A 56405-nucleotide genomic window follows, 5' to 3' on the forward strand; every position below is an offset into this window, starting at 1 on the left:
CCCGAACCGTTGAAGATCACGTCCTGCATGGACGCGCCCCGCAATTCCGAGGCCTTGGTTTCCCCAAGGACCCAGCGCACCGCATCGATGATGTTGGATTTCCCGCAGCCGTTGGGCCCCACCACGCCCACCAGTTCGCTGGGCGTGGGAATCACGGTCGGATCCACAAAGGACTTGAATCCGGCAAGTTTGATCTGCGTGAGGCGCACGGGTGTCTGGCTGGCAAAAATCGGTCAGGTCGCAACAGCGTATGATAACGCACCAAGGTGAGCGCCCGACCCGATAGGACGCACCGGACAGGGCGATGCGCATCCGCCAACCCGTTATACTGCAACTCCATTTTACAGTCGCGCACAAGCGTGCCGACCCGTCATCAACCACTTCGGGGTCCGCGATTGAACAAGGGCTTTTTCATGGTCATGGCCGCCCAGGCGCTGTCGTCCATTGCGGACAACGCCCTGCTCATCGCCGCCATCGGGCTGATCGCCGACCTCAGCGGGCCGGACTGGATGGCCCCCATGATGAAGTGGTGGTTCGCGCTGGCCTATGTCGTGCTGGCGGCCTTCGTCGGCGCCTTTGCCGATTCCTTCCCAAAGGGCCGCGTCATGTTCGCCACCAACGCGCTCAAGACCTGCGGCTGCGTGCTGATGTTCAGCTATGGCGCCTTCGGACTCAGCTACAACCACCAGCTGGTCCTGATTTTCGTGGCCTATTCCATCGTCGGTGTCGGGGCCGCGGCCTACTCACCGGCCAAATACGGCATCGTCACCGAAATGCTGCCACCTGAACTGCTGGTCAAAGGCAACAGCTGGATCGAGGGCCTGACCGTGCTGTCGGTCATCGTCGGCACGGTCCTGGGCGGACTGCTGATCAGCCCGGCGGTCTCCACCTGGCTGATGTCGTTCGCCTGGATGGACGCGCTGGTCAACAACACCGCCCAGAGCGCCATCCTGGTGATCGGCACGGTCTACGTGCTGGCCGCCATCTGCAACCTGCTGATTCCCGACACGCACGCCTTCTACCCTCGCCAGCAGACTCATCCGGCCGCTCTGATCCGCAATTTCGCATCCTACGTGCGCGTCCTCTGGTCCGACAAGATCGGGCAGATCTCGCTGGCGGTCACGACCCTGTTCTGGGGGGCCGGCGCCACGCTGCAGTTCGTCGTCATCGAATGGGGCGCCCAGCACCTGGGCTATCGCCTGGACCAGGCCTCGGTCCTGATGGGCGTGGCGGCCTTCGGCACCGTGATCGGCGCCGTTCTGGCCGGACGCGTCCCCCTGCGGCGCGCCCTGGCCGTCCTGCCGGTCGGCGTCATCATGGGCCTGGTGGTGCTGCTCATGCCCGTGGTCTACACGCCCTGGACCGTCTACTGCCTGCTGCTGCTGATCGGCGGCCTGTCGGGCTTTTTCGTCGTCCCCATGAATGCGCTGCTGCAGCATCGCGGGCATGTGCTGCTGTCGGCCGGGCATTCGATCGCCGTGCAGAACTTCAACGAACAGCTCAACATCCTGCTGATGCTGGCGATGTACAGCCTGCTGCTGTGGCTGGGTCTGCCGATCAACGCGATCATCGCCCTGTTCGGAATCCTGGTGGCCTGCCTGATGCTGGTGTTCATCCAGTGGAACCGCATGAACCACCGGGCCAATCCCGAACTGGAACACCTGATCGGCCAGGCCGGCCACGGCACCGCGCTGCATTGACGCGATACATCCCGAGGGTTTTCGGCAGCGCCTGACGCGGGAACCGTCAGGTTTTCAACGCGCCTCGTCGGCCGGCATGGCCCGCGCCGCCTGCGCCAACCCCACCAGGTCCCGCCAGGCTTCCGCCTTCAGGGCGGAACGCACCAGCAGCGAAGCCGGCTGATGCGTCACCCAGACCGGGATGTCCACGCCCGGGGCCGGCGCATAGTGGTATGGCCCACCGCGCAGCGTATCCAGATCGGACTGGACACCCAGCACGGCCTGGGCCGCGACCCGTCCCAGCGCCAGGATCCAGCGCGGTTGCAGCAAGGCGATCTCGCGGCGCAGATAGGGCAGACAGGCCCCCACTTCCGTGGCATCCGGCTCGCGGCCGACGGCGGCCCGGCACTTCACGACATAGGTGTGATGAACGGATTGCGCATCCGGCAACCGGACCGCCGCCAGCATGGCTTCCAGCAGACGACCCGCATCCCCCTGAAAGGGCAGGCCGCTGACCTCATCCTCGATGCCGGGCTGCTCGCCCACGATCAGATACCGGGGACGCGAAGCCGACCCCGCGCCGGGAACGGCCCGGATCCGCTGTTCATGCCGGACACACCGCCGGCAGGCCTGCACGGCCGCAGCCAGCGAGGGCAGGTCTGGCAGCGTGTCCCCCGGAATGTCCGTGCCGCCGCTATCCGAACCCGTCGAGCCGGCATCGCCCGGGTCCGCATCGACACGGGTGCGGGCAATGGCGCGCGCCTCTGGATGCGGCCCGTCGGCCGGGGGCCGCTGAGGCTGAACCGGCCCCTGGGAGGCGGCGACCGGAGGGGCTCGCAGGATCACCGGAGCCTGCGGATCCGCCCCAGCCTCTTCGGCCAGCCGGGCCTCGGGGGCCGGGCGCCGCACCACGCCCCGATCGGGCTGGACATCCAGCCAATGCATATCGACGCCTATTTCGGACAACCAGGCAGCCTGGGCTGGATGCAGCCGCGGCTTCATGCCGGCGTTTCCTGGAAAGTCAGCGTCATGATCCAGGCGTCTTCGCGCGCGCCGCGTTCAGCCGGATAATAGCCGCGCCGCGATCCCACCTGGTGAAAACCATGCCGCTGATAAAAGGCGATCGCCCGCGCATTGCTGGGCCGGACCTCGAGGGTCAGCGCGGGCAATCCGGCCCGCCGGCAATGCGCCATGCATTCCTGCAGCAGCCGCGTTCCAACCCCCTGGCGCTGAGCGTCCGGGCGCACACCGATGACCAGCAAGTGGGCGACGTCGGGCGCGTCCATCACCAGCGCGAATCCCAGCAAGGCCCCCAGCCGCCGCACGATCCAGCCCTGGTAGCCAGCCGCCAGACCGTCCGCGAAGTTCTTCCGCGTCCAGGGAAATGCCTGGACCTGCCGCTCGACGGCCGCGACCTCGTCGAGATCCGTGGCGTGCATGTCGTGCAGCGACAGGCGCGCCGCGTCGGACAGGGGATTGCCGCCCAGGCCGCTGGCCCGCTCGACCGTGGTGTAGGCGACTTTGTCGCGCACGTAGGCCGGCGCCGCCTGGGCGGCGTCGAATCGTTGTCCCTGCTGCCAGGCGCGCGCCGCCAGGCGGGCGATGGTCGCCGCATGCGCGTGCGCCGGCCCTTCGCCCCGCATCGCACGGGTGGCGCCAAGGGCTTCGAGTTCGTCCGCCAGCCCCGGGAACACGTCCAGCGCATCGCCATGGACCATCCAGTCGGCACCCGCCTGCATGGCCCACGCGGCCGATTCCGTGTCGGCCCAGGCGGCCACGTCCGCCCTGGCCAGGAGCGCGGGCGCCTGCAGTGTCGCCCAGTCCCCGCCCTCGCAGCGGTAGACGGCCGCGTAGACTTCGTTCATGCGGGCGTCCTGCAGCACCACGTGCACGCCGGGGATATCGTCGCGGGCATCCTGCACGGCGACGGCACAGAGGGAATCCACCGGCAGCATCGGGATGCCCAGCGCGACAGCCAGGCCCTGTGCCACGCCGCAGGCCACCCGCAGGCCGGTGAACCCGCCCGGCCCCTGACCGAAGGCGATGGCCGAGAGATCCTGACGGGCCAGCCCGGAATCCGACAGCAGTTCCTGTGTCATGGGCAGGATGCGTTCGGCATGACCGTCGCGGCCTTCGTGCTGCGCCACCCACAGGCGTACCCGCCCCCCCGCATGCGACAGCACAGCGACGCTGCACAAGGAGCTTGATGTTTCAAACGCAAGGATGTGAAAATCACTCATGACCGAATCATTTTAATGGAGGTCGGTCCCCACGAAACATGTCACGACCAAACGCTTATTGTGTAATTTGTTGTGATTGCCGCTGGTGCCATTTTCCCGGTCCTGTTACATTTTCCCCATGAACACACATAACCAGACCCTCACCCGCAAAATCCTCATCGTTGACGACGATCCCAGGCTGCGCGATCTGCTGCGGCGGTATCTGTCCGAACAGGGGTTCAACGTCTATGTCGCCGAAGACGCGAAGGAAATGGCCAAACTCTGGCAGCGCGAGCATTTCGATCTGCTGGTGCTCGACCTGATGCTGCCCGGCGAAGACGGCCTGTCGATCTGCCGTCGCCTGAGAGGCAACCACGATAACACGCCCATCATCATGCTCACAGCCAAGGCCGAGGAAATCGACCGTATCGTGGGTCTCGAAATGGGCGCGGACGACTATCTGACCAAACCTTTCAATCCCCGCGAACTGCTGGCGCGCGTCAACGCGATCCTGCGTCGGCGCGGTACGGAAGAACACCCCGGCGCCCCCAGCCAGGAAAACGAGTCCGTCGAATTCGGCCCCTACGTCCTGAACCTGTCCACCCGGACCCTCACGCGCAGCGGGGAATCCGTGCCCATCACAACGGGCGAATTCTCGGTGCTCAAGGTCTTTGCCCGCCACCCCAAGGTCCCGCTGTCGCGGGACAAGCTCATGGAACTCGCGCGTGGCCGCGAATACGAAGCCTTCGACCGCAGTCTGGATGTGCAGATCTCGCGCCTGCGCAAACTGATCGAGCCCAACCCATCCAAGCCGGTCTTCATCCAGACAGTCTGGGGACTGGGCTATGTATTCGTGCCAGACGGCGGCCAGTAACCATCCCACGGCCCGCCCGGGAAACCCCGGCGGGCCTGTGCCATGACACTTGCCAAACGAATCCGCCGCGCCGTCCTGGCCCGGCTGCGCATGGGGCTGTTCACCCGTTCGTTCCTGCTGATCGCATTTCTGATGCTGGTCAGCCTGGGCGCATGGCTGCAAATCGTCTTCGACATCGAAGAAGGCCCGCGCGCCACCCAGCTGGCCCAGCGCATCGCGACTACAGTCAGCATTACCCGTTCGGCGCTGGTGTACGCCCCGTCGAAAGTGCGCCCCGCCCTGCTGCTGGATCTGGCTACCCAGGAAAGCTTGCGGGTGCAGCCGCGCGAATCCACCGATGTGCCGGAATCTCTGCCTCACACGACCTACTGGGACAATGTCGAATCGGAAATCCGCAACCGCCTGGGCTCGCAGACCGCCATGATGTGGTCGGTCAACCAGGTACCCGGCATCTGGATCAGTTTTCACATCGACGACAAGCAATATTGGCTGGTGTTCGACCGGGACCAGTTGCGCCTGACCACGGGACGCGAATGGCTGGGTTGGGTGGCCGCATCGCTGATGCTCGCCCTGCTGGGGGCCGCCATCAGCGTGCGCTTCATCAATCATCCCCTGGCCCAACTGGCCAAGGTGGCGCAGCAGCTGGCGCGCGGTGAAACGCCCACCCCCCTGCCCGAAAAAGGGCCGATCGAGATCCGCGACATGAACATCGCGTTCAACCGCATGGCCCGCGACCTGCGCCAGAACGAGGCCGACCGCGAGATCATGCTGGCCGGCATTTCGCATGACCTGCGCACCCCGCTGGCACGGATCCGTCTGGAAATCGAGATGGGCCACATGAGCGACGAGGCCCGCCAGGCGATCGACGAGGATCTCGCGCAGATCAACCACAGTATTGGCCAGTTGATGGAATACGCCCGGCCGGCCGGCCAGGTCCCCGAAACCGGCATCGACGTGTCCCGGGTGCTGCAGGACATGCTGGAGCGCGAGCGCAGCCACACCGAATCGCTGGGCGGCGAGCTGCAGTCCGGCATCGAGCCGGGCCTGCAGGCCCGCATCAGCGCCAACGACCTCAAACGCATCGTCAGCAATCTGATCGAAAATGCGCGCCGCTACGGCCGCAGCCCCAGCGACGACCGCGCCCACATCACACTGCGGGCCTACCAGACCGGCAACCTGCTGCGCATCGAGGTCCAGGACAGGGGAATCGGCATTCCCCACAACGACATCCAGCGGCTGCTGCGCCCCTTTGCGCGCGGCGAATCGGCCCGCACCGGGGTCAGCGGCGCAGGGCTGGGGCTGTCCATCGTGGAACGCCTGTTGGGCCAGGTGGGCGGCAAGCTCGAACTCATCTCGCAACCGGCGCAAGGACTGCTGGCGCGTATCGAAATCCCCAAGGCGAAGGCGCGGCCGGCCGACAAGGCCATGGCGTAGAATGGCGGGGCGGCCCCATGTCGGCCGCACTCAACACAGGAGCCCCGATGAAAACCATAGGCGACAAGCTCGAGGCCTTCCGCGTCACCGGTGTCAAACCCGGCTTCAACCAGCACGAGGAAAATGGCGTTTCAGCCTTCGAGGACATCACCGAATCGTCCTTCCCGGGCAAATGGAAGGTGATCTATTTCTACCCCAAGGACTTCACCCTGGTCTGCCCGACCGAAATCATCGGCTTCAATGCCCTGGCCGATGCCTTCGAGGAACGCGACGCCATCCTGATGGGCGGTTCCACCGACAATGAATACGTGAAGCTCGCCTGGCGGCGCGAAAACCCTGAACTCAGCAAACTGAACCACTACCAGTTCAGCGACACGACAGGCGCGCTGATCGACCAGTTGGGCATCCGCGAAAAAACCGAAGGCGTCGCCCTGCGCGCCACCTTCGTCGTCGATCCGGACAACGTCATCCAGCACGTTTCGGTCAACAACTTCAATGTCGGCCGCAGCCCCGAGGAAACCCTGCGCATCCTGGATGCGCTGCAGACCGACGGGCTCTGCGCCTGCAACCGCGCCATCGGGGGTGCCACGCTCTAGAAGTCACCCAGGGTCAGGACCGCCCCAGCAGGGCCACGGCGCTGGCGGCGATCCCTTCCCCACGGCCCAGGTAACCCAGGCCCTCGTTGGTCTTGGCCTTGATGTTGACCATGGCCGGCTCGATGCCCAGGTCCGCCGCGATGCAGACGGCCATCGCCGCGGCATGCGGGGCGATCTTCGGCGCCTGCGCATGCACCGTCGCATCCACGTTGACCACGACCCAGCCGGCATCCCGGGCCATCCGGGCAGCCTCACGCAGAAACAGCCGGCTGTCGGCCCCGGCCCAGCGCGGGTCGCGATCGGAAAAGTGGCGGCCAATGTCGCCCAGCCCGGCAGCCCCCAGCACGGCGTCCGTGACCGCGTGCAGCAGCACGTCGGCATCCGAATGCCCGGCCAGGCCGCGTTCGTAGGGAATGTGCACGCCACCGATGATCAGCGCCCGGCCCTCGACCAGGACATGCAGGTCATGGCCCTGCCCGACCCGAAAGGGAAATGGATGCTGCGAAGAGTTTGCCTGCTCTGATGGGGTCATGATGGGTTCCCTTCGGATGTTCCGCCTGGGTCCGCAGGCCGATGCGACCGCCCGCGCAGCCAGTCCTCGAACCAGTCGAAGTCTTCCGGCCAGGTAAGTTTGTCATTTTCCCGGGCGCCACGCACCAGCAGGGGCGCCTGTCCGCCGGACAGTTCGACGGCCGAGGCTTCGTCGGTCACGCGGGGGTCTTCGGCGCAGGCGGCCAGCGCCGCCCTCAGCACCCCGGCGCGGAACATCTGCGGCGTCTGCGCCAGCCACAAGGCATCCCGGGAGAGCGTCAGGGCGACCTCTTGCGCAGACGCTGGAGCCGGTCGCGATGAACGGTCTGACGCCGGTCGGGATGCATCCTGGCCGACCACGTCCGATACGACCGCACCCGCCCCATGATCCACGGACCGCGCGCGCTTGACGGTATCAGCCACGGGTTGCGCCAGCAGGCCGCCGCGATCCAGCCGCCAGCAGGCATCGATCAGTCGCGCCAGCGCCGATACGGGCAGCCCGGGACGGGCGGCATCATGCACCAGAACCCAGGCATCATCGGCCAACACCGCATCCTGCAAGGCGGCACGCACCGTGGCTGCGCGCGTCGCCCCGCCGCATGGGCGCCACACCGTGCGCGGCAGACCGGCCAGCGCCTGATCCACCCAGCGGTCCTGCGCGGACACAGCCACACGGACCTGCGTGACGCGGGGGTCGGCCAGCAAAGCGCGCACGGCGCGCCGCAGCATCGGTTCGCCGGCCAGCAGGCGATACTGCTTGGGCACGCCGTCCGGGGCGCGTCCCGCGCGTTCGCCGATGCCAGCGGCAGGCACGATCGCAATCAGGGGACCGGTCATCGGAACACCCCCGGACCAGCCTGGGGGCGCGCCACGGAAAAATGTGTGCGGGGGTACATGAGCGGCGATTTTAGCCCACACACAAGCCTCCCAAGCGCGGGTTGCGCCTTGCCATGCCCCTCATCCGGCTTTTTGCCCATCAATCCAGTGACGGGAATATCTGTCCGGATCAGAAAGTAGCCTGACAGTCAAAATCACAGCAAGATCCAATCAATCTGGATTTATATGTAGAATAGCTACATTCAAATCCAATCTTTACTCCTCATGAATGCTCTTGAACTCGTCAAACTCAGCCCTGTCATGCCCGTCATCGTCGTCCAGGATCTGGACAGCGCCGTGAGCCTGGCCCGCGCCCTGGTCGCGGGCGGAGTCCGGACACTGGAAATCACCCTACGGTCGGCGGCCGCGCTGGATGCGATCGCAGCTATCCGCGACCAGGTCCCGGAGGCCCTGGTCGGAGTCGGTACCGTGCGCACACCGCAGCAACTGGAAGCCGCGCAACGCGCCGGCGCCTGCTTCGGCATCAGCCCCGGGCTGACGGAAACGCTGGCGCAAGCGGCACAGGCCTCGGGTCTGCCCTTCCTGCCGGGGGTTTCGACCGCGTCGGAAGCCATGCGCGCGGCGGAACTCGGCTTCAATGTCCAGAAGCTCTTCCCCGCCGAGGCTGTGGGCGGCGCAGCGCTGCTGAAGGCCTGGCACGGCCCCCTGCCGGATCTGAAGTTCTGCCCCACCGGGGGCATTCATGCCGGCAACGCCGCCAGCTATCTCGCCCTGCCGAACGTCGCCTGCGTCGGCGGTTCCTGGCTGACCCCGACGGCGACGGTCGCGGACCGGCAATGGGACGTCATCACGAGCCTGGCCCGCGAAGCCTGCGCGCTGGCGGCCTGAAACGGATGCCCCGTCCGGTTGAACCGCATCGGGATTAGCCGACGGGAATACCGGCTATCAGGATCACCCCAGCGGGTAGGCCGCCAGGGGCGCCTCACCCCGCAACACATTGAGCAAGTTGGTGACCGCCATCTCGGCCATGGCCGTGCGGGTTTCGTGCGTCGCCGAGCCGATGTGCGGCAACGCCAGGATGCGCGGATGATCGCGCAGGGGCGAATCCAACGGTAACGGTTCGACGTCGAAGACGTCCAGCCCGGCGGCACGCAACCGGCCGCTGTCCAGCGCATCCAGCAAGGCGCGTTCCTGGACGATCGGACCGCGCGCGCCATTGATCAGGATCGCGCCGGGCTTCATGCGGGCGAATGCCTGAGGTCCGATCAAACCCCGGGTCTGCCCGGTCAGGGGCAGAACCAGAACGATGAAGTCCGCGCATTCCAGCAGTTCGTCCAGCCCGACAGCACGGGCCTTGCCATCCGGCAGTCCGCTGTCGGCGGGGCGGCGGCTATGGTGGAGCACCGGCATGCCGAAGCCCAGAGCCGCCCGACGCGCCAGCGCCTGGCCGATGCGGCCATACCCGACGATGCCCAGCGTCTTGCCGTGCACGTCCCAACCGTATTCGTCGGCGCCGACATTGTGCAGCCATCGACCCGCGCGGACCATGGACGACATCTCGCACATCCGGCGGCTCGTCGCCAGGACCATGCCGAACAGCAAGTCGGCGACCGATTCCGTCAGCACATCCGGCGTATGGCATAGCACAATGCCCCGGTCGCGCAAGGCATCCAGCGGATAGGCGTCGACACCCACCGAGATGCTGGACACCACCCGCAGCCCGGGCGCCCGATCCAGCATGGCGGCATCCAGACGGACACTGGATCCGATCATGCCGTCCACATGCGGCAGCGCCTCGAAGAACGCAGCTCGCTGATCCTCGCGGCGAGGATCAGCCTGGATCACGTCATGCTCCCGGCGGATCCTGTCGAGCTGAGGCCCCGGCAGATCGCGATAGACGAGAACGCACCGGCGTGTCATGACAGCCCCGCTTGCACCAGGACCGCACGGGTGGGCAGGCCCTCGGTATCCCCGAGAACCTGCACGGCCCGCGCGCCGATCCAGGCGCCACGCGCCACGGCGTGCGGCAGATCCCTGCCTTCGAGCAGACCGCTGATCACGCCCACGGCAAAGCCGTCACCCGCGCCCACGGTATCTATCACCCGTTCGACCGGGCTGGCGGGCACGTAACCGCGACGGCTTCCGTCATCGTAGTAAGCGCCGTCCGGGCCGAGCTTGACGACCACCACGCTCGCGCCCAGATCGAGGTAGAAGCGCGCGATCGATTCCGGCTGCTGCGATCCGGTCAGCAAGCGGCCTTCCTCCAGTCCGGGCAGCACCCAGTCGGCCAGGGCGGCGAGCTCATGGATGCCGGCGCGCATGGCGTCGGTCGACGCCCAGAGCGTGGGACGCAGATTCGGATCGAAGGAAACAGTCCGGCCCGCGTCCCGCATCAGGCGCATGGTCTGGCGCGTCACTTGGAAGCTGTCGGCGGACACCGCCGCGAACACCCCGGTGGCATGCAGATGGCGGGCGCTCAGCAACCACGCGGGGTCCACGTCTGCCGGCGCCATACGGCTGGCGGCGGAACCCGCCCGATGATATTCGATGGGCGGGTCACTGCCGTCGAGCACCTGTCCCTTGAAGAGCATGCCGGTGCGTTCCCCGGGCACCAGGGACACATGGGAACAGTCCACCCCCTCGCCCTGAATGCTGGCCAGCAGATAGCGGCCCATGGAATCCTGCCCCAGACGGCTGCCCCAGCCGACCTTCAGGCCCAGACGCGCAAGCCCGATGGCCACATTGGTCTCGGCGCCCGCCGTGCGTTTATGGAAGGTATCCACCTGTTCCAGCGGCCCGGGCTGCGCGGCCACCAGCATCATCATCGCCTCGCCCAGGGTGACGACGTCAAAAGCATCATTCATGAAAAACACACTCCCGTTGGCGCAGCGCGTCCAGCGCGTGGCGGGTCACGTCGGCCAGATTCGCGCCCACCAGCGGATATTCGATGGCCCGTGGCGCATCGGCGGGCAACGCCCGCAGCACCGCGCGCCAAGGTGCGGCGGACGACGCCAACGGCACCGCGACCCAGCGGTCCGGACGGCGCAGCACGCCCTTGCAATGCACATAGCGCACCCGCGACGCGAATGCGCGCGCGGCCTGCAGGGGGCATTCTCCCACCCAGTGCCAGTTGCCCATGTCGAAAGTCATCCCCAGCGGCACGCCGGCGGCATCGGCCGCGTCAAAGAAAGCCTGGAGCGCGGGCACACTGCCTGCCGACTCGGTCTGGTCGTTCTCGATCAACAGCATGGTCCGGCTGCCCGCCAGCAAGGCACGCAGGACATCCAGGCCCACCGGGAAACGCGGCCGATAACCGCCGATCGACATCTTCAGGACCCCGGCACGCAGCCGGGCGGCGCGGGCCAGTCCTTCGCGGACGGCGGATTCGTCGAAGCCACCCGCCGCATCCCACATTCCCTGGGCGCTGGAATAGACGCAGGCCATGCCTGTCTCGTCCACCAGCACCGCCAGTTCGTCGAGCTCGGCCGGGTCGTCGCGCAGCAGCTCGCTGCGCACCTCGACGCCATCCGCGCCCGCAGCCCGGGCCAGATGGGCGAATCCGGCCTGGCCGTGCCGACGAACCTCGTCGGCGCCATACGCCGTCAGGGAAACGAGTACGCTTCCCGCGGGAGCCAACCTGTGCATGCCGTTTCCTCAGTGATTCAGGATCTGACCGAGGAAACTACGCGTCTTCTCGTGCTGAGGATGACTGAAGAACTGGTCAGGCGGCGCCTGTTCCACGATCTTGCCGTCGGCCATGAAGATCACGCGGTCGGCCACGCTGCGGGCGAACCCCATTTCGTGAGTGACGCACAGCATGGTCATGCCGTCGCCGGCCAGGCCGATCATGGTGTCCAGGACTTCCTTGACCATTTCCGGATCCAGCGCGGAGGTCGGCTCGTCGAACAGCATGACCTTGGGGGTCATGCACAGTGCCCGGGCGATGGCCACGCGTTGCTGCTGCCCCCCTGACAGCTGGCTGGGATATTTGTGCGCCTGCTCGGCGATGCGCACGCGCGACAGATATTTCATGGCCAGGGCTTCCGCCTCGTCGGCCTTCAGCCCGCGCGACCGCATCGGCGCCAGCATGCAGTTGCGCAGCACCGTCATGTGCGGAAACAGGTTGAACTGCTGAAAAACCATCCCGACCTCCTGCCGGACCGCATCCACCCCGCGCCCATCTGGGTTCAGGGTGATGCCGTCGACCACGAGCCGGCCATCCCGGAATGTCTCCAGGCCGTTGATGCAGCGGATGAGCGTCGATTTCCCCGAGCCCGAAGGCCCGCAGATCACGATGCGTTCACCGGTCTCGACCGTCAGATCGATGTCGGTCAGGGCATGAAACTGCCCGTACCATTTATTGAGCTTGCCGATCTGGATGATCGGGGCGGCGGTGTCCGGAGGCTGGCTTGTCGTCATGGCGAAGGGTCGATTTTCGATCAGGATTGTTTCAGCTCGGGCAACGGGGTGCCGAGCCACTTCTGATAGAGTTTGCTGAGCTCGCCGTTCTTGATGTTGCGGCTGATCAGCTCATTGACCGCCTTGACGGTTTCCGGCTGGCCCGGACGCATCGCCACGGCCATTTCCTGCTGCAGCAGCACGAACTTGTTGTTGAAGCGATTCGGCGCGCGCTTGGCGATCCCCGCCGCCACCGTCGTGGAGCAGCCGATCGCATCGACCTGGCCGGACAGCAGGGCCTGCATGGCCGAGGCATCGTCGTCGAAACGGCGGATGTTCGCGTCCTTCGGGGCGATCTTGGTCACAGCGATGTCCTGGGTGCTGGCGCGCGCCACGCCGATCCGCTTGCCGGACAGGCCTTCAGGACCGGCGATCTTCAGATCCTTGCCACCGAACACCACGATCTGGGCGGCGGAATACGGCTGCGAGAATTGCACCTGTTTGGCCCGTTCGGGCGTGATTGCCAGCGAAGCGACCAGCATGTCGACCTTGTCGGTCAGCAGATACGGGATGCGGTTGGGCCCGGTGACCGGGACGATCTTGACCTTCACGCCCAGGTCCTTGGCCAGGAGTTTGGCGACGTCGGCATCGTAGCCGTCGGGCTGGTTCTCGGCGTTCATGATGCCAAACGGGGGGAAATCGACCAGCATGCCGACCGTCAGCTCGCCCTTCTGCTTGACCTGGTCGATGGTTTCAGCGGACGCCGCCGGCGCCAGGCCAATGGCCAGCGTCGTGCAGGCAGCCAGCAAAGTGGCGCCCAACATGCCGCGCAAGGTGTGACTCTTGAACATAGGATGTCTCCAGAAAGTGTCGGCCTGAGCCGGAATGAGGCTGGATGCGCCCCGAAAATTATGATCCGCGCGCCTGGGATGTCGCCAGGCGCCGTTCCATCCGCCCAGCCAGCAGCGACAGCGGCCAGCACAGCAGGAAATACAGGGCAGCCACGATGGAAAAAACCATCATAGGTTCGAATGTGGCGTTGTTGACGATCTGCCCGGCCCGGGTCAATTCGGTGAAGCCGATGATGGCCGCGAGCGACGTGCCCTTGATGACCTGCACCAGGTAGCCAACCGTGGGCGGCACGGCGATCTTCAGTGCCTGCGGCAAGATCACGTCACGCAACAGATAACGGTATTTCAACCCCAAGGCGGCGGCGGCTTCCCATTGGCCCCGGGGGACCGCCTCGATGCAGCCACGCCAGATTTCGCCCAGGAATGCGCCTGCATTCAGGGCCAGCGCGACGGCTGCGGCAACCCAGGGATCGACCTCGAGGCCTATGACCGGCGCGCCGAAGAACACGAGAAACAGCTGCAGCAGCAAAGGAGTGCCACGAAACAGCTGGATGAAGCCGACGGAGATGGCCCGCGCGATCCGGTTCGTGCCCGTCCGCGCCAGCGCCGCCGCGAGACCGACCAGCCCGCCGCCGATGAAAGCGACCAGCGACAGCAGCACGGTCCATTGGGTGGCCTGGACGATGTACCAGAAATCAGAAGTTCCGAATGTCCGCATCACCGACCGTCCGGATAGTGCAGGAACCGGGTGTGGATCCGGTGGAAGACATAGGAAAAGAACAGGGTCAGGAGCAGGTAGATCACGGTGATGACAATATAGATCTCGAAGCTGCGGAAGGTGTCGGATTGCAGGGTAGCCGCCACCGAGGTCAGGTCATCGGCGGAAATGACCGATACCACGCTGGAGGCCAGCATCAGCAGGATGAACTGGCTGGTGAGCGCCGGATAGATCGTGCGCAGGGCGGGTTTGAGGATGATGAAGCGGAAGATCTCCGCGCGGGTCAGGTTCAGCGCCTGGCCTGCCTCGATCTGCCCGCGGGGGACGGCCTCGATGCCGGCACGCACGATTTCGGTGGCATAGGCGCCCAGGTTGACCACCATGGCCACCAGGGCCGCCATGTAGGGCGACCAGCGCACGCCGATGGCCGGTAGCGCAAAGAAGAAAAAGAACAGCTGGACGAGAAACGGCGTGTTGCGGATGAGTTCGATATAGATCTGGATCACGGCCCGCACCGGCGCCGGCCCGGATGTCTTGCCCCAGGCGCACAGCACCGCCACCACCCCACCGAAAATCATCGCCAGGGCGGACAGCTGGATCGTCATCCAGGTGCCGTGCAACAGCAGCGGCCAGGCCTCGAGAACAGGGCCGAACTGGAAGGTGTAATTCATGGGACCGTGGAAATCCGTATCTGAAGATCTATGAAACCGGTTTCAGAATATTAGGACAAGCGACAGAAGACAGGAAATCAGGGTTTACCCTGAAAAACGACTGAATGTCATGATGATCCGTTATCACCCTGCCGACGGAAATAGGCCTATCTGCGCGACTGATCAGCCCAGGCGCGTCGAACCGCGCGCCATCAGAGCGCCAGGCAGGCGGATGGCGCGGGCGGGGGAATCCAGGCCCGCCATGCGTTCGATCAGGCATTGAGCGGCCAGGCCGCCCAGCGCGTCCGTCGGCTGTGCCAGCGCGCTGATCCCCGGCCCGACATACGGCGCCCAGGGGGTGTCGTCGATGCCGATCAGGCCGATGTCCCGACCCAGCCGCCAGCCCAGTTCCGCCACGGCGGCGACGATCCGCATGGTGACGACCGCGTTGCCGGCGATCAGAGCGGGCGGGCGGACCGCCCGGGCCCGCAGGTCACGCAATGCGCTCAGCAGCCCGGCGTGATCGCCCACATGCGTCTCGATCCAGCGCCCCTCGATCCGCCCCGACAACGAAGTCCGCAATGCGTCGAAAGCCTGCACACGTTCCTGCCGGGAACTGACCCGGTCCAGCGGCTCGCTGACGAACAGGAACTCGCCGTAGCCGGCCTCGACGAGGTGTTCGACGCACGCGCCGATCGCCTGCCGGTTGTCCAGGGACACGAAATCGACATCCAGCCCCTGGCGCAGGCGATCCACCAGCACGACCGGTCGCCCCTGCAGAGCCTGAGCCACCACCGCGCCCGGCTCCAGGCCCATCGTGTTGAGGATGAACCCCTCGACCTGATACGTGGACAGGACTCGCAGGCCGACACTTTCGCGTTCCTGGTCGTTGCCGAGATTGAACAGCATCATCAGGAATCCCGCCTGGCGGCAGGCCTGTTCCGCGCCGCTGAGCACCGCCACCGAATAGGGGTTGGTGATATCGGCGACGACGAGCCCGACCAACCGCGAACGCCCCCGCTTCAGGGCCTGGGCCATCGGACTGGGGCTATAGGACAGGGCCTGGATCGCAGCGGCGACCCGCTGGGCGATCTCCGGCGACAACAGGGCGTCGCGGTGATTGAGGAAACGGGACACAGTGGCCTTCGAAACCCCCGCGTACCGGGCCACGTCTGCGATGGTCGCACGGGGTGCGACGCCCCGGTTCATACCGTCGGCCATTGAAAAGCGGTGGCGGCGCTGTCGGCATGGGCGCGGGCCACGATGCGTTCGGTCACGGACTGGACGACGGATTGCGGGGTCATGTCGGTATCGGGATGGCGTTGTCTCAACCGCAGTATACCGCATTGTTTATATAAACTACTTTTCATAGAATGAAACAGGTTTCATTCGTTATCATAGTAGTTTTACTACATTTCAGAATTCCGATGTCTTGCCGCACGGCACCGTTGCGCAGGCGGCACGCCCTTTATTTATACTAGAACCCCCATGAACGCCCCAATCCTTCCCGAGCTGCGCGCCCGCCTGCCCCATCTCAGCCGCGCGGCCACCCGCGTCGCACGGCTGGTCATTGCCCGCCCCGCCGATGCATCGCGCATGGCGATCAGCGAGGTCGCCCTGGCCGCGGAAGTCAGCGAACCCACCGTCATCCGGCTGTGCCGCGCGCTGGGCTGCGCCGGGTGGCCGGATTTCAAGATCCGGCTGGCCGCAAGCCTGATGAACGGCGTGCCGTACGTGCATTCCGCGCTGGACCCGGACGAAGGCATCGCTTCGCTCACGGGGAAAGTCTTCGACAACGCAATCTCGGCCCTGCTGCGGGTGCGCGACATGCTGGACCCTCGCCAGGTCGAGGCCGCCATCGACCGGCTGACGGCGGCGCGGCGCATCGAGTTCTACGGCATCGGGAATTCCGGCATCGTCGCAGCCGACGCCCAGCACAAGTTCTTCCGCTTCGATCTGTCGGTCGCCGCCTACGCCGACAGTCATACCCAGGGCATGGCGGCGTCCTTGCTGGGGCCCCGGGATGCACTGGTCGCCATCTCGCATTCCGGCCGTTCGCGCGAACTGCTCGAAGCCGTGGGGCTGGCCCGCGCCAACGGATGTCCGGTGATCGCCATCACGGCGTCGGATTCCCCGCTGGCCACACTCGCATCCATCCTGTTGCGCGCCGACACGCAGGAAGACACCGCGCTCTACAGCCCGATGATCTCGCGCCTGGCGCATCTGGCGATCATCGACGTGCTGGCCCTGGGGCTTGCCCTGAGGCGCGGCGACCAGGCCAGCCTGGTGCTGGCCAGAACCAAACAAAGCCTGGAAAACAAGCGTCAGCCCTGATCGCTCCCTCCCGACCGGGCCGCTCTCACCCGGATCCTTCCGCCGAACCGAATCCTGTCCGCATCAATGGAACACCCCGCCCCCACCCAAACGCCGCTGGCCCTGCCTTCCCTGGCCCCAACGCTGGCCGCCCTGAAACCCGGCCAGCGCTACGTCCAGCCGCGCCCGCCGGGGTCTGGCGACGCCCTGCTGCTGGCATCGCTGGCGCGCGCAGCGCGGCATCCGCTCGCGGCCTTCTGCGCCGACCCCCTGGCGGCGCAGCGTCTGGCCGACGAAGTCGCTCTGTTCGACCCGGATCTGCGCGTACGATTCCTGCCGGACTGGGAAACCCTGCCCTACGACAGCTTCTCGCCGCACCAGGATCTGATTTCCGAGCGCCTGCGCACCCTGCATGCCCTGGGCCAGGGCACCGTCGACATCCTGATCGTCCCGGTCACCACCGCGCTGGTACGCCTGGCCCCGCCCGGATTCCTGGCTGCCTATACATTCCAGTTCCGTCAGGGGGACGCGCTGGACGAAGAACGGCTGCGCGCGCAACTGACGCTGGCCAACTACAGCCATGTCACGCAGGTCGGCGCCCCGGGCGAATTCTGCATTCGTGGCGGGCTGATCGACCTGTTTCCCATGGGGTCGGCCCTGCCCTACCGGATCGACCTGTTCGACCGCGAAATCGAATCCATCCGCAGCTTCGACATCGACACCCAGCGCAGCCTGTACCCGGTGCGCGAGATCGAGCTGCTGCCCGGCCGCGAATTCCCCATGGACGAGGAGGCCCGCAACCGTTTTCGCGCCCGGTTCCGGGAACTGTTCGAAGGCGACCCGTCACGCGCGCTGCCTTACAAGGACATCGGCAATGGCATCGCCTTCGCCGGCATCGAATACTACCTGCCGCTGTTTTTCGAAAACACAGCCACCTTGTTCGACTACCTGCCGCCCGACACGATCGCGGTGACCCTGGGCGATGTATCGGCCGCCATTGCGCGCTTCACCCAGGACGCGCACAACCGCTGGCAGTTCCTGAAGGCGGACCCCGAACGGCCCGTGCTGCCGCTGGACATGCTGTTCCTGGACGATGAAGCCTTGCACGTCGGGCTGCGACAGCTCGCGCGCCTGGCCCTGGTCCACGACCAGGCCCATCCGGACTTCGCGGACTGCCCGGACGTGGCCGTCAACCGCCGCGCGGAAGACCCGCTCGCGGGCCTGCGCCGACACCTGGGCGCAAGCCCCCTGCGCACCGCGATCTGTGTGGATTCCGCCGGACGGCGCGAAACCATCGCCGAACTGCTGGCCGACTACCACCTCAAGCCCGACGCGACATTCGATACCTGGCAGGATTACCTGGACAGCGATGCCCGTTTCTCCTTGATCGTCGCCCCGCTGACAGGCGGGTTCCTGATGCCGCCTTCGGGGCTGGCGATCCTGACCGAGAACGATCTCTATCCGGCGCAGTCCGCCCGCCCCGCCCGCAACCGCCGGCGCGCGGAACGGCACAGCGACATCGACGCGATGGTGCGCGATCTGGCCGAACTGCACGTGGGCGACCCAGTGGTCCATGTGCAGCACGGCATCGGCCGGTACCGGGGATTGGTCAGCATGGATCTGGGAGACGGCCCCATCGAGCTGCTGCATCTGGAATATGCCCAGGAAGCCACGCTCTACGTACCGGTCTCCCAGTTGCATCTGATTGCCCGCTACAGCGGCGCGGATCCGGATCAGGCACCCTTGCATCCGCTGGGTTCCGGCCAATGGGAAAAGGCTCGCCGCAAAGCGGCGCGGCAGGCGCGCGATACGGCGGCGGAACTGCTGGCCCTGTATGCCCAGCGCGCCGCGCGCGAAGGCCTGCGCTTCCAGTTTCCGACGCGCGACTATCAGGCCTTCGCCGAAGGTTTCGGATTCGAGGAAACCCCGGACCAGGCCGAGGCCATCATGGCCGTCATCCAGGACATGACGTCGGGCCGCCCCATGGACCGGTTGGTGTGCGGCGACGTGGGTTTTGGCAAGACCGAAGTCGCCTTGCGCGCCGCCTTCCTGGCGGTCATGAACGGACGCCAGGTTGCGCTGCTGTGCCCGACCACGCTGCTGGCCGAACAGCATGCCCAGAACTTCGCCACCCGCTTTGCCGACTGGCCGGTCCGCATCGCGGAGCTCTCGCGTTTTCGCACGGGCAAGGAAACCGCCAAGGCGATCGAAGGGCTGGCCCAAGGAACCGTGGACATCGTCATCGGCACCCATAAGCTCCTGTCCAAGGACGTACGCTACAAACAACTGGGCCTGGTCATCATCGACGAGGAACACCGCTTCGGCGTGCGCCAGAAGGAATCCCTGAAAGCCCTGCGCGCCGAAGTCGACGTGCTGACCCTGACCGCCACCCCGATCCCGCGCACGCTGGGCATGTCGCTGGAAGGCATCCGCGATTTTTCCGTGATCGCCACGGCACCGCAAAAGCGCCTGGCCATCAAGACCTTCGTGCGCCGCGAAGACGGCAGCACAATTCGCGAAGCCATCCTGCGCGAACTGAAACGCGGCGGCCAGGTGTATTTCCTGCACAACGAAGTCGATACCATCCACAACCGCCGCGCGCGGCTCGAGGAACTGGTCCCGGAAGCCCGCATCGCCGTCGCCCATGGCCAGATGGGCGAGCGCGAACTGGAGGAAGTCATGAAAGGCTTCTACCAGCAACGCAGCAACGTGCTGCTGTGCACCACCATCATCGAGACCGGCATCGATATCCCGTCGGCCAACACCATCATCATCCACCGCGCCGACAAGCTCGGCCTGGCGCAACTGCACCAGTTGCGCGGTCGCGTCGGGCGGTCCCACCATCAGGCCTACGCCTATCTGCTGACCCCCGGCGAGGACGCGATCACCGCGAACGCAAAAAAACGCCTGGAAGCCATCCAGTCCATGGAAGAACTGGGCGCCGGGTTCTTCCTGGCCATGCACGACCTGGAGATCCGCGGCAGCGGCGAGGTCCTGGGCGAGTCGCAGTCCGGCAACATCCAGGAAATCGGCTACAGCCTGTACAACGACATGCTGGCCGCCGCCGTGCGCGCGCTGAAGTCCGGAGAAGAACCCGACCTGGACAGCCCGTTCAGCGCGCAATGCGAGGTCAATCTGCATGCCCCCGCGCTGCTGCCTTCGGATTACTGCGCCGACGTACAGGCCCGCCTGGGGCTGTACAAGCGCCTATCCCACGCCGCGGACGCCGAGGCGCTGACCCTGATCCAGGAAGAACTCATCGACCGCTACGGCAAGCTGCCGGAGGCCGGGCAGACCCTGCTGTCCCTGCACCGTCTGCGCCTGCTGGCCGAGTCCCTGGGCGTCATCAAGATCGACGCGGGCGAATCCCAAGCTTCGATCCAGTTCTCCGCCCAACCGAAGGTCGAACCGCTGCGCGTCATCGAACTGGTCCAGCAGGACCGGCAGGTCCGCCTGAATGGATCCGACCGGCTGAAGATCACCTTCGGCGGTGCCGTGGACGTGCCCGGGCGGGTCCAGAAACTGCGCGGGCTGCTGCAGCGCCTGGGCGGTGTCACGGCGTAAACCTTCGCAGACCCGACCACATCATCCGCCCGGGTGAAGTAGCGGTCGTCAGGGCTGGGATGATGATCCGTGGCGCGATAGTAGGTATGCGTCCGGGCGCGTTCGGCCTCCAGATGGCTCCTCAATTGCGACGGCAGGCCAAGGAGACAGGAGATTGTGCGGGAAGGAAGTGGCGCAAGGCATGGTGAACAGGCAGGACACGGTCGACGATCGGCCGATCGGACCACCGTGACAGTTTTATCACAGCCAAACACCCTTGCACGACCCAGGACCCTATCATGGATGAAAGCTCGACGGAACCTCACGTCTCGACTTTCAATACTAATTATTAGTATCATGACACTGAAAGCCAAAAACCAGAAAATCCTCGCACTGATTTTTTCCCACCCGACGCCAGCAGGACTGAAATGGAATGATGCCGCTGGACTCATGGCCGAACTCGGTGCGACGATCACACAGCGCGAAGGGTCTCGTATCGCGGTGTTTTTGTTCGACCAGGTCCGGGTCTTTCATCGACCTCACCCGTCTCCTGACATGGACAAGGCTGCGGTTGCATCCTTACGACGCTGGCTGGAGGAAAACGGAGTCAAGCCGTGAAGAACATCATGATCATCGACGGACATCAGGCTGTCATCGAATATGACTCGGAACTGGAGATGTTCCGGGGAGAATTCATTGGCCTCAATGGCGGGGCGGATTTCTATGCGTCAGACATCCCCGGACTTCATCGGGAAGGCGCAACATCACTGCGCATTTTCCTGGAGGAATGCGCCAGGCACGGGGTCAAACCCACGCGGAATTTCTCAGGGCGGTTTGTCCTGCGGGTGCCGCCCGAAATCCACCAGGCAGCCACCACCGCTGCAGCCGCCCATGGCGAAAGCCTGAATCAGTGGGTTGTCGCTCTGATCAAAGAAGCTGTCCAGGCGTAAACTTCAAGCTCAAAACCCAGTCAATGCTGCCGCCGGAACCAGTTCAGCACGGCATCCAGCGGGCTGACGTCCAGTGCGAACCGGGCCTGGGCCCGCACCACCGGCTTGGCCCGGTAGGCCACGGAATAATAGGCCTGCGCCATCATCGGCAGGTCGTTCGATCCGTCGCCCAGCACGATGATCTGCTCGGGCGAGGCATCCAGCGATTGCGCCAGCGCCTGCAGATGACGCGCCTTGGCCGCGCCATCGACGATGTCGCCCAGCACCCGGCCCGTCAGCACGCCGTCCGCGACTTCCAGCGTATTGGCATGTGCCTCGTCCAGTGCCAGGCCCCGGCGCAGACGTTCGCTGAAGAAGGTGAACCCGCCCGACACCAGCAACGTCTTCAGACCATGCGCGCGGGCGGCTTCGATCAATTTTTCCGCACCCGGATTCAGCCGCAGACGCTGGATAAAGACCTGCTCCAGCGCCGATTCGGGCACGCCACGCAGCAGCGCCACCCGGCGCCGCAGGCTTTCGGAAAAATCCTTGATTTCGCCCCGCATGCTGGCTTCGGTGATGGCGGCGACCTCGGCCTTGCGCCCCACCGCGTCGGCGATCTCGTCGATGCACTCGATGTTGATCAAGGTGGAATCCATATCCATCGCCAGCACCTTGCAGTCCGACAGCCGATGCACCGATTCCAGCCAGGCGGCATCCACGTGCGCAGCCTGCGCCATGGCCATCACTTCGTCGCGGGCGGACGAATCCACATTCAGCAGGCGCATCGCCGTCGGAGCCAGTTCCTGCACGCCATCCGCGCAGGCGATCGCCGCCAGCCGTTCGATGTCCGCCGCCATCAGGCGCGGAGCCTGCAGGATGATGTGTGCCATGGTATTGATCTTCAACCGGCGCGTCAGTGCCGGCGCCGCTGCAGCAGATAACGCCAGACGAAGCCCGGATACGCCAGCACCAGAAACAGCGCCAGCGTCACGGCGTAGAATTCCCAGCCCTGGGGAAAGGCATTGCCCAGGTCGAGTTCCAGGGTGAACCCCAGTGAACCGATCAGCACATAACCCACGAGGACTTCGAGGAATCGATCGATGAACGGCTTGCCGGATGCCGAGGCCCGTGCCGACGCGGCACGCGCGGATCGGTCCGCGATCCAGCCCGGCGCGGACAACAACAGCGCCACCAGCGCAACGCTGACGATCAGTTTGATCACGAACAACAAGCTGCCGACGCCGCCGAACGCGCCGCCCACCAGCCGGATCGTACCCCACGACCACAAGCCCAGCAGCACCAGAAACCCCAGGCCGATGGCCCAGCGCAACGCGCCACCGAACGCACGCGTCGCCCGGCCCCAGGGCCAGGGCGCCAGCGGCCGGTCAACCAGAAACGGCAGATTGGCCAGCACCAGCGCGCCCAGAATCACCAACCAGGCGGCGACCGATAACATCATGATCCGAACCAGGCCTTAAAACACCAGCGACTGACGGATGACATCCACGCACAGTGCCATCAGACCGCCCGGCAGAATGCCCAGACCGATCACCAGCAGACCGTTGAGGGACATCACGCTGCGCGCCGCCACCGTGCCGGCGCCAAGCGTCACACCATCGTCCGGTTCGTCGAAGTAGGCCATCTTCACCACGCGCAGGTAGTAGAAGGCGCCGATCAGCGACATCATCACGGCGAATACCGCCAGCGTCACGTGGCCGGCGCCAATCAAGGCCTGCAACACCACGAGCTTGGCATAGAAACCCGACAGCGGCGGAATCCCGGCCAGCGAGAACATGGCGATCAACAGCACGCCCGCCAGCACCGGATTGCGGCGATTCAGGCCCTTCAGGTCGGCGATTTCCTCGCACTCGAAGCCCTGACGGGACATCAGCATGATCAGACCGAAAGTGGACAGCGTCGTCAGGACGTAGATGACGATGTAGAAGAGCGATGCGCCATAGGCGGCGGCACTGGCGCCAGCCTGTCCTTCGTAGACGCCCGACAACAGGCCCAGGAACACGAAACCCATGTGCGAGATCGTGGAATAGGCCAGCATGCGCTTGAAGTTGGTCTGCGCGATGGCCACGATGTTGCCGATCGCCAGCGACAGCGCCGCCATGATCAGCAGCATCGGCTGCCAGTCGATGGCGATGCCGTGCAGCGCTTCGATCAGCAGGCGCAGCGTGATGGCGAAGGCGGCGAATTTCGGCGCCGCGCCCACCAGCAGCGTGACCGTGGTCGGCGCGCCCTGATAGACGTCCGGCGTCCACATGTGGAACGGCGCGGCCGTCAGCTTGAACGCCAGGCCGGAGACGATGAACACCACACCGAACACCAGCGGCAGGCGCTGTGCCCCGCCGTCACGGATGACCTGGGCGATCTCGGCCAGCCCCAGCTGCCCCGTGGCGCCATAGATCATGGACATGCCGTAGAGCAGGATGCCGGATGCCAGACAGCCCAGCACGTAGTACTTCATGGCGGCCTCGACCGAGGCCAGATGATCGCGGCGCAGCGCCACCAGGGCGTACAGGGCGAAGGACATCAGTTCCACACCCAGGTACACCGTCAGCATGCTGCCGGCCGAGATCATGATGAACTCGCCCAGCAGCATCAGCAGCGTCAGGGAATAGAGCTCGCCGCCGCGCGTGACCATGTCGCGCTTTTCCGCATAGGCACGGCCGTAGATCAGAGTCACGCCTACCGCGATAGCCGACAGGATCTTCAGGAAGTGCCCGAGGGAATCCGCGACATACAGGTCGCTGAAGGTACGGCCGTGAACCTGGTTGGCCCATTGGTTCCAGGACACCACCACGGCGACCAGTACGGTGCCCATGGTCAGCATGAAGGTCATGCGACGGTTGGGATCGTTACCGAACCCATCGATCAGCAGAACCGCCCCGGTGAGCACCAGCAGCACGATCTCGGGGGTCGCCAGCGCGAAGTCGAAAAGATTTTGCATCGTCATTCCGGTCTACAGTTTCGATTGAGCGACGTGATCCAGCAGCGCCTGCACCGAGGGATGCATCAGATCCGTGAAGAAGCTGGGATAGATCCCCATGAACAGCGTGAAGATCGCCAGCAGCCCCAGAATCAGGAACTCGCGGCTGCCGATGTCCTTCATGCCGTCGACCTGCTCGTTGGCCACAGGGCCGAAGGCCACGCGTTTGAGCATCCACAGCGAATAGCTGGCGCCCCAGATCAGCGCGGATGCCGCCAGCAGGCCGATCCAGAAGTTGTACTGCACGGCGCCCAGGATGACGGTGAATTCGCCCACAAAGCCGCTGGTGCCCGGCAGGCCGGCGTTAGCCATGGAAAACAGCACGAAATACGTCACGAAGCGCGGCATGCGGTTGATGATCCCGCCGTAGGCGTCGATGCGGCGCGTGTGCAGGCGATCGTACATGACCCCGATGCACATGAACATCGCGCCCGACACGAAGCCGTGCGACAGCATCTGGATGATGGAGCCTTCCAGGCCGGTGACGTTGAAGATGAAGAAACCCAGCGTCACGAAGCCCATGTGCGCCACGGACGAATACGCCACGAGCTTCTTCATGTCGTCCTGAACGATGGCGACCAGGCCGATGTAGATCACCGCCACCAGCGACAGGGCAATCATCACCCCGGCCAGGCTGTGGGAGGCGTCCGGCGCGATCGGCAACGAGAAGCGCAGGAAGGCATAGGCGCCAAGCTTCAGCATGACGGCCGCCAGCACGATGGAGCCGCCCGTGGGGGCCTCGACGTGGGCGTCCGGCAGCCAGGTGTGGATCGGCCACATCGGGATCTTCACGGCAAACGCGGCAAACAGCGCGATGAAGATGAACATCTGCTCGGTGTAGCTCAGGGGCATGCGCTGCCAGGTCGCCACGTCGAAGGAACCGCCCGCCGCGTGCCACAGATAGATGAAGGCGATCAGCGTCAGCAGCGAACCCGCCAGCGTGTAGAGGAAGAACTTGAAGGCGGCGTAGACCCGGTTCGGCCCGCCCCAGGCGCCGATGATGATGTACATCGGGATCAGGGTGGCTTCGAAGAACACGTAGAACAGCATGCCGTCGAGCGCGCAGAACACGCCGACCATCAGGCCCGACAGAATCAGGAAGGCCGCGTTGTACTGCGCCACGCGGGACTTGATGACTTCCCAGCCGGCCAGGATCACGATGATGGTGATGAAGGCCGTCAGCAGCACGAACCAGATCGCGATGCCGTCGATGCCCAGATGGTAGTTCAGGTTGAACGCTTCGATCCACGGCGTGTTTTCCACGAACTGCATGTCCGCCGTCTTCGGGTTGAAGCCCGTGTAGAGGGGCAGCGTCACCAGCAGGCCCGCGATGGAACCCACCAGAGACAGCACCCGTGCCGGCCCCGGATTGTCGTCCCGGCCGATCAGCAGCACCAGCAACCCGAAAACAATCGGGACGAAGATCGACAGGGTCAGCCAGGGGAGTGTAGAGGACGCCATTTCGCTAGCCATCAATGAACCATCAAGACGAAGAATGTGAGAAACACCATGATGCCGATGATCATGGCGAAGGCGTAATGATAGATGTAGCCGGACTGCAGCAAGCGCACTGTCGCCGACGCGGCACCGACCATGCGGGCGCCGCCGTTGACGATGATGCCGTCGATGAGACCGCGATCACCGCCCTGCCACAGGCCGCGGCCCAGGGCGCGAACCAACCGCGCGATGACGTTCTCGTTGAACCAGTCGAAATAGTACTTGTTGTCCAACAGACGATAGATGGGCGCAAAGGTGCGCGCCAGCGCCGCCGGCACTGCGGGGTTGATCAGCCAGCAATACCAGGCCACCACGAAACCGGCCAGCAGAAGCATGAACGGCGTCGCGGTCAGGCCATGCAGGCCGAAGCCGACCCAGCCGTGCCATTCCTCGGCCAGAGCGGCCATGGCGGGGTGCTGTGCCAGCACGGTGATCGACCGGCCGAAATAGCCGTCAAAGAGCAGCGGATCGACGAACCAGACACCCGCCACGACGGACATGAAAGCCAGGATCACCAGAGGCAGCGTGACGACCCACGGGGATTCCTTGGGCTTGGCGCCATGCAGCGAATGGATGGTCGGGCCGTCGCCGTGGCTGGCCCAATGCCCGCCTTCGTGCCCGTGATCGTGACCATGGCCGTCATGATCCGCATAGCGTTCCTTGCCATGGAAGACCAGGAAGACCAAGCGGAAGGAATACAGCGAAGTCACGAACACGCCCGACAGGGTCATGATGTAGGCGAAATGCGCACCCGGGATGTTGGCGGCCTCGGCGGCGGCAATGATGCTTTCTTTTGAATAGAAACCCGAGAAGAAGGGCGTGCCCACCAGCGCCAGCGTGCCGATCAGCATCGTGATCCAGGTGATGGGCATGCGCTTCCAGAGGCCGCCCATGTGGCGCATGTCCTGATCGTGCATCATGCCCATGATGACCGAGCCGGACCCCAGGAACAGCAGTGCCTTGAAGAAGGCATGCGTCATCAAGTGGAAGATCGCCACCGAGTAGGCCGAGGCGCCCAGCGCCACCACCATGTAGCCCAGCTGCGAGAGCGTGGAATAGGCGACGACGCGTTTGATGTCGTTCTGCACCACGCCCAGGATGCCCAGGAACAACGCGCCGAAGGCGCCGATCACCATCACGACCGACAGAGCCGTCTGCGTCAGTTCGTAGACCGGCGAGAAACGCGCGACCATGAAGATCCCGGCCGTCACCATGGTGGCGGCGTGGATCAGTGCGGAAATCGGGGTCGGGCCTTCCATGGAATCCGGCAGCCAGACGTGCAGCGGCGCCTGCGCGGATTTCGCCATCGCGCCCACGAACAGGCACAGACAGGCGACGGTCAGCATCTGCCAGTCGGTACCCGGGAAGACAATGGTGCCCAGCTTGTCGGCCTGGGAAAAGACTTCACCGTAATGCAGGCTGCCCGAGTAGGCGTACAGCAGGCCGATTCCCAGCACGAAGCCGAAGTCGCCCACCCGGTTGACGATGAAGGCCTTCAGGTTGGCGAAAACCGCCGAGGGCTTGGAATAATAGAAACCGATCAGAAGATAGGACACCAGGCCCACGGCTTCCCAGCCGAAGAACAGCTGCATCATGTTGTTCGACATCACCAGCATCAGCATGGAGAACGTGAACAGCGAGATATAGGAAAAGAACCGGTTGTAGCCCGGGTCGTCGGCCATGTAGCCGATGGTGTAGATGTGCACCATCAGCGACACGCCCGTCACCACCACCATCATCAGCGCCGACAGTTGATCGATCAGGAAGCCGACCTCGAACTTGAACGGACCGATCATGGACCAGGTGTAGATCGTGCCGTCGAAGGTCTGGCCGCCCAGCACCTGCTGCAGCACGATCAGCGAGCCGACGAAGGAAATCGCCACCCCCAGGATCGTCAGGCTGTGCGCGCCGCGCCGCCCGATCCAGGACCCCATGAAGCCGGTGGCGAAAAAACCCACCTGGACCGCCGTGACCAGCGGTGCCAGGGCGATCAACAAATAAAGACTTTGCGCGGTCATGACGCCCTTACCCCTTCAGCTGGTCGAGCTTGTCGACATTGATGGTGCTGATATTGCGGAACAGCAACACCAGGATGGCCAACCCGATGGCGGCTTCGGCGGCCGCCACCGTCAGCACGAAGAACACGAAGACCTGTCCGGCCGGGTTGCCGGACCAGATCGAAAAGGCCACGAAATTCATGTTGGCCGCCAGCAGGATCAGTTCGATCGACATCAACAGCACGATCAGGTTGCGCCGGTTCAGAAAGAAGCCGAACACGCCGATGGCGAACAGGATCGCGCCGACGATCAGGTAATGGCTCAGTCCGATTTGCATCATTTTTCGGCTCCTTCGGATTCGGCGGCAGGTGTGTCCACCACGGCCTGCATGTGCACCATGCGCACCCGGTCAGCCGGGTTGACGCGCACCTGTTTGCTTGGGGTGGTGCGTTTGTAGTCGGCCCGCTTGCGCATGGTCAGTGCGATCGCGGCAATCATGCCCACCAGCAGGATCAGGCCGCCGACCTGCACGGCATAGCTGAACTGCGTGTACATGGCGGTGCCCAGCGCCAGGGTATTGTCGAAATTGTCCGCGGGCGGCTGCAGCGCCGGCGCATGCCCCCAGGAGCGCAGCACGACGAACGCCATTTCCAGCACCATGATGCCGCCGATGGTCAGCCCCAACGGCAGATAGACTTTCAGCCCGGCTTTCAGGCCTTCGGGGCGCATATCCAGCATCATGACGACGAACAGGAACAGCACCATCACCGCCCCCACGTAGACGATGACGAGCACCAGCGAGAGGAATTCCGCCTGGATCAGCATCCACATCATGGACGCGGTGAAGAAGGTCAGAATCAGGTGCAGCACGCCGGTGACGGGGCTGGTGGACAAAATGACGCGAAACGCCGCGACAACCAGCACCAGGGCCAGCAGATAGAACAGGATTGAATCGAAACTCATGGTCGGTCTTCCGGCATCAACGATAAGGCGCGTCGGCGGCGCGGCGGGCCGCGATCTCCGACTCGTAGCGATCGCCCACGGCCAGCAGCATGTCCTTGGTGTAGTACAGGTCGCCGCGTTTTTCGCCGTGGTATTCAAGCAGGTGCGTTTCCACGATGGCGTCCGTCGGACAGGCCTCCTCGCAGAAACCGCAGAAGATGCACTTGGCCAGATCGATGTCGTAGCGCGTGGTGCGGCGGCTGCCGTCCTCGCGCTGATACGATTCGATGGTGATGGCCAGGGCCGGACAGACGGCTTCGCACAGTTTGCAGGCAATGCAGCGCTCTTCGCCGTTGGCATAGCGACGCTGCGCGTGCAGCCCGCGGAACCGCGGCGAGGCCGGCGTCTTTTCCATCGGGTAGCGCAGGGTGATCTTGCGCTTGAAGAAGTATTTGCCCGTCAGGCGCATGCCTTCGAACATTTCCTTCAGCATCAGGCTGCCGAAGAAATCCTTGATCGCTTCCATGTCGTACCCCTTACTGCCAGATGTTCCAAGGCGTCTGCATCCAGATCGCCACGACCACCAGCCAGATCCCGGTCAGCGGAATGAAGACCTTCCAGCCCAGACGCATGATCTGGTCATAGCGGTAGCGCGGGAAGGTGGCGCGAAACCAGATGAACATGGACACGACCACGAAGGTCTTGATGCCCAGCCACAACCAGCCAGGCACCCAGGTGAAGGGCACGATGTCCACCGGCGGCAGCCAGCCGCCCAGGAACATGACCGATGCCATCGCCGACAGCAGGATCATGTTGGCGTATTCGCCCAGGAAGAACAGCGCAAACCCCATGCCGGAATATTCCACCATGTGGCCGGCCACGATTTCCGATTCGCCTTCCACCACGTCGAAGGGGTGGCGGTTGGTCTCGGCCACCGAGGACACGACGTAGATGATGAACAGCGGCAGCAGCGGCAGCCAATTCCAGGACAGGAAACTGACGCCATGATCGGCGAACCAGCCGGTGCCCTGTCCGTGGACGATGCCCGAGAGGTTCAGCGTGCCCGACACCAGCAGCACGGTCACCATGACGAAGCCGATCGCGAGTTCGTAGGACACCATCTGCGCGGATGCGCGCAGTGCCCCCAGCAGGGCGTATTTGGAGTTCGACGCCCAGCCGGCCACGATGACGCCATACACGCCCACCGAGGTGATCGCCATGACGAACAGCAACCCCGCGTTGACGTTGGCCAGCACGATTTCCGGCTGGAACGGAATCACCGCCCAGGCGGCCAGCGCCGGCATCAGCGTGACGACGGGCGCCACGACGTAGAGCACCGGGTTGGCCTTGGCCGGAACGATGAGTTCCTTGGTCAGCAGCTTGAACACGTCGGCGAACGGCTGCAGCAGGCCGCGATAGCCCACGCGATTGGGCCCCAGGCGCACGTGCATGAAGCCGATCATCTTGCGTTCCCAATACGTCAGGTACGCCACACACAGGATGATCGGCACCGCGATAACCACGATCTTGATCAGTGTCCAGACCACCAGCCAGGGGGTCGCCCCGATCAGATCGGTGCCGTAGGCGTTGAGGATATTCAACCAGTCCATTTAGCGTCGCTCCAGCTGGATGGCGCCCGAGCCCATGCCCAGGGCCGCGGTCTGTTCAAAGGCGCCGGCAATGCGCACGGCGCCGTCGGCCACGGTATCGTCCAGGGCGGCGGACAGATCAGCCGACCCATGTGCCGTCGAGACACGCAGGGCGTCGCCAGCCGTCAGCCCCAGGGACTGCAGCGTGACGGCGTTCATGGCGGCCTGTGGCGGCGCCGAATTGATGTGGTCCTGCAGCGGCTGGGAACGGCGCACCAGGGCGTCGGTCCGGTAGATCGGCAGTTCCGCCACGCGTTCCAGACCCGTACCGGCCGCCAGCGTACCCGGGGCCTGGCGGATCTGATTCGACAGGCGCCCATCGACGCCCCCCACCATCACGGTGTCGCGCACCGATTCGGAGGTCTCATCGTCGAAGCCCTGCAGGCCCAGCAGATTGCCCAGCACGCGCAATACCTTCCAGGCCGGACGGGTATCGCCCACCGGGGCGGCCACGCCCTTGAAGCTCTGCACCCGGCCTTCCGCGTTGACGAAGGAGCCGGACGTTTCGGTGAACGGCGCGATCGGCAGCATCACGTCGGCCCAGTCCTCGGCGGCCGAGCGGAACGCCGTGAACGCCACGGCCATCCCCGAGCCCTGCAGCGCGCGCACGGCGCGATCGCCCAGTTCGCTGTCCAGACGCGGCTCGGCCTGCAGCACCAGGTAGGCCTTCAGGGGATCGCCGCCCAGCATGCGGCGGGCATCCAGCCCACCCTGCGCCGGCACGGCGCCGGCCAGATAGCCGCCCACCGTATTGCCGCCCTGGGTCAGGAAGCCGAAGCGCCCGCCTGCCAATTGCGCGATCAGCTGCGCATTGGCGGCCAGCAGCGCCACCTGATCGTCGGACACGGCCAGATTACCCATCAGCACGGCCACGCGCTCGCCTGAAGCCAGGCTGTCGGCAATCGCGCGGGCGGATTCTCCCGGCTGCACGCCGGCCAGGCCTTCGGGCACCGGCTGGGACTTCAGGCCGGCCAGCGCCACGGCGATCTCGGCCAGCGCGCCCACCAGGGCGGAGGGCTTGACGGTCATGCGGCCAGTGACCGGCACCAGCGGGTCGGCGGCCACGCTATCCACCAGGGACAGCTGCATGCCATGTTTGGCGGCCTGGCGCAGACGCTGGGCCATCAAGGGATGATCCTTGCGCAGGAAGGACCCCACGACCAGCGTGCGGTCCAGCGTATTGAGATCGGCGATCGGCATGCCCAGCCAGGGTGTGCCGGTGCGCGCGGCATCCAGCGCCGCGCCATCGCCACGCAGCCGGAAATCGATGTTGTCCGACCCCAGGCCGCGGGTCAGCCGCGCCAGCAGGGCCAGTTCTTCCAGGGTTGCCGTGTCGGTGGCCAGCGCGCCGATCTGTGTCGCGCCGCCGTCTTCACGCACCTGATTCAGCCCGGTAACGACCGACTGCAAGGCATCGGACCAGGAGGCCTCGTGCCACTGGCCGTCGCAACCGCGCACCATGGGGTGCTGCAGACGGTCTTCCACGTACAGCCCGGCATAGGAAAAGCGGTCGCGGTCGCTGATCCAGCATTCGTTGACTGGTTCGTTTTCGAAGGGCACCACACGCAGCACGCGGTCCATCTTGGTCTGCACGACCAGATTGGCGCCCACGCTGTCATGCGGGCTGACCGAGCGGCGGCGCGCCAGTTCCCAGGTCCGTGCGGCCATCATGAAGGGCTTGGACAGCAGCGCGCCCACCGGACAGACGTCGATCATGTTGCCCGAGAGTTCGGATTCGACGGCCTCGCCCACGAAGGTGGTGATCTCGGAGAATTCACCCCGGTTGAGCATGCCGATTTCCATGTAGCCGCCGATTTCCTGGCCAACCCGGATGCAGCGGGTGCAATGGATGCAGCGCTGCATCTGTTCGGCCGAAATCAGCGGACCCATGGGCTTGTGGAACACCACGCGCTTGGGTTCTTTATAGCGCGAGGCGGATTCGCCATAGCCCATGGCGAGATCCTGCAGCTGACATTCGCCGCCCTGGTCGCACACCGGGCAATCCAGCGGGTGATTGATCAGCAGGAATTCCATCACGGCGCGCTGGGCCTCGATGGCTTTGGGCGAGCGCGTGTGCACCACCATACCGTTGGTCACGGGCGTGGCACAGGCGGGCAACTGCTTGGGGGCCTTTTCGACCTCGACCAGGCACATGCGGCAGTTGGCCGCGATGCTGAGTTTTTTGTGATAGCAGAAATGCGGGATATACAGCCCGACCGAGTGGGCAGCCTGGATGACCATGCTGCCTTCTTCGGCTTGGACCTTCAGCCCGTCGATGGTGAGTTCTACCATGGCGTGTCCTGACCCTACAGATACTTGGCGACCACACAGTCCTTGTGGTCAATGTGGTGGACGAATTCGTCGCGGAAATGCTTGATGAAGCTGCGTACCGGCATGGCGGCGGCATCGGCCAGCGCGCAGATGGTGCGACCCATCATGTTGTGCGCCACGGAATCGAGCGTCTCGATGTCGTCGGCGGTGCCCTGGCCGTGTTCCATGCGCTGCATCATGCGGTACAGCCAGCCGGTGCCTTCGCGGCACGGCGTGCACTGACCGCAGGATTCTTCCATGTAGAAATACGACAGACGCATGAGCGATTTCACCATGCAGCGGGTTTCGTCCATGACGATGACCGCGCCCGACCCCAGCATGGACCCGGCCTTGGCGATCGAGTCGTAGTCCATGTTGGTCTTCATCATGATGTCGGCCGGCAGCACCGGCGCCGACGACCCGCCGGGGATCACGGCTTTCAGTTGGCGTCCGCCCTTGACCCCGCCGGCCAGTTCCAGCAGCGTGGCAAAGGGCGTGCCCAGCGGGATTTCGTAGTTGCCGGGAAGTTCGACGTCGCCGGAAATAGAGAAGATTTTCGTGCCGCCCGCCTTTTCGACGCCCATTTCCAGATAGGCCTGAGCGCCCACCTGGAACACGAAGGGCACGGCCGCGAAGGTTTCCGTGTTGTTGACGGTGGTCGGCTTGCCGTACAGGCCGAAGCTGGCCGGGAACGGCGGCTTGAAGCGCGGCTGGCCCTTTTTGCCTTCGATGGATTCCAGCAAGGCGGTTTCCTCGCCGCAGATGTAGGCGCCAAACCCGTGATGCGCATGCAACTGGAATGAAAATCCCGACCCCAGGATGTCGTCGCCCAGGAACCCGGCCTGGCGGGCTTCGTCCAGGGCTTCTTCGAAGCGCTGGTAGATCTGGAAGATTTCGCCGTGGATGTAGTTGTAGCCGACCGACGCGCCCATCGCAAAACCACCGATGATCATGCCTTCGATCACCGAGTGCGGGTTGTAGCGCAGGATGTCGCGGTCCTTGAAGGTGCCGGGTTCGCCCTCGTCGGAATTGCAGACGATGTATTTCTGGCCCGGCAGATTGCGCGGCATGAAAGACCATTTCAGGCCGGTCGGGAAACCCGCGCCGCCACGCCCGCGCAGACTGGAAGCCTTGAGTTCGGCGATCACGTCGTCGGGCTTCATGCCGGTGGTCAGGATCTTTTTCAGCGCCGTGTAGCCACCGCGCGCCATGTAGTCCTGGATGCCCCAGTTGTTGCCATTCAGCCCCGCCAGGATCTGGGGATTGATGTGGCGACCATGAAAAATCATGCTGCGGGCGGCATCGCCGCCCAGGTCCGGATTCAGCGCATCCGTCGCATATTTTTGCAAGACGTCCAGCGCGCTCATGCCGACTCCTTCAGGTCCCGGATCAGGGCGTCGATTTTTTCGGGCTGCATGCGGCAGCACATGTGTTTGTCGTTCGCGATGACCACCGGGGCGTCGCCGCAGGCGCCCATGCATTCGCCTTCCTGCAGCGTGAACAGGCCGTCAGGCGTGGTTTCGTGGAAACCGATCCCGAGTTTTTCCTTGAGGTATTCGGCGGCCTGCGTGCCGCCCTGCAGCGCACAGGGCAGATTGGTGCAGATGGTCAGCGTGTAGCGCCCGACCGGATGGGTGTTGTACATCGCGTAGAAAGTCGCGATTTCCTGCACCGCGACCGGCGGCATGCCCAGATAGGCGGCCACGTCGCGGATGACGTCGGGCGAAACCCAGCCCTTTTCGGTCTGGGCGATGGTCAGCGCCGCCATCACGGCCGACTGTTTCTGTGCCGGCGGATATTTGGCAATTTCCCGGTCGATGTCCCGGTAGGCTTGTTCGGAAAGCAGCATCGTCATGGTCCTGTGGTGTCCGGGGCGTCTAGCGGTCGATCTCGCCAAACACGATATCCTGGGTGCCGATGATGGTCACTACGTCGGAAATCATGTGGCCCTTGGACATTTCTTCGAGCGATTGCAGATGGGCGAAACCCGGGGCGCGGATCTTCAGGCGATAGGGCTTGTTGGCCCCATCGGAAATCAGGTAGATACCGAATTCGCCCTTGGGGTGTTCCACTGCGGCATAGGCCTCGCCTTCGGGCACGTGCATGCCTTCGGTGAAGAGCTTGAAGTGATGGATCATGTCTTCCATGCCGGTCTTCATGCGTTCGCGCTTCGGGGGGGCGACCTTGTGGTTGTCCACGATCACCGGGCCGGGATTGTTGCGCAGCCATTCGATGCACTGGCGGATGATGCGGTTGGATTCGCGCATTTCCCCGATGCGGCACAGATAGCGGTCGTAACAGTCGCCGTTTTTGCCGACCGGGATGTCGAAATCGACCTTGTCGTAGACCTCGTAGGGCTGCTTTTTACGCAGATCCCATTCGATGCCGGAACCGCGCAGCATGGGGCCGGTGAAACCCAGCGCCAGGGCGCGTTCGGGCGACACCACGCCGATGTCCACCAGACGCTGTTTCCAGATGCGGTTTTCCGTCAGCAGGACCTCGTATTCGTCCACACAGGTGGGGAAGCGGTTGGTGAAGTCCTCGATGAAGTCCAGCAACGAACCCGAGCGCGCCTCGTTCATGGCGCGCAGTTCTTTCGCGGAACGGTATTTGGAGCCCTTGTATTGCGGCATCGTATCGGGCAGATCGCGATACACCCCGCCCGGGCGATAGTAGGCCGCGTGCATGCGCGCGCCCGAGACCGCTTCGTAGCAGTCCATCAGGTCTTCGCGCTCGCGGAAGGCGTACAGGAACACCGCCATGGCGCCCACGTCCAGCGCGTGCGAACCCAGCGACATCAGGTGATTCAGGATGCGCGTGATTTCGTCGAACATCACGCGGATGTACTGCGCGCGCAGCGGTATCTGGATACCCAGCAGACGTTCCACCGCCATGCAGTAGGCATGTTCGTTGCACATCATGGACACGTAGTCCAGGCGGTCCATGTACGGCAGCGTCTGCAGGAAGGTGCGCGTTTCGGCCAGCTTTTCCGTGGCCCGGTGCAGCAGACCGATGTGCGGATCGGCGCGCTGGACGACTTCGCCGTCCAGTTCGAGCACCAGGCGCAGCACCCCGTGCGCGGCCGGGTGCTGCGGGCCGAAGTTCAGGTTGTAGTTCTGGATTTCTGCCATGTCAGTACCGCTCTATGCCGTAGTGATCCTCGCGCACCACGCGCGGGGTGATTTCGCGCGGCTCGATCGTGACCGGTTGATAAATGACGCGCTTCTGTTCGGCGTCGTAGCGCATTTCCACGTGGCCGGAAATGGGGAAGTCCTTCCGGAAGGGATGGCCGATGAAGCCGTAGTCGGTCAGGATGCGGCGCAAATCCGGATGACCCTCGAAGACGATGCCGTACAGGTCGAAGGCTTCGCGTTCGTACCAGTTCACCGCCGGCCAGATGTCCACCAGGGACGCCACCACCGGGAATTCGGCGTGTGTGGCGTAGGTGCGCACCCGCAGACGCCAGTTATGCGTGACCGACAACAGATGGATCACCACCGCGAAACGGTGCGGATGGGGCGCATAGCCCGGACCGTAGGTGGGCGCCTTCCAGGCCGAATAATCGACCCCGCAGAGATCCACACAGGTTTCGAAGCGCAGGCTGGCGTGATCGCGCAGCACCCGGCAGGTGTCCACCCAGGATTCGGCGGGCAATTGCAGCGTGAGTTCGCCCAGGGACTCGGTCAGGTCGACCGAGCCACCCAGGACATCGCGCAGATTGGATTCTAGAGTCTGTAACCGTGTCATATGCGGATCATCAGGATCGTCAGGCGGCGCCCTAGCGGGCGATGGTATTGGTCAGGCGGATCTTGTTCTGCATCTGCAGCAGACCGTAGACCAGGGCTTCCGCCGTGGGCGGGCAGCCGGGCACGTAGACGTCCACCGGCACGATGCGGTCGCAGCCGCGCACCACCGAATAGGAATAGTGGTAGTAACCACCGCCATTGGCACAGGACCCCATGGACACCACCCAGCGGGGTTCCGGCATCTGGTCGTAGACCTTACGCAGAGCCGGGGCCATCTTGTTGCACAGCGTGCCGGCCACGATCATCAGGTCGGACTGGCGCGGACTGGGCCGGAAGATGATGCCGAACTGGTCCAGGTCGTAGCGCGCCGCGCCGGCATGCATCATTTCCACCGCGCAGCAAGCCAGGCCGAACGTCATCGGCCACAACGAGCCGGTCTTTGCCCAGTTCAGGAATTTATCCGCACTGGTGGTCATGAAGCCTTTTTCCATGACGCCTTCAACAGCCATTTTGCTCACCCCCAATTATTCCCAGTCCAGGGCGCCGCGGCGCCACTCGTAGATGAAACCCACCGTCAGGATGCCCAGGAAAATGGCCACCGCCCAGAAGCCCACCATGCCGATGGCGCCGTTGGCCATGGCCCAGGGGAACAAGAAAGCGATTTCCAGATCGAACATGATGAACAGGATGGCCACCAGGTAATAGCGCACGTCGAATTTCATGCGCGAGTCGCCGAATGCCTCGAAGCCGCATTCGTAGACCGACAGCTTTTCCGGATCGGGCACGTTGCGCCCCAGCAGGCGCCCGGCAGCCAGCAGGGCGGCGCCGATCAGCGTGGCAACGATGATGAAAAGCAGCACGGGAAAGTACTGTTCCAGATTCATGATGGGCCTCGGTTCCGGAAGATCAAACTACGGGATTGTAGCATTTCGACAAGCAGCTTCGCCGGGAAAACCCGGGGTTGAAACACATTTGATGGGGATCAATTCAGCTAAGCACAGATCGGCTTTCAGGCGCCTGAACTGGTGGCGTCAAACAGACGCAACTCTGGGCTGCCATGGGTCCAGCAGGGTCCTCCGCACTCGCCCGGAAGCTCGTTCCAGCCTACTGGGGCTCATGACGCATCACGTCCGATTCCTGCAGCATACGGACGTAACGGGCGTAGGGAATGCCCCTGGCTTTGGCTCGCGCCTTCACCGCATCGAGCAGGGTGGCAGGCAGGCGCATGTTCAGTGATGCTGTCTTAGGTTCCAGTTCGAAGTGTAGTGGTCTGAACTGTGAAAAAAAATGCCGGACCACAGCCAGTCTGGCGCGGAAAGCAAGAAAGCCACTCCGAAGAGTGGCTTTCTTGCTTTGAAGGTCGAGACCCTCGCTGTTCGTGACGGCCCGGCGAACCGGGCCGTATCGCGGCGTGGACAAGCCACGCGTCGCGATTAGAACTTGTGGTTCAGGCCGATACCGGCTTCCGTACCCTTCAGATCCTTCACGTAACCCACGTTCTGCATGTAGGAAGCGTACGTGTACAGCTTGGTGCGCTTGGACAGCGGGTATTCGTACTTCAGCTGGTAGGCGTTGATGTTGCCAGCGTTGCTACCCCACTTGTCGTCGTCCTTCAGGTTCGAGTGCGAACCGCTGTAGAAGGCGAACAGACGGCCCGGACCCACCGGGGCGCTCAGACCCAAAGCCCAGTTGTTGGACTTGAAGTCTTGATAGCCATTGCCCAGACCGTAGCCCGTCAGACCAGCCAGACCGTCATAGGAGTTGGCATCGCCGTTCCAACCGATCTTGCCGTTGCGGTCCTGACCGAACATGGCCGAGAACTTGACCACTTCGAAGTCATAGGCACCGTTGATCTGCCACGCAGTCATCGCGTTGACATTGCGGGCGTTGGCGTCCTGTCCATAGACGCTCTGACGGTCATAAGCAGCACCCAGGGCCAGGGGGCCGTTGGTGTAGCCCAGACCGACGGATCCGCGGCTGCCACGGCCAGCCGATTGCTGGGGAGCGGTCGAGCCGCTGATGACGGTCGTGCTGTTCGAGTTGGCGGTGGAGCCCGTGCCGTACAGCAGGACGGCCTTGAAGCCGCTGAAGGACGGGGTCGTGTACTTGAACGAGTTGTTCACACGGGTGCCGGAAGACAAGCCAGCGGCACCGAAGACCTTGTCGAAGTCACCCAGGTTGTTGCCTTCTTCGGCAGCCATGGTGTCGATACCAGCGGAGTACTGGCGGCCCATCGTGAAGGTACCCCAGTTGTCGCTGGACAGACCCACGAACGACTGGCGATTGAACTGGTTGCTGGAATTGCTAGCGGCACCAGTACCGATATTGAACCCCTGCTCCAGTTGGAAAATGGCGCGCAGTCCGTCACCCAGGTCTTCGGAACCCTTCAGGCCCCAGCGGTTACCGTTCAGGGTACCATCACGCAGACCCGAGGAACGGGCACGGAGGTCCGCACCGTTGTGGTTGTACTTGAAATTCTGAAAGCCGTAGCCGGTATCCAGGATACCGTACAGCGTCACGGACGTTTCTGCTTGAGCAACGCCGGCGGTGGCGAAACCGGCCAGCAGAGCAGCAGCGAGCAGAGTCTTTTTCATGTAAGAAATCTCCGTAGATTGGTGTGAATCAGAGCAGGCAAACAACATCCTGTGCTGCTGCTCCTTCTAACTCCGCGAAGGGAAGTTAGGGCTATTGCATCAAAAATCCGGAATGAATGCCATGCCGGACACATGAAAACCGCCAGTTTCCCGAAAAGCCGTTGCAGAGCTACAACACCAATGTATCTCGACCCTACAATGCCAGGCAACCGGAACCACCGCGCACCTCCATGTCCGTCATTCTGCTGATCCTGCCTGACTTCCTGCTGATCGCCCTGGGGTGGCTGCTGCTGCACCGGTTCGGGTTCGATCGGGTGTTTTTCGTCCAGGCGGAAAAGCTCGTGTATTTCGTGCTGTTCCCGGCCCTGCTGTTCCACTCGATCACGCGGGCGCCGCTGGCGCTGGGCAGCACCACGGTGCTGCTGGCGGCCACGGTCGGGATCATGCTGGGGGGTATCGCCCTGGCCTGGTTGGGGCGCCTGGCGGTTCGCGCCGATCCTGGCGCGCACGCCTCGACCGCGCAATGCGCCTTTCGTTTCAACAGCTATCTGGCGCTGTCGTTGGCGGCCAGCCTGGGCTGGGCCGGCGCCCAGGCGACGATGGCGGTGATCCTGGGGTTTGCGGTGCCCATCAGCAACATGGGCGCGGTGCATGCCCTGGCCAGCCGGCACGGCGGGCGGGCGCTGCGGGAAATGGCCCGCAATCCCTTCATCCTGGCGACGCTGGCCGCGCTGACCTGCAATTTTCTGCAGATTCCCATCCCGCATCCGGTCGAGGTCACCTTGGGGCGTCTGGGCGCCTGCGCGATCGCCCTGGGCCTGCTGTGCGTCGGCGCGACCCTGTCGCTGGCCGGCGGACGGACGCATGCGCCGCTGATGGCCTGGATGATCGGCGCGAAACTGATCCTGCTGCCGCTGTGGACGCTGGCGCTGACCTGGATGCTGGATCTGCCGGTTCAGGAACGTATCGTGCTGCTGCTGTTTTCCGCGGTGCCCACGTCGTCGGCGGCCCATGTGCTGGCGGCCCGGATGGGCGGCGACGGGCGCCTGGTGGCGGTCACGATGTCGATCGGAACGCTGCTGTCTGCAGTAACACTGCCGTTCTGGCTGGGGATCACCGGGTGATCGGCCACCCCGTACAATGCTCGGCAGTCTGGGAACCCGAATTATGACGACACCATCCTCCCCCCTGGAATGGCTTCTGCCCGATGAAGAGGCCACCGTGGCCCTGGCGCAACGCCTGGCCGCGCTGGTTTGTGGCCATGGGCCAGAGGCCCTTTCTCCTGGGGGGAGCATCCACCTACGCGGCGAATTGGGAGCGGGCAAAACCAGCCTGGCGCGCGCCCTGTTGCGGGCCGGTGGCGTGACCGGTCGGATAAAAAGTCCTAGCTACGCGCTTCTTGAAAGCTATAATGTTTCTAACTTATACTTCTATCACTTTGATTTCTATAGATTTAGCAGTGCGCACGAATGGCGGGACGCAGGCTTTGGCGAACTGCTCGATGAACATGCTGTCGTCCTGATCGAATGGCCCGAACAGGCAGGCACCCGGTTGCCGCCTCCAGATCTGGATATTTTTCTAGAGTATGCAGGCACCGGACGACGCGCATGGCTCAGCGCTTGTAGCGAAAAAGGACACTTATGGCTGACGCATTTGACCCCGTCGCGCCGATGAACGCTCCCCAAGTTCCCCTGCGGCGCAAATTGATCGCTGGCGGCTGCACGCTGCTGGTGCTGCCCCTGATTCCGCGTCTCGCGCATGCGGCCACGATCGTGGCCGTGCGGACCTGGCCGGCCGACGAATACACCCGCGTCACGCTGGAAATGGACACCGAGCTGAAAGCCGAGCATTTCACGCTCGACAATCCCCACCGCCTGGTTGTCGACATCGACGGCGTACACCTCAGTTCCGCCATCAATGACCTGGTCTCCCGGATCAAGCCCAACGACCCCTACATCAGTTCGGTGCGCGTGGGGCAGAATCGGCCGAACGTGGTGCGCCTGGTCTTCGACCTGAAGCAAGACGTCGCCCCCCAGGTCTTCACGTTGAAGCCAGTCGGCGACTACAAATACCGCCTGGTGCTGGATTTGTATCCGAAGGTCGCCCAGGATCCGCTGATGGCGCTGCTGAAGGATTCGCAGAACGACCCGCTGGCCGGGATCCTGGAAAACCTGGCGCAGAACAGCCCGTCCGAGGCACCGATCCCCTCGGTGCGCGGACAAAAATTGCCACCGCCGGAACCCTCCAGGCCGCCCGCATTCGCCAACCCCAGCCCCGGCAGCCGGCGCGACCGCCCGATCCTGATCGCGCTGGATCCCGGGCACGGCGGCGAGGACCCCGGCGCCACCGGTCAGCGTGGCACCCACGAAAAAGACATCGTGCTGCAGATCGCGATGCGGCTGAAAAAGCTGATTGATGCGCAGCCCAACATGCGCGCCTATCTGACACGCGACCGTGACTTTTTTGTACCGTTGAACGTGCGTGTACAGAAGGCGCGCCGCGTGCAGGCGGATCTGTTCATTTCCCTCCACGCCGACGCCTGGATCAAACCCTCCGCACGCGGGTCTTCCGTCTGGGCGCTGTCCGAGCACGGCGCCACCAGCACGGCGGCGCGGTGGCTGGCCAAGAAGGAAAACGACGCCGACCAGATCGGCGGCATCGACCTGGGGTCGCACAACCGCCAGGTGGCCCAGGTGCTGCTAGACCTGTCCACCGGCGCGCAGATCAACGACTCGATCAGAGTCGGCACGCAGATCCTGGAGGAAATCGGGAAGATCAACCGGCTGCACAGGAACCGGATTGAGCGCGCCGGTTTTGCCGTGCTGAAGGCGCCGGACATTCCGTCGATCCTGATCGAGACCGCTTTCATCAGCAACCCCGAAGAAGAATCGCTGCTGCGCACACCCGCGCATCAGCAGCGAATCGCCTCGGCGGTCATGAGCGGCGTGAAGGACTATTTCGCGGCCAATCCGGCGCTGGCAAGACGGGCCTGATCAGGCGGTTCCCGTCCTCTTGCGCCGCAGCAGTTTCCACAACACCCCTGCCGCAGCCGGCACGGCGGCGGCAGCCACGCCGATCAGCACGATGGTGTTCAGGTGCTCTTTGATGATAGGCACGTTGCCAAAGAAATAGCCCAACGTGATCAGGCCGGCGATCCAGGCGATGGCGCCGATCGCGTTGTAGAGCTGGAACATGGCCAGGCGCATGCCGGCCACCCCCGCCACGAAGGGCGCGAAAGTCCGGAACAGGGGCACGAAACGCGACAGGATGATGGTCTTGCCCCCATGCTTTTCATAGAAAACATGGGTCTTGAGCAGGGCTTTCTTGTCCAGAAAACGGTAGTCGCGCGAAAAGACCTTCGGGCCGATCAGGCGGCCGACCGAATAATTGACCGTATTACCCAGGATTGCAGCCACGATCAGGATTCCGCCCATCAGCACCGGATCGAGCTTGCCGCTCGCGCCGAAGGCGCCCGCGATGAACAACAGCGAATCCCCCGGCAGAAAGGGCAGCACGACCAGGCCGGTTTCGCCAAAGATGATGAGCGCCAGGATCAGATAGATCCAGGCCCCGTACTGGGCGACCCACACGCCCAGCGACTGATCGATATGCAGAACAAGATGCAAAAACTCGGCCATGATCGCCTGATTACCCCAAATCCAAGATATAAAACCCCGACCGCCGCAGCCGACTGGTGCCGCTGGATGAACGCCTGCACGCCTATCGCACGCATCCGCGGCCCCGTCGCCCGCACCGGTATGGCGGGCCCTCACTATAATCGTTTTCTCGAGGCCTGAACGAAACGGCCGCTGCCCGCCGATTGCGTTTTCCCGACGATGCTGGCCGCCGTTTGCCGCCGCATGAATTCACCGCAGCATGGCACCTCGGCCCGTGCCTGACACTTCCACCACCGCATGACCGCTCCGATGACACGCCCCATCACCGCCCTGCCCGACACCCTGATCAGCCAGATCGCCGCTGGCGAGGTGATCGAACGCCCAGCCTCCGTCCTGAAAGAGCTGCTGGAAAATGCGCTGGATGCTGGTGCGCGGGCGATCGAGGTCCGGCTGGACGGGGGCGGCATCCGCCGCATCCTGGTGGCCGATGACGGCCACGGCATCGCGACCGGGCAACTGACCCTGGCGCTGCAGCGCCACGCAACCAGCAAGATCGCATCCCTGAGCGAGCTGGAATCCGTGGCGACCATGGGGTTTCGTGGCGAGGCGCTGGCATCGATCGCCTCGGTGGCCCAGTTGACACTGACTTCGCGCACGGCCGACGACACCCAGGCCTGGCAGATCAGCCCCGGCATGAACGAGCCGGCGCCGGCCGCCGGGCCGGCAGGCACGCGGGTGGACGTCCGGCAACTGTTCGATCATATCCCGGCCCGGCGGAAGTTCCTGCGATCGGAAGCCACAGAATACGGCCACTGCCTGGATGCCATCGAACGCATCGCCCTGGCGCATCCCGACGTGGCGCTGCGTGTCTTTCACAACGACAAGCCACAGCGCAACTGGCCGGTCACCGACATCCAGGGCCGCATCCGCGACGTGCTGGGGGCGGAATTCCAGGCTCAGAGTCTGCCGGTGTCCACCGACCAGGGACTGATCACCCTGGAAGGCTGCATCACGCGGCCCACCTTTGCCCGCAACCGCGCCGACCGGCAGTATCTGTATGTGAACGGCCGCTACGTACGCGACCGCACCGTCTCTCACGCGGTGCGCCAGGCCTATGCCGACGTGCTGCATGGCGACCGTCAGCCCGCCTTCGTCCTGTTCCTCAGTCTGGACCCCATCGGGGTGGACGTGAACGTGCATCCCGCCAAGCACGAGGTCCGGTTCCGGGACAGCGGCGCGGTCCATCGCTACGTGTCGCAATCGCTGGCACAGGCGCTGGCCCTGCGCGGCGGGTCGGCGGACGGCCTCGCCGAGCCACCAACCGACTCGGGCAATCGCCCCGGGACACCCAGCGATACCGGGGCGGCGTCACCCGGGTCAGCCAATGGCGGAGCGCACAGCCCGCCACCCGCGCGCCCCGCCCCGGCGGGCTACCCGGGACAGATACCCGTCCAGCAACGATTCCCGTTGCGGGATGCGGCCGGCACAACGGACTGGCGCAAGCTCTACCAGCCCTTGCCAGGACTCGCACCGGGCGAACGCCCAGCAGCGACCGACCTGCCCCTGGGTCTTGCCCTGGGCCAACTGCACGGCATCTATATCCTGGCGCAGAATGCCCAGGGCCTGGTGCTGGTGGACATGCACGCGGCCCACGAACGGGTCGTCTACGAAACGTTGAAGCAGGCACTGGACGAAGCCCCCCTGCCCGCCCAGGAATTGCTGGTGCCCGTCGTCTTCACGGCTTCGGAAACCCAGGTGGCCATCGCCCAGGAAAACCAGGACATGCTCGACGGCCTGGGGCTGCGCATCCGCGCGACGGGCCCGGCATCGCTGGCCGTCCGCGCGGTGCCTGCCCTGCTGGCCCAGGGCGACGTCGAATCCCTGGCGCGCGGCGTCCTGGCCGACGTCGATCGCTTCGGGCATTCCGCCCGGCTGACCGAACAGCGCAACGAGCTGCTGTCCACCATGGCCTGCCACGGCGCCGTGCGTGCCAACCGCCGGCTGACGCTGGACGAAATGAACGCGCTGCTGCGCCAGATGGAACGCACCGAGCGCGCCGATCAGTGCAATCACGGGCGCCCCACCTGGTTCCAGTGGAGCCTGGGCGATCTGGACAAGCTGTTCATGCGGGGGCAGTAGATGCCGCTCCTGATCTGTCTGGCCGGCCCGACGGCATCGGGGAAATCCGCCTCCTCGATGGCACTGGCCCGGCGCTGGCCCATCGAGATCATCGTCATGGATTCGGCCACCATCTACCGGGGCATGGACATCGGGACCGCCAAGCCCAGCGCGGCGGAACAGGCGCAGGTCCCGCATCACCTGCTGGACATCCGCGATCCGGCGCAATCGTATTCGGCGGCGGAATTCGCGCGCGACGCGGCCGGGCTGGCGCAGGATATCCGCCAGCGCGGGCGGATCCCGATCCTGTGCGGCGGCACGATGCTGTATTACAAGGCGCTGCGCGAAGGACTGAACGAACTGCCGTCAGCGGACCCCGCGATCCGCCAGGCCCTGGATCACGAAGCCCGGGAACGCGGCTGGCCGGCACTGCATGCCGAACTGGCCCGTGTCGACCCGGTCACGGCCGCCCGGCTGGCGCCCAACGACAGCCAGCGGCTGCAGCGCGCGCTGGAAATCTGGCGCGGCAGCGGGCGCGCCATGAGCGACTGGCTGGCGCAGCCGCCCCAACCCGTGCTGCCAGGCTGGGAATTCTTGACCATCAGTCTGGAGCCGTCCGATCGCGCGGTGCTGCACGCGCGCATCGCCCAGCGCTACCGGACGATGATCGAAGCCGGTCTGCTGGACGAGGTCCGCACCCTGCATGCCCGCGCCGACCTGCACCCGGGCCTGCCGTCGATCCGCTGCGTGGGCTACCGCCAGCTGTGGGACCATCTGGATGGCCGGATATCGTTGGATCAAGCCATCGAACAGGCCATCGCCGCCACCCGCCAGCTGGCCAAGCGCCAGATCACCTGGCTGCGGTCGCTGCCGCAGCGTCATGCGGTCGATTGCCTGTCGGGTGATGCCACCGCCAAAGTGACGGACCTGTGCGCCAGGCACCTGGATCGCTGAGGAACTCCAGACCTGGGGACAGCAATACGGCGAAGCGCCAACCGCCGGTATCCCGTATCGATCAATCGACGATCGTCTGCGGCCCGCCAGCGGTTTGATCCTGGATCCGGCCCAGCGTGTGAACGGTTTCGCCTTGGGCCCGCAACGTGGCCGCCACGGCATCCGCCTGGGCGGGATCGACCACCAGCACCATACCGATGCCGCAGTTGAAGACGCGCGCCATTTCGTGGTCGGACACGCCACCCTGCGTCTGCAGCCATTGGAAGAGCAGCGGCCACTGCCAGGCATCGCGATGCAGATGCGCGCACAGGCCGGATTTCAGGATGCGCGGCACATTTTCCAGCAGACCACCGCCGGTGATGTGCGCCAGACCCTTGATGGCGCGCCCATGCGCGGCCAGTGCGGCCAGCACGGATTTCACATAGATGCGGGTGGGTTCCATGACCACGTCGCCCAGCGGACGGCCGCCGAGGTCCTGATCCGGGCGCGCGCCGGCATGCTGCAGGATTTTTCGCACCAGGGAATAGCCGTTGGAGTGCGCGCCGCTGGAAGCCAGCCCGAGCACGGTATCCCCCACCCGGATGTCGGCCCCGTCGATGATCGCGGATTTTTCCACTGCGCCCACCGCGAAACCGGCCAGGTCGTATTCGCCATCGGGATACATGCCGGGCATTTCGGCGGTTTCGCCCCCGATCAGGGCGCAGCCGGCCAGTTCGCACCCGCGCGCGATGCCGCCCACCACACGGGCCGCGGTATCCACGGAGAGTTTGCCGCAGGCGAAATAATCCAGAAAATACAGGGGTTCGGCCCCCTGGACGAGGATGTCGTTGACGCTCATGGCGACCAGGTCGATCCCCACGGTGTCGTGCCGCTGCCATTCGAAGGCCAGACGCAATTTGGTTCCGACGCCGTCGGTGCCGGAAACCAGCACTGGTTCGCGCAGGTGCGGCGGAACCTGAAACAGAGCGCCGAACCCGCCGATCCCGGCCATGACGCCGGGCCGCATGGTACGGGCCGCCAGCGGTTTGATACGATCGACCAACGCGTCTCCGGCGTCGATATCGACGCCCGCATCGCGATAGGTCATGGAGGGGGTGGTGCCTTGTGTCATGAGAAAAGCCGCCGAATGTGCAAGAATTGCAGGTTTGGACAATATGCTCTCGATTTTACGATGAACTCCGGATGGACGACGATTCCCTCATCCGCCTGATGCCACGACCCGTTTTCCGTCCGGTTATCCTGACCGTCCGGATCCTGATTTCACCCAACGGGATGCGACCATGACGCAGCAACTGTTGCTGGATATCCTGCCTGGGGCGCTACCCACCCTGGAGACCTTCGTTGCGGGCGTCAACCACGCGGCCGTCGATGCGGTGCGCACGTTGACACCGGGTCACGCCCTGTATCTGTGGGGCGGCCAGGGGTCCGGACGCAGCCACCTGCTGCGCGCCCGCGCCCAGGACCCTGACGGGCACTACCTGGATGCGCGCACGCCGGCCCACTGGCTGCAGTCCCTGGCCACCGACGAGGATCGCGTGCTGACGCTGGTGGCGGTGGACGATGTGGGCGAACTCAGCGACGCGGCCCAGGCGGCGCTGTTCGCCCTGTTCAACCGCTGGCGCGCGGCGGCCAGTACACCGGATGCATTCGCCCTGCTGACGGCGGGCGACCGGGCACCGTTGACCATGCCGCTACGCGAGGACCTGCGCACCCGCCTGGGCTGGGATCTGGTCTATCGCATCGAACAGCTGTCCGACGACGACCGGGCGCAGGCGCTGCATGACCGGGCCCTGCAGCGCGGCCTGAAATTGCCCGACGACGTCCTGCACTGGATCCTGACCCACTATGACCGGGACATGGGACGCCTGACGACCCTGATCGATACATTGGACCAGTATTCCCTGGCACAGCATCGTCCCGTCACCCTGCCCTTGCTGAAGGCGCTGCTGACCCGCCAGCACCCGGACCCGGCATCCCACCATGCCGATGCCGGGCGCACCAGTCCCTGACCACTCCCGCGGAATTCCCATGCCATCCTTTTCCCACCTGGCCCTGTTCGACCTGGACCACACGCTACTGCCCTTCGACAGCGACTACCAATGGGCGGAATTCCTGGCCCGCACGGGCCGCGCCGGCGATCCCGATGTCGCCCGCCGGCGCAACGACGAACTGATGCGCCGTTACAACGAGGGCACCTTGTCCGCCGAGGAAGCCGCCGATTTCATGCTGGGGCTGCTTCGCCTGGGCGAACCCGACGAACTGATGCAATGGCATCGGGCCTACATGCGCGAGGTCATCGAACCCGGCCTGCTGCCGGCGGCCCAGGCCCTGGTCAGCGACCATCAGGCGCGCGGCGGGCTGTGCGCTATCGTCACTGCCACCAATGCGTTCGTCACGCGGCCCATTGCCCACGCGCTGGGCATCGAGCACCTGATCGCGACCATCCCGCAACGCGATCCCGACGGCCGCTACACGGGCCGCATCGACGGCACCCCCAGTTTCAAGGCCGGCAAGGTGCTGCGGGTCCGTCAGTGGTTGCAGACCGAGGGTCTTCTGCTGGAGGATTTCGCCGAGTCCTGGTTCTACAGCGACTCGGTCAACGACCTGCCGCTGCTGGAGGTCGTCACCCATCCCGTCGCCACCAACCCCAGCCCCGCCCTGCGCGAACTGGCCCAGAGCCGCGGCTGGCGCGTGCTGGAACTGTTCGAGGACATGCGGGATACAAAGTCTTAAAATACGCGCCATGCTCAAGCAGACCATCAAACATTTCGTCTCCCGCCTGTTTACCACGCCGCCCAGCGGCCCGGCGCGCTTGTCCAGCGACAAGCACGGCATCGACCGGCGGCTCGTGTCGCGCCACGCGATCAAGGTCTGCGAGGTCCTCAACCAGCAAGGTTTCGATGCCTACATCGTGGGCGGCGCGGTGCGCGACCTGATTGTCGGGCTGCAGCCCAAGGACTTCGACGTCGCCACCAACGCCACGCCCAACCAGATCCGGCCACTGTTTCGCCGCGCCCGGATCATCGGCCGACGCTTCCAGCTGGTCCATGTGGTGTTCGGGCAGGAAATCATCGAGACCTCGACATTCCGCGCGCCTGCCTCGGACAATCAGGAAACCGACGAACACGGCCGCATCCTGCGCGACAACGAATTCGGCACCCACGAGGAAGACGCCGCGCGCCGCGATTTCACGATCAACGCCTTGTACTACGATCCCCTGAAAGAAGAAGTCATCGACTTCCATCAGGGGGTGGCGGACCTGAAGAACCGCGTGATCCGCATGATCGGCGACCCCGAAACCCGCTACCGCGAAGATCCGGTGCGCATGCTGCGCGCGCTGCGTTTCCAGGCCAAACTGGGCGCGCGCATCGACCCCGCCACCGAAGCTCCGATCCTGCAACTGGCCTCGCTCGTCGAACACGTCCCGGCTTCCCGGCTGTTCGACGAAACACTCAAGCTGCTGACCTGCGGCCACGCCATGGACTGCGTGCGCGAACTGCGCCGCCTGGGCCTGATCAAGAGCCTGATTCCGCTCATCGACCGCATCTTCGAGGAAGACGGGGGCGAGGCGTTCGTCGAAATCGCCCTATCACGCACCGATGCGCGGGTCCGCTCGGGCAAACCCGTCAGCCCCAGCTTCCTGTTCGCGGCGCTGCTGTGGCGCCTGGTGCAAAAGCGCTGGAGCGCCCTGCTCGCCCAGGACGTGCCGCGCAACGAGGCACTGACCCGCGCCGCCGATTCGGTCATCGACGAACAGATGGACAAGCTTGCCATCCAGCGCCGTCACCAGGCCGACATGCGCGAGATCTGGCTCATGCAGGCCCGCTTCGAACGCGCCACCGTGCGATCCATCTGGCGCATGATGGAACAGCCCCGTTTCCGCGCCTCCGTCGATTTCCTGCAATTGCGCGCCGAGGCCCGCGAGATCGACAGCGTGCTGGCCCAATGGTGGATGGACCTGGCCGACAGTGGCGACGAACGCCGCAGCCAGATGATCGACACCTGGCAGGCCGGTCATGCCGGCGCCCGTCGCACGAGTGCCGGCGCCAGCCGCAAACGCCGGCGGCGACACAAGCCGGGCGGCGGGACGGAATCGGATTCGTCCGCGCGCAGCGGCGCAGGCGCCGATGAATCCGCAGGCGCAACGACCCACACGAAGAAGCCGGCGCGGCTGTCCTGACCCGCCGCGCCCAGCGGCCTCAGGACCGCGTTAAAGTCTTGCTCATGGCCTTGTCACCCCGCCATTCAGCCGCGCATTCGCCCGCAACCGCATCGCCCGCGACGCTGGCCTACATCGGGCTGGGCGCGAATCTGGGCGCGGCGGCCCAGACGCTGCGGGCTGCCGCCCAGGCCCTGGCCGGCACCGCCGGCATCGAGGATCTGCGCCTGTCGCCGCTCTACGACACATCGCCCGTCGGCTGCACAGGCCCCGATTACGTCAATGCCGTGGCTGAAATCCACACCCGCCTGGACGCCCCCGCTCTACTGGCGGTTTTGCAGGCCATCGAGCAGGCCCATGGACGCGAACGCCCCTATCGCAACGCGCCTCGCACGCTGGATCTGGACCTGCTCTGGTATGGCGGCCAGTCGCTCGACGCGCCTGGCCTGATCGTTCCCCACCCCCGCATGCACGAGCGGGCCTTCGTCCTGCGCCCGCTGATGGATCTGGCGCCCGATCTGGTACTGCCGCACGGGGAACTGGCCACGCTGCTGGCGGCCTGCACCGGGCAGACCATCCGGCCCTTGCCAGACCAGGATCCGCAAGAAGCGCCACAGACACCATCGCATCCAAGGAGCCCCATGCCATCCCTTCCCCACCTGCGCCTCGTCGTGGCCTATACGGACAACCGCGTCATCGGCCGCGATGGCGGCATGCCCTGGCATCTGCCCGGCGACCTTGCGCACTTCAAACGCAGCACGCTGGGCCACCCCATCCTGATGGGCCGCAAGACCTGGCTGTCCCTGGGCCGGCCGCTGCCGGGCCGGCGCAATCTGGTGCTGAGCCGGGATGCCGGATTCTCGGCGCCGGGCGCCGAACGCTTCGAGTCTCTGGAAGCCGCCATGGCGGCCTGCGCCGGGGCCGAGCATCTGTGCATCATCGGCGGCGAACAGATTTTCCGTCAGGCCTTGCCGCTGGCTGACGAACTGATCGCCACCGAGATCCACGCGACAATCGAGGGCGACACCTGGTTTCCCGAACCGCCGGCGGGACAATGGCAGGAAATCGAGCGTCTGCCACAGCCGGCGGACCATGGCCTGAACTACGATTTCGTCACCTACCGGCGCATCCGCTAAAACGCCAGGCCGGGCATCCCCGGCGTTGACAACCCACGTTCGGGTAAACGCACTTGCTGACGAGGCAACCCGGACCGAGAATGGACTTGAGTCCACTCCCTTTTCGAGGCTGCCATGCACGGATCATCGCCCACACTCGACCTGTCCAACCTGTGGATGCCCTTCACGGCCAACCGCCAGTTCAAGGCCCATCCGCGGCTGCTGGTCGGGGCCCAGGGCATGTACTACACCGCGGCCGACGGCCACCGGGTGCTGGACGGGACCGCGGGATTGTGGTGCGTGAACGCCGGCCATGCGCGACCCGAGATCATCGAGGCCATCACCCGCCAGGCGGGCAAGCTGGACTACGCCCCCAGCTTCCAGATCGGCCACGAGGATTCCTTCCGGGCCGCCTCCAGGGTCGCTGCCCTGATGCCTGACGGCCTGGACCGGATCTTCTTCACCAATTCGGGGTCCGAATCGGTCGACACGGCCCTGAAGATCGCGCTGGCCTACCACCGCGCCCGGGGCGAGGGGCAGCGCACGCGTCTGATCGGCCGCGAGCGCGGCTATCACGGAGTCGGATTCGGCGGCATCTCGGTGGGCGGCATTTCACCCAACCGCAAGACGTTTTCCGGCGTCCTGCTGCCGGGTGTGGACCATCTGCCCCATACCCACGCCCCCGAACATAATGCCTGGTCGCGCGGGCAGCCGGCCTGGGGCGCCCACCTGGCCGACGAACTGGAACGCATCATCACCCTTCACGATGCTTCGACCATCGCCGCCGTCATCGTCGAACCCATGGCGGGTTCCACCGGCGTGCTGATTCCCCCTGTCGGCTACCTGGAACGCCTGCGCGAAATCACCGCCCGCCACGGCATCCTGCTGATCTTCGACGAGGTCATCACCGCCTTCGGCCGCCTGGGAGCAGCCACCGCCAGCGGGCGCCTCGGCGTCACGCCCGATCTGATCACCATGGCCAAGGGCATCAGCAATGCGGCGATCCCGGCCGGCGCCGTGGCCGTGCAGCGCGGCATCCACGACACGATCCTCGAGGCCAGCACCGGCGGCATCGAATTCTTCCACGGTTACACGTACTCGGCCCACCCCATGGCCACCGCTGCCATGCTGGCCGCCCTGGACATCTACGAGCACGAGGGCCTGTTCCAACGCGCCGATTCATTATCGGGCTTGTTCGAAGATGCCGCCCACAGCCTGCGGGGCCGCCGCCACGTGATCGACGTGCGCAACCTGGGGCTGGTGGCGGGGGTGGAACTAGCCCCTCGCGAGGGCGCTCCCGGCGCCCGCGCCGCAGAGGTCTTCGCCCGCTGCTTCGATCGCGGCATCCTGGTGCGCTATACGGGCGATACGCTGGCGTTCTCGCCCCCGCTCATCATCGAGGAATCTCAGATCGCGGAACTGTTCGGGACGGTGGCTGACGTGCTGAGCGAGATCGACTGAGGAGGCCGGACTCAAGCCGTCCCTGTCTGCTTTGCGCGTGCCCGGATCGCTGTCACGGGTTCCCCCGCGATGCCCCAGTTGTCGGTCTCGACTTCTTCGATCACCACGAACGTCGTCTTGGGGTTCTTCCCCAGCACATCGACCAGCAATTGCGTGGCGCCCTCGATCAGGCGCGCCTTCTGTTTGGCGGTCGCGCCCTCGCGGGTGATCTTGATGTTTACGTAAGGCATGGATCGACTCCTGGGCGGCTTCATCGGAAGCCGGATATGAAAAGGCCCCACCCGATGGGAGGGGCCACGGACAGAGCCTATTCTAGGCCTGTTACACAACGGTTTGTCACACCACAGCCTGTTCCGCCGGTGCGTAAGCCTCGACCGGCGGGCAGGCGCAGTTGAGGTTGCGATCCCCCCAGGCGTTGTCCACCCGCGAGACCGGCGGCCAGTATTTACGAGCTGCCATGCCAGGCAGCGGATAGGCTGCCTGCTCGCGCGTATACGGATGCGCCCAGTCCTGCACCAGCAACACAGCGGCGGGGTGCGGGGCATTGACCAGCACGTTGTCATCCACCGGCTGTTCGCCACGTTCGACAGCGGCGATTTCTTGGCGGATGGCGATCATCGCCTCGATGAAGCGATCCAGTTCCTCGACGCCTTCCGATTCGGTGGGCTCGACCATCAGAGTGCCGGCCACCGGGAAGCTCATGGTGGGGGCATGGAAGCCATAGTCCATCAGGCGCTTGGCGATGTCCTCGGCACCGATGCCGCTGGCGTCCTTGATCGGACGGATGTCCAGGATGCATTCGTGCGCCACGCGGCCTTTGGGGCCTGCGGCGTACAGGATCGGGTAATGCGGCGCCAGGCGAGTCGCCAGATAATTGGCGTTCAGGATGGCCACCTGGCTGGCGCGACGCAGGCCGGCCGCCCCCATCATCATGATGTACATCGTGGAAATCGGCAGGATGCTGGCCGAACCGAAGGGCGCGGCGGACACCGGACCGGACTGGCCAGCCGGCAGGCGGCCGTCCTCGCCCACCACACCGGGCAGGTACGGCGCCAGGTGCTCGCGCACCGCAACCGGGCCGACACCCGGGCCACCGCCGCCGTGCGGGATGCAGAAGGTCTTGTGCAAGTTCAGGTGCGAGACGTCCGAACCGAAGCGGCCCGGGCGCGCCACGCCCACCATGGCGTTCATGTTGGCGCCGTCCAGGTAGACCTGGCCGCCCGCCTGGTGAATCAGGTCGCAGATCTCGGTCACCGTGGTCTCGAACACGCCATGCGTGGACGGATACGTGATCATCAGGGCCGCCAGGTGGTCGCCCACCTGGGTGATCTTCGCCTGCAGATCCGCCATATCGATATTGCCGTTGACGTCCGAGGCCACGACCACGACGTCCATGCCAGCCAGGTGGGCCGAGGCTGGATTGGTGCCGTGGGCCGAGGCCGGGATCAGGCAGACGTTGCGCTGGTGCTCGCCGTTGGCATGATGGTAACCGCGGATGGCCAGCAGGCCCGCATATTCGCCCTGAGCGCCGGCATTGGGCTGCAGGCTGACGCGGTCGTAACCGGTGATCTCGCACAGCGCGGCCGAAAGCCGTTCGATCATTTCCTGGTAGCCCTGAGCCTGGCCGGCCGGCGCGAAGGGATGCATGTGCGCGAATTCGGGCCAGGTGATGGGAATCATCTCGGCTGTCGCATTGAGCTTCATGGTGCAGGAGCCCAGCGGGATCATGGTGCGATCCAGGGCAAGGTCCTTGTCCGCCAAGGCTCGCAGATAGCGCAGCATGTCGGTTTCGGACTTGACCTTCGAGAAGGCCGGGTGCGCCAGGATGGGCCCCTGACGACGCAGGGCGGCCGGGATGACGTCGCCGGTTGCCGTGAAGTCGGGCGCCACACGCGCGGCGCCGGTGGCTGTGGCCAGGACCCCCAGCAGGGTTTCGATGTCGCTCTGACCAACCGTTTCGTCCAGGGACAGCGCCACGTGCGTATCGTCCACATGACGCAGATTCATGCCCCCCGCAACGGCGGCGTCCAGAACCGCCTGGGTTTTCACACCGGTATCGAGGCACAGGGTATCGAACCAGGTGTCATTGCAGACTTTGATGCCCATCGCACGCAGGGCGGCAGCCAGCTGCGTGGTGTGTGTGGTCACGCGCTGCGCGATGTACCGGATACCCTGGGGACCATGCCAGACCGCGTACATGGCGGCCATGACCGCCAACAGCACCTGGGCGGTGCAGATGTTGGATGTGGCCTTTTCGCGGCGGATATGCTGTTCGCGGGTCTGCAGCGCCAGACGCAGGGCGGGCTCGCCGCGCGCGTCCTGCGACACGCCGACCAGGCGGCCGGGCAGATTGCGTTTATAGGTGTCCTTGCAAGCCATGAAGCCGGCGTGCGGGCCGCCATATCCCATGGGCACGCCAAACCGCTGGGCAGAACCCACGGCGATGTCGGCGCCCCATTCGCCCGGCGGCGCCAGCAGGGCCAGCGCCAGCAGATCGGTGGTCACCGCCACCACGGCGCCGGCATCGTGCGCCTGCGCGGCCAGCGCGCGGTAGTCCGCCACGCCGCCCAGGCTGTGCGGATATTGCAGCAGCACGCCGAAGCATTCCGGCAAGCCCTTGGCCTCGTCGCCCAAGACGATCCGGATCTCCATCCCGGCAGCCCGCGTGCGCAGGACCTCGAGGGTCTGGGGATGGACGTGCGTGGACACGAAGAACTGATCGGACTTGGCCCGCGAGACGCGGCGCGCCAGAGTCATGGCCTCGGCGGCGGCGGTGGCTTCGTCCAGCAGGGACGAGTTGGCAATATCCAGGCCTGTCAGATCAGCGATCATGGTCTGGAAAATCAGCAGGGCTTCCAGGCGCCCCTGGGAGATTTCCGGCTGGTATGGGGTATAAGCCGTATACCAGGCCGGATTTTCCAGGATGTTGCGCAGAATGACGTGTGGCACGTAGGTGCCGTAATAGCCCTGGCCAATGTAGCTGCGCATGACCTGATTGCGCGATGCGACGGCCTTCAGGTCGGCCAGTGCCTCGACTTCGCCCAGCGGCCCGGGCAGATCCAAATAGGGCGCCTCGGACAGGATGTTTTCAGGGACGACTTCGCGGATCAGAGCGTCCAGACTAGGCACGTCGATGGCCGCCAGCATGCTCTGCTGGTCGGCGTCGGACGGCCCGATATGGCGGGCGATGAATTCGGAATGCGTGGCGGGATCGCGCAGCATGTGGGTGTTCTCCAATTCGTTCAGGCTTGCGCCTCGTAGGCGGCAGCGTCCATCAGGCCGTCGATGTCGGCGGCATTGTCCGGACGGATCTTGAAGATCCATTGGTCGTAGGCGCCTGCGTTGATCAGGCCGGGCTGGTCGTTGAGCGCTTCGTTGAAGGCGACAATCTCGCCGGCCACCGGCGCGTAGATGTCGGATGCGGCCTTGACGGACTCGACCACGGCGGCCGTGTCGCCGGCCGACACCTGCGCGCCGACCTGGACGTCGCCGACGAACACCAGATCGCCCAGCTGATCCTGCGCGTCGTCGGTGATGCCGACCAGGAAGCAGTCGCCGTCAGCCTTCACCCACTCGTGGGAAGCCGTGTATTTGCGGTCATTGGGAATGGACATGGTTAACCCCGTCTATCGTGATGGTTTGAAATGAGGAAATGTTGGAACGCCACAGTCTG

Annotated in this window: 55 protein-coding genes and 1 pseudogene (1 of these 56 only partly in view); 20 read left to right on the forward strand and 36 right to left on the reverse strand. The window is 64.8% G+C overall.

What is annotated here, in order from left to right:
• Positions 1–209 carry the 5' portion of a chromosome segregation protein SMC gene (gene smc / locus ABCV34_RS08565; protein WP_345795808.1) on the reverse strand. Its footprint begins 3325 nt before the window's first position, so 209 of the gene's 3534 nt are visible here — the first part of the coding sequence; it begins with the start codon at positions 207–209; its stop codon lies beyond the left edge, outside the window.
• 186 nt (positions 210–395) lie between these two features.
• Here smc and lplT point away from each other — a divergent pair, with 186 nt between their 5' ends.
• Complete coding sequence (gene lplT, locus ABCV34_RS08570; protein ID WP_345795809.1) at positions 396–1700, forward strand: lysophospholipid transporter LplT; 1305 nt, start codon at positions 396–398, stop codon at positions 1698–1700.
• 54 nt (positions 1701–1754) lie between these two features.
• On the opposite strand, the gene ABCV34_RS08575 is transcribed toward lplT, so the two are convergent.
• Together ABCV34_RS08575 and tsaB are read right to left on the reverse strand one after the other, a co-directional pair.
• Positions 1755–2681: a uracil-DNA glycosylase family protein gene (locus tag ABCV34_RS08575; RefSeq protein ID WP_345795810.1), complete on the reverse strand. Its 927-nt coding sequence runs from the start codon at positions 2679–2681 to the stop codon at positions 1755–1757.
• Complete coding sequence (gene tsaB, locus ABCV34_RS08580) at positions 2678–3919, reverse strand: tRNA (adenosine(37)-N6)-threonylcarbamoyltransferase complex dimerization subunit type 1 TsaB (protein ID WP_345795811.1); 1242 nt, start codon at positions 3917–3919, stop codon at positions 2678–2680. Before tsaB ends, ABCV34_RS08575 begins: the two co-directional genes overlap by 4 nt.
• A 118-nt stretch (positions 3920–4037) precedes the next feature.
• Between tsaB and ompR the strand changes: the two genes are divergently transcribed.
• The 3 genes from ompR to ABCV34_RS08595 are packed head-to-tail and all read left to right on the forward strand — an operon-like array spanning position 4038 to position 6802.
• The gene (ompR, locus tag ABCV34_RS08585; protein WP_345795812.1) at positions 4038–4772 is read left to right on the forward strand and encodes a two-component system response regulator OmpR; all 735 of its coding nucleotides are present in this window, start codon (positions 4038–4040) and stop codon (positions 4770–4772) included.
• 42 nt (positions 4773–4814) lie between these two features.
• Positions 4815–6206 (forward strand): ATP-binding protein, encoded by a 1392-nt coding sequence (locus ABCV34_RS08590; RefSeq protein ID WP_345795813.1) that lies wholly within the window; start codon positions 4815–4817, stop codon positions 6204–6206.
• Positions 6207–6253: 47 nt separating this feature from the next.
• Positions 6254–6802, forward strand: a complete 549-nt coding sequence (locus ABCV34_RS08595; protein ID WP_345795814.1) for a peroxiredoxin — start codon at positions 6254–6256, stop codon at positions 6800–6802.
• Positions 6803–6815: 13 nt separating this feature from the next.
• Here the strand turns inward: ABCV34_RS08595 and ispF are convergent, their stop codons facing one another.
• Positions 6816–7334: a 2-C-methyl-D-erythritol 2,4-cyclodiphosphate synthase gene (gene ispF, locus ABCV34_RS08600; protein WP_345795815.1), complete on the reverse strand. Its 519-nt coding sequence runs from the start codon at positions 7332–7334 to the stop codon at positions 6816–6818.
• Positions 7331–8170: a 2-C-methyl-D-erythritol 4-phosphate cytidylyltransferase gene (locus ABCV34_RS08605; protein ID WP_345795816.1), complete on the reverse strand. Its 840-nt coding sequence runs from the start codon at positions 8168–8170 to the stop codon at positions 7331–7333. The genes ispF and ABCV34_RS08605 overlap by 4 nt, the downstream gene beginning before the upstream one ends.
• Before the next feature lie 264 nt (positions 8171–8434).
• On the opposite strand from ABCV34_RS08605, the gene eda reads away from it, so the two are divergent.
• On the forward strand, positions 8435–9058 hold the full coding sequence (gene eda, locus ABCV34_RS08610; RefSeq protein WP_345795818.1) for a bifunctional 4-hydroxy-2-oxoglutarate aldolase/2-dehydro-3-deoxy-phosphogluconate aldolase: 624 nt from the start codon (positions 8435–8437) through the stop codon (positions 9056–9058).
• A 63-nt stretch (positions 9059–9121) separates the two neighbouring features.
• Here eda and ABCV34_RS08615 read toward each other — a convergent pair whose 3' ends face one another.
• The 8 genes from ABCV34_RS08615 to ABCV34_RS08650 form a co-directional block, all read right to left on the reverse strand.
• Positions 9122–10090, reverse strand: a complete 969-nt coding sequence (locus ABCV34_RS08615) for a D-glycerate dehydrogenase (protein WP_345795819.1) — start codon at positions 10088–10090, stop codon at positions 9122–9124.
• Positions 10087–11034, reverse strand: a complete 948-nt coding sequence (locus tag ABCV34_RS08620; RefSeq protein ID WP_345795820.1) for a sugar kinase — start codon at positions 11032–11034, stop codon at positions 10087–10089. The genes ABCV34_RS08615 and ABCV34_RS08620 overlap by 4 nt, the downstream gene beginning before the upstream one ends.
• Entirely contained in the window at positions 11027–11815 is a 789-nt protein-coding gene (locus ABCV34_RS08625; protein WP_345795821.1) for a TIM barrel protein, read from the reverse strand. Before ABCV34_RS08625 ends, ABCV34_RS08620 begins: the two co-directional genes overlap by 8 nt.
• A gap of 9 nt (positions 11816–11824) precedes the next feature.
• Entirely contained in the window at positions 11825–12589 is a 765-nt protein-coding gene (locus tag ABCV34_RS08630; protein WP_345795822.1) for an amino acid ABC transporter ATP-binding protein, read from the reverse strand.
• A gap of 20 nt (positions 12590–12609) precedes the next feature.
• A complete protein-coding gene (locus tag ABCV34_RS08635; protein WP_345798741.1) occupies positions 12610–13392 on the reverse strand; it encodes a transporter substrate-binding domain-containing protein in 783 nt (260 codons plus the stop codon).
• 85 nt (positions 13393–13477) lie between these two features.
• Positions 13478–14137 (reverse strand): amino acid ABC transporter permease, encoded by a 660-nt coding sequence (locus ABCV34_RS08640; RefSeq protein WP_345795823.1) that lies wholly within the window; start codon positions 14135–14137, stop codon positions 13478–13480.
• The gene (locus ABCV34_RS08645; RefSeq protein ID WP_345795824.1) at positions 14137–14808 is read right to left on the reverse strand and encodes an amino acid ABC transporter permease; all 672 of its coding nucleotides are present in this window, start codon (positions 14806–14808) and stop codon (positions 14137–14139) included. The genes ABCV34_RS08640 and ABCV34_RS08645 overlap by 1 nt, the downstream gene beginning before the upstream one ends.
• Positions 14809–14970: 162 nt before the next feature.
• Positions 14971–15924 carry a substrate-binding domain-containing protein gene (locus tag ABCV34_RS08650; protein WP_345795825.1) on the reverse strand — a complete coding sequence of 318 codons (954 nt, stop codon included), beginning with the start codon at positions 15922–15924 and terminating at the stop codon, positions 14971–14973.
• 351 nt (positions 15925–16275) lie between these two features.
• On the opposite strand from ABCV34_RS08650, the gene ABCV34_RS08655 reads away from it, so the two are divergent.
• From ABCV34_RS08655 to ABCV34_RS08670, 4 genes are all read left to right on the forward strand, one after another.
• The gene (locus ABCV34_RS08655) at positions 16276–17121 is read left to right on the forward strand and encodes an SIS domain-containing protein (RefSeq protein ID WP_345795826.1); all 846 of its coding nucleotides are present in this window, start codon (positions 16276–16278) and stop codon (positions 17119–17121) included.
• A 66-nt stretch (positions 17122–17187) separates the two neighbouring features.
• On the forward strand, positions 17188–20664 hold the full coding sequence (gene mfd / locus ABCV34_RS08660) for a transcription-repair coupling factor (protein ID WP_345795827.1): 3477 nt from the start codon (positions 17188–17190) through the stop codon (positions 20662–20664).
• A gap of 336 nt (positions 20665–21000) precedes the next feature.
• Positions 21001–21261, forward strand: a complete 261-nt coding sequence (locus tag ABCV34_RS08665) for a type II toxin-antitoxin system HicA family toxin (protein ID WP_345795828.1) — start codon at positions 21001–21003, stop codon at positions 21259–21261.
• Positions 21258–21593 (forward strand): type II toxin-antitoxin system HicB family antitoxin, encoded by a 336-nt coding sequence (locus tag ABCV34_RS08670; protein WP_345795829.1) that lies wholly within the window; start codon positions 21258–21260, stop codon positions 21591–21593. The genes ABCV34_RS08665 and ABCV34_RS08670 overlap by 4 nt, the downstream gene beginning before the upstream one ends.
• Positions 21594–21613: 20 nt before the next feature.
• Here ABCV34_RS08670 and serB read toward each other — a convergent pair whose 3' ends face one another.
• The 18 genes from serB to ABCV34_RS08760 form a co-directional block, all read right to left on the reverse strand.
• Positions 21614–22465 carry a phosphoserine phosphatase SerB gene (gene serB / locus ABCV34_RS08675; RefSeq protein ID WP_345795830.1) on the reverse strand — a complete coding sequence of 284 codons (852 nt, stop codon included), beginning with the start codon at positions 22463–22465 and terminating at the stop codon, positions 21614–21616.
• 23 nt (positions 22466–22488) lie between these two features.
• Positions 22489–23034, reverse strand: a complete 546-nt coding sequence (locus tag ABCV34_RS08680) for a DUF2818 family protein (protein WP_345795831.1) — start codon at positions 23032–23034, stop codon at positions 22489–22491.
• Positions 23035–23049: 15 nt separating this feature from the next.
• A complete protein-coding gene (gene nuoN / locus ABCV34_RS08685; protein WP_345795832.1) occupies positions 23050–24534 on the reverse strand; it encodes an NADH-quinone oxidoreductase subunit NuoN in 1485 nt (494 codons plus the stop codon).
• Between the two features lie 12 nt (positions 24535–24546).
• A complete protein-coding gene (locus ABCV34_RS08690; RefSeq protein ID WP_345795833.1) occupies positions 24547–26034 on the reverse strand; it encodes an NADH-quinone oxidoreductase subunit M in 1488 nt (495 codons plus the stop codon).
• Positions 26035–26045: 11 nt separating this feature from the next.
• Positions 26046–28088: an NADH-quinone oxidoreductase subunit L gene (gene nuoL / locus ABCV34_RS08695; protein ID WP_345795834.1), complete on the reverse strand. Its 2043-nt coding sequence runs from the start codon at positions 28086–28088 to the stop codon at positions 26046–26048.
• A 7-nt stretch (positions 28089–28095) separates the two neighbouring features.
• Positions 28096–28404, reverse strand: a complete 309-nt coding sequence (gene nuoK / locus ABCV34_RS08700; protein WP_345798742.1) for an NADH-quinone oxidoreductase subunit NuoK — start codon at positions 28402–28404, stop codon at positions 28096–28098.
• Positions 28404–29030, reverse strand: a complete 627-nt coding sequence (locus ABCV34_RS08705; protein WP_345795835.1) for an NADH-quinone oxidoreductase subunit J — start codon at positions 29028–29030, stop codon at positions 28404–28406. Before ABCV34_RS08705 ends, nuoK begins: the two co-directional genes overlap by 1 nt.
• Before the next feature lie 16 nt (positions 29031–29046).
• Entirely contained in the window at positions 29047–29535 is a 489-nt protein-coding gene (gene nuoI / locus ABCV34_RS08710) for an NADH-quinone oxidoreductase subunit NuoI (protein WP_345795836.1), read from the reverse strand.
• Positions 29536–29545: 10 nt separating this feature from the next.
• Positions 29546–30619: an NADH-quinone oxidoreductase subunit NuoH gene (nuoH, locus tag ABCV34_RS08715; protein WP_345795837.1), complete on the reverse strand. Its 1074-nt coding sequence runs from the start codon at positions 30617–30619 to the stop codon at positions 29546–29548.
• Positions 30620–32950, reverse strand: coding sequence for an NADH-quinone oxidoreductase subunit NuoG (gene nuoG / locus ABCV34_RS08720; protein ID WP_345795838.1), 2331 nt, complete (start codon positions 32948–32950; stop codon positions 30620–30622).
• Between the two features lie 14 nt (positions 32951–32964).
• Complete coding sequence (gene nuoF / locus ABCV34_RS08725; protein WP_345795840.1) at positions 32965–34335, reverse strand: NADH-quinone oxidoreductase subunit NuoF; 1371 nt, start codon at positions 34333–34335, stop codon at positions 32965–32967.
• Positions 34332–34814, reverse strand: a complete 483-nt coding sequence (gene nuoE, locus ABCV34_RS08730; RefSeq protein ID WP_345798743.1) for an NADH-quinone oxidoreductase subunit NuoE — start codon at positions 34812–34814, stop codon at positions 34332–34334. The genes nuoF and nuoE overlap by 4 nt, the downstream gene beginning before the upstream one ends.
• Positions 34815–34845: 31 nt before the next feature.
• A complete protein-coding gene (locus tag ABCV34_RS08735; protein WP_345795841.1) occupies positions 34846–36099 on the reverse strand; it encodes an NADH-quinone oxidoreductase subunit D in 1254 nt (417 codons plus the stop codon).
• A 1-nt stretch (position 36100) separates the two neighbouring features.
• Positions 36101–36715: an NADH-quinone oxidoreductase subunit C gene (locus ABCV34_RS08740; protein WP_345795843.1), complete on the reverse strand. Its 615-nt coding sequence runs from the start codon at positions 36713–36715 to the stop codon at positions 36101–36103.
• 31 nt (positions 36716–36746) lie between these two features.
• On the reverse strand, positions 36747–37223 hold the full coding sequence (locus ABCV34_RS08745) for an NADH-quinone oxidoreductase subunit B (protein WP_066457841.1): 477 nt from the start codon (positions 37221–37223) through the stop codon (positions 36747–36749).
• 15 nt (positions 37224–37238) lie between these two features.
• On the reverse strand, positions 37239–37598 hold the full coding sequence (gene ndhC, locus ABCV34_RS08750) for an NADH-quinone oxidoreductase subunit A (protein WP_345795844.1): 360 nt from the start codon (positions 37596–37598) through the stop codon (positions 37239–37241).
• A 220-nt stretch (positions 37599–37818) separates the two neighbouring features.
• Positions 37819–37941 (reverse strand): CopG family antitoxin, encoded by a 123-nt coding sequence (locus tag ABCV34_RS08755; protein ID WP_345795845.1) that lies wholly within the window; start codon positions 37939–37941, stop codon positions 37819–37821.
• A 206-nt stretch (positions 37942–38147) separates the two neighbouring features.
• Positions 38148–39308 carry a porin gene (locus ABCV34_RS08760; RefSeq protein WP_345795846.1) on the reverse strand — a complete coding sequence of 387 codons (1161 nt, stop codon included), beginning with the start codon at positions 39306–39308 and terminating at the stop codon, positions 38148–38150.
• Between the two features lie 230 nt (positions 39309–39538).
• Between ABCV34_RS08760 and ABCV34_RS08765 the strand changes: the two genes are divergently transcribed.
• From ABCV34_RS08765 to ABCV34_RS08775, 3 genes are read left to right on the forward strand one after another with little or no spacing between them, the layout of a single operon-like run.
• Positions 39539–40432 (forward strand): AEC family transporter, encoded by an 894-nt coding sequence (locus ABCV34_RS08765; protein ID WP_345795847.1) that lies wholly within the window; start codon positions 39539–39541, stop codon positions 40430–40432.
• Between the two features lie 43 nt (positions 40433–40475).
• Positions 40476–40982, forward strand: a complete 507-nt coding sequence (gene tsaE, locus ABCV34_RS08770) for a tRNA (adenosine(37)-N6)-threonylcarbamoyltransferase complex ATPase subunit type 1 TsaE (protein WP_345795848.1) — start codon at positions 40476–40478, stop codon at positions 40980–40982.
• A complete protein-coding gene (locus ABCV34_RS08775; protein ID WP_345795849.1) occupies positions 40949–42301 on the forward strand; it encodes an N-acetylmuramoyl-L-alanine amidase in 1353 nt (450 codons plus the stop codon). Before tsaE ends, ABCV34_RS08775 begins: the two co-directional genes overlap by 34 nt.
• On the opposite strand, the gene ABCV34_RS08780 is transcribed toward ABCV34_RS08775, so the two are convergent.
• The gene (locus ABCV34_RS08780; RefSeq protein ID WP_345795850.1) at positions 42302–42946 is read right to left on the reverse strand and encodes a VTT domain-containing protein; all 645 of its coding nucleotides are present in this window, start codon (positions 42944–42946) and stop codon (positions 42302–42304) included. It abuts the gene before it with no gap.
• 288 nt (positions 42947–43234) lie between these two features.
• On the opposite strand from ABCV34_RS08780, the gene mutL reads away from it, so the two are divergent.
• Positions 43235–45064 (forward strand): DNA mismatch repair endonuclease MutL, encoded by a 1830-nt coding sequence (gene mutL / locus ABCV34_RS08785; RefSeq protein WP_345795851.1) that lies wholly within the window; start codon positions 43235–43237, stop codon positions 45062–45064.
• Complete coding sequence (miaA, locus tag ABCV34_RS08790; protein ID WP_345795852.1) at positions 45065–45997, forward strand: tRNA (adenosine(37)-N6)-dimethylallyltransferase MiaA; 933 nt, start codon at positions 45065–45067, stop codon at positions 45995–45997.
• Between the two features lie 61 nt (positions 45998–46058).
• Here the strand turns inward: miaA and purM are convergent, their stop codons facing one another.
• Positions 46059–47108, reverse strand: a complete 1050-nt coding sequence (purM, locus tag ABCV34_RS08795; RefSeq protein WP_345795853.1) for a phosphoribosylformylglycinamidine cyclo-ligase — start codon at positions 47106–47108, stop codon at positions 46059–46061.
• 169 nt (positions 47109–47277) lie between these two features.
• On the opposite strand from purM, the gene hda reads away from it, so the two are divergent.
• The 6 genes and pseudogenes from hda to ABCV34_RS08825 all read left to right on the forward strand — a co-directional run bounded on the left by hda (position 47278) and on the right by ABCV34_RS08825 (position 52732).
• Positions 47278–48006 (forward strand): DnaA regulatory inactivator Hda, encoded by a 729-nt coding sequence (gene hda, locus ABCV34_RS08800; protein ID WP_345795854.1) that lies wholly within the window; start codon positions 47278–47280, stop codon positions 48004–48006.
• A 19-nt stretch (positions 48007–48025) separates the two neighbouring features.
• Positions 48026–48730, forward strand: a complete 705-nt coding sequence (locus ABCV34_RS08805) for an HAD family hydrolase (protein WP_345795855.1) — start codon at positions 48026–48028, stop codon at positions 48728–48730.
• A 10-nt stretch (positions 48731–48740) separates the two neighbouring features.
• Positions 48741–50177 (forward strand): polynucleotide adenylyltransferase PcnB, encoded by a 1437-nt coding sequence (gene pcnB / locus ABCV34_RS08810; RefSeq protein ID WP_345795856.1) that lies wholly within the window; start codon positions 48741–48743, stop codon positions 50175–50177.
• A gap of 44 nt (positions 50178–50221) precedes the next feature.
• A pseudogene (folK, locus tag ABCV34_RS08815) lies at positions 50222–50716 on the forward strand (2-amino-4-hydroxy-6-hydroxymethyldihydropteridine diphosphokinase); the annotation flags it as partial.
• 81 nt (positions 50717–50797) lie between these two features.
• The gene (locus tag ABCV34_RS08820; protein ID WP_345798744.1) at positions 50798–51292 is read left to right on the forward strand and encodes a dihydrofolate reductase; all 495 of its coding nucleotides are present in this window, start codon (positions 50798–50800) and stop codon (positions 51290–51292) included.
• Between the two features lie 114 nt (positions 51293–51406).
• Positions 51407–52732: an aspartate aminotransferase family protein gene (locus ABCV34_RS08825; protein WP_345795857.1), complete on the forward strand. Its 1326-nt coding sequence runs from the start codon at positions 51407–51409 to the stop codon at positions 52730–52732.
• 11 nt (positions 52733–52743) lie between these two features.
• On the opposite strand, the gene ABCV34_RS08830 is transcribed toward ABCV34_RS08825, so the two are convergent.
• From ABCV34_RS08830 to gcvH, 3 genes are all read right to left on the reverse strand, one after another.
• Positions 52744–52962 carry a 4-oxalocrotonate tautomerase family protein gene (locus ABCV34_RS08830; RefSeq protein ID WP_345795858.1) on the reverse strand — a complete coding sequence of 73 codons (219 nt, stop codon included), beginning with the start codon at positions 52960–52962 and terminating at the stop codon, positions 52744–52746.
• Positions 52963–53068: 106 nt separating this feature from the next.
• Positions 53069–55954: an aminomethyl-transferring glycine dehydrogenase gene (gene gcvP / locus ABCV34_RS08835; protein WP_345795859.1), complete on the reverse strand. Its 2886-nt coding sequence runs from the start codon at positions 55952–55954 to the stop codon at positions 53069–53071.
• 20 nt (positions 55955–55974) lie between these two features.
• Positions 55975–56346 (reverse strand): glycine cleavage system protein GcvH, encoded by a 372-nt coding sequence (gene gcvH / locus ABCV34_RS08840; RefSeq protein ID WP_345795860.1) that lies wholly within the window; start codon positions 56344–56346, stop codon positions 55975–55977.
• Positions 56347–56405 lie beyond the last annotated feature (59 nt).

The organism is Castellaniella sp. MT123 (assembly GCF_039614765.1).
In the GTDB taxonomy this organism is placed as follows: domain Bacteria; phylum Pseudomonadota; class Gammaproteobacteria; order Burkholderiales; family Burkholderiaceae_B; genus Castellaniella.

Excerpts from the sequence above, each read along its gene's own strand:
- ABCV34_RS08575 (WP_345795810.1), bottom strand. The coding sequence starts at position 2,681 with ATGAAGCCGCGGCTGCATCCAGCCCAGGCTGCCTGGTTGTCCGAAATA.
- tsaB (WP_345795811.1), bottom strand. The coding sequence starts at position 3,919 with ATGAGTGATTTTCACATCCTTGCGTTTGAAACATCAAGCTCCTTGTGC.
- ompR (WP_345795812.1), top strand. The coding sequence starts at position 4,038 with ATGAACACACATAACCAGACCCTCACCCGCAAAATCCTCATCGTTGAC.
- ABCV34_RS08590 (WP_345795813.1), top strand. The coding sequence starts at position 4,815 with ATGACACTTGCCAAACGAATCCGCCGCGCCGTCCTGGCCCGGCTGCGC.
- ABCV34_RS08595 (WP_345795814.1), top strand. The coding sequence starts at position 6,254 with ATGAAAACCATAGGCGACAAGCTCGAGGCCTTCCGCGTCACCGGTGTC.
- ispF (WP_345795815.1), bottom strand. The coding sequence starts at position 7,334 with ATGACCCCATCAGAGCAGGCAAACTCTTCGCAGCATCCATTTCCCTTT.
- ABCV34_RS08605 (WP_345795816.1), bottom strand. The coding sequence starts at position 8,170 with ATGACCGGTCCCCTGATTGCGATCGTGCCTGCCGCTGGCATCGGCGAA.
- eda (WP_345795818.1), top strand. The coding sequence starts at position 8,435 with ATGAATGCTCTTGAACTCGTCAAACTCAGCCCTGTCATGCCCGTCATC.
- ABCV34_RS08615 (WP_345795819.1), bottom strand. The coding sequence starts at position 10,090 with ATGACACGCCGGTGCGTTCTCGTCTATCGCGATCTGCCGGGGCCTCAG.
- ABCV34_RS08620 (WP_345795820.1), bottom strand. The coding sequence starts at position 11,034 with ATGAATGATGCTTTTGACGTCGTCACCCTGGGCGAGGCGATGATGATG.
- ABCV34_RS08625 (WP_345795821.1), bottom strand. The coding sequence starts at position 11,815 with ATGCACAGGTTGGCTCCCGCGGGAAGCGTACTCGTTTCCCTGACGGCG.
- ABCV34_RS08630 (WP_345795822.1), bottom strand. The coding sequence starts at position 12,589 with ATGACGACAAGCCAGCCTCCGGACACCGCCGCCCCGATCATCCAGATC.
- ABCV34_RS08635 (WP_345798741.1), bottom strand. The coding sequence starts at position 13,392 with ATGTTGGGCGCCACTTTGCTGGCTGCCTGCACGACGCTGGCCATTGGC.
- ABCV34_RS08640 (WP_345795823.1), bottom strand. The coding sequence starts at position 14,137 with ATGCGGACATTCGGAACTTCTGATTTCTGGTACATCGTCCAGGCCACC.
- ABCV34_RS08645 (WP_345795824.1), bottom strand. The coding sequence starts at position 14,808 with ATGAATTACACCTTCCAGTTCGGCCCTGTTCTCGAGGCCTGGCCGCTG.
- ABCV34_RS08655 (WP_345795826.1), top strand. The coding sequence starts at position 16,276 with ATGAACGCCCCAATCCTTCCCGAGCTGCGCGCCCGCCTGCCCCATCTC.
- mfd (WP_345795827.1), top strand. The coding sequence starts at position 17,188 with ATGGAACACCCCGCCCCCACCCAAACGCCGCTGGCCCTGCCTTCCCTG.
- ABCV34_RS08665 (WP_345795828.1), top strand. The coding sequence starts at position 21,001 with ATGACACTGAAAGCCAAAAACCAGAAAATCCTCGCACTGATTTTTTCC.
- serB (WP_345795830.1), bottom strand. The coding sequence starts at position 22,465 with ATGGCACACATCATCCTGCAGGCTCCGCGCCTGATGGCGGCGGACATC.
- ABCV34_RS08680 (WP_345795831.1), bottom strand. The coding sequence starts at position 23,034 with ATGATGTTATCGGTCGCCGCCTGGTTGGTGATTCTGGGCGCGCTGGTG.
- nuoN (WP_345795832.1), bottom strand. The coding sequence starts at position 24,534 with ATGCAAAATCTTTTCGACTTCGCGCTGGCGACCCCCGAGATCGTGCTG.
- ABCV34_RS08690 (WP_345795833.1), bottom strand. The coding sequence starts at position 26,034 with ATGGCGTCCTCTACACTCCCCTGGCTGACCCTGTCGATCTTCGTCCCG.
- nuoL (WP_345795834.1), bottom strand. The coding sequence starts at position 28,088 with ATGACCGCGCAAAGTCTTTATTTGTTGATCGCCCTGGCACCGCTGGTC.
- nuoK (WP_345798742.1), bottom strand. The coding sequence starts at position 28,404 with ATGCAAATCGGACTGAGCCATTACCTGATCGTCGGCGCGATCCTGTTC.
- ABCV34_RS08705 (WP_345795835.1), bottom strand. The coding sequence starts at position 29,030 with ATGAGTTTCGATTCAATCCTGTTCTATCTGCTGGCCCTGGTGCTGGTT.
- nuoI (WP_345795836.1), bottom strand. The coding sequence starts at position 29,535 with ATGGAAGCGATCAAGGATTTCTTCGGCAGCCTGATGCTGAAGGAAATG.
- nuoH (WP_345795837.1), bottom strand. The coding sequence starts at position 30,619 with ATGGACTGGTTGAATATCCTCAACGCCTACGGCACCGATCTGATCGGG.
- nuoG (WP_345795838.1), bottom strand. The coding sequence starts at position 32,950 with ATGGTAGAACTCACCATCGACGGGCTGAAGGTCCAAGCCGAAGAAGGC.
- nuoF (WP_345795840.1), bottom strand. The coding sequence starts at position 34,335 with ATGAGCGCGCTGGACGTCTTGCAAAAATATGCGACGGATGCGCTGAAT.
- ABCV34_RS08735 (WP_345795841.1), bottom strand. The coding sequence starts at position 36,099 with ATGGCAGAAATCCAGAACTACAACCTGAACTTCGGCCCGCAGCACCCG.
- ABCV34_RS08740 (WP_345795843.1), bottom strand. The coding sequence starts at position 36,715 with ATGACACGGTTACAGACTCTAGAATCCAATCTGCGCGATGTCCTGGGT.
- ABCV34_RS08745 (WP_066457841.1), bottom strand. The coding sequence starts at position 37,223 with ATGGCTGTTGAAGGCGTCATGGAAAAAGGCTTCATGACCACCAGTGCG.
- ndhC (WP_345795844.1), bottom strand. The coding sequence starts at position 37,598 with ATGAATCTGGAACAGTACTTTCCCGTGCTGCTTTTCATCATCGTTGCC.
- ABCV34_RS08755 (WP_345795845.1), bottom strand. The coding sequence starts at position 37,941 with ATGCGCCTGCCTGCCACCCTGCTCGATGCGGTGAAGGCGCGAGCCAAA.
- ABCV34_RS08760 (WP_345795846.1), bottom strand. The coding sequence starts at position 39,308 with ATGAAAAAGACTCTGCTCGCTGCTGCTCTGCTGGCCGGTTTCGCCACC.
- ABCV34_RS08765 (WP_345795847.1), top strand. The coding sequence starts at position 39,539 with ATGTCCGTCATTCTGCTGATCCTGCCTGACTTCCTGCTGATCGCCCTG.
- tsaE (WP_345795848.1), top strand. The coding sequence starts at position 40,476 with ATGACGACACCATCCTCCCCCCTGGAATGGCTTCTGCCCGATGAAGAG.
- ABCV34_RS08775 (WP_345795849.1), top strand. The coding sequence starts at position 40,949 with ATGGCTGACGCATTTGACCCCGTCGCGCCGATGAACGCTCCCCAAGTT.
- ABCV34_RS08780 (WP_345795850.1), bottom strand. The coding sequence starts at position 42,946 with ATGGCCGAGTTTTTGCATCTTGTTCTGCATATCGATCAGTCGCTGGGC.
- mutL (WP_345795851.1), top strand. The coding sequence starts at position 43,235 with ATGACACGCCCCATCACCGCCCTGCCCGACACCCTGATCAGCCAGATC.
- miaA (WP_345795852.1), top strand. The coding sequence starts at position 45,065 with ATGCCGCTCCTGATCTGTCTGGCCGGCCCGACGGCATCGGGGAAATCC.
- purM (WP_345795853.1), bottom strand. The coding sequence starts at position 47,108 with ATGACACAAGGCACCACCCCCTCCATGACCTATCGCGATGCGGGCGTC.
- hda (WP_345795854.1), top strand. The coding sequence starts at position 47,278 with ATGACGCAGCAACTGTTGCTGGATATCCTGCCTGGGGCGCTACCCACC.
- ABCV34_RS08805 (WP_345795855.1), top strand. The coding sequence starts at position 48,026 with ATGCCATCCTTTTCCCACCTGGCCCTGTTCGACCTGGACCACACGCTA.
- pcnB (WP_345795856.1), top strand. The coding sequence starts at position 48,741 with ATGCTCAAGCAGACCATCAAACATTTCGTCTCCCGCCTGTTTACCACG.
- ABCV34_RS08820 (WP_345798744.1), top strand. The coding sequence starts at position 50,798 with ATGCCATCCCTTCCCCACCTGCGCCTCGTCGTGGCCTATACGGACAAC.
- ABCV34_RS08825 (WP_345795857.1), top strand. The coding sequence starts at position 51,407 with ATGCACGGATCATCGCCCACACTCGACCTGTCCAACCTGTGGATGCCC.
- ABCV34_RS08830 (WP_345795858.1), bottom strand. The coding sequence starts at position 52,962 with ATGCCTTACGTAAACATCAAGATCACCCGCGAGGGCGCGACCGCCAAA.
- gcvP (WP_345795859.1), bottom strand. The coding sequence starts at position 55,954 with ATGCTGCGCGATCCCGCCACGCATTCCGAATTCATCGCCCGCCATATC.
- gcvH (WP_345795860.1), bottom strand. The coding sequence starts at position 56,346 with ATGTCCATTCCCAATGACCGCAAATACACGGCTTCCCACGAGTGGGTG.